The organism is Pseudoalteromonas sp. NFXS39 (assembly GCF_040148775.1).
Classification (GTDB): domain Bacteria; phylum Pseudomonadota; class Gammaproteobacteria; order Enterobacterales; family Alteromonadaceae; genus Pseudoalteromonas; species Pseudoalteromonas apostichopi.
In genome coordinates this window covers 115,343-173,013 of the sequence record NZ_JAGDEC010000002.1, presented here as the reverse complement: position 1 = coordinate 173,013, position 57,671 = coordinate 115,343, and the positions used below count along the sequence as shown (strand labels likewise).

Genomic DNA, 57,671 nt, shown 5'->3' with positions numbered 1-57,671 from the left:
TGGATATCGAGGGCGCAGAGCCGCATGCATTGAAGGGTGCAAAAGAAATTATAACGCACCAATCCCCGCTACTCGCTATTTCCGTCTATCATGAGCCTGCTCATATTTGGCAAATAGCTCAGCAAATTGAAAGCTACAACCCTAATTATGAGTACAAACTTCATTGTCATGGTGATTTCGGTTTGGAAATAATATTATACGCAATTCCAAAAACATAATTACTACACAGCAAATAAAACGGTTTCACTATAGCCTTGGGTATAATGCCTCAAAAAGAACTTGTATTCAGGGCATAACTTTTTCAAGTATTGTGGAACTGATATCAAATGTTCTGCTCGATGATAAACACTGATTGCTAGCATTGGTTTATCCCTTAAAATAGTATTTTCCATACCGTGAAGCACATCTAATTCAACGCCTTCAACATCCATTTTTACATAACTGGGCGAGACTTTATTTTCACTGCAAAACTCATCGATACTAATTTGCTGAACTGAAATTACGTCTTCATTTTGGTCTGGTTCAACAACTTTTGAAGATGTCCCTGACAATGAAAAATTAACAGTCTTATTTATGCTCCCTACTGCAACCGGAACGACCTGAATAGCTTTGTTGTGTTGGTATTTTTTTTCAAGGATTGCAGTTTGACTTGGAATAGGTTCAAAAAGGTATGCATTTCCCGATGGACAGTTCCTTAAAAATCGTTCTGAATCACTGCCATCAAATGCTCCTAGGTCAAAAAAAACGCTCTGATCTTCAAATGGGTTAAGAAAAGGTTCGATATACATATTTGTAATATCAAACTTAAAGTCTTTCATAAAGCTTAGGTCATATTTATTGCGAAAATTAACGATTGATTCAAAAGTACTCACAGAGTAATCATCTTCAAACCAACTTTTAACCTCATTGTAATTTTCTTGATTACTTTCCCAATGACTTAGGACTCCCTCCCAGAACTCTATTTTTGGGCATTGAAAGCCCGAGTTGCGGTAAAAATAAAAATAGTCGCAGTAATTCAATCTGTGTTTTTCAAGTAAATTGTTTACGTCCACAGGTCTACTATTCGTAACAGCTGAAACAACCAAAGCATCTTCAGGTACTTGCTCGAGCTTTATACAAGGTAGCCCTACGAAAAATTCTTGCTGATAAAAATTATCTATAATAGCAATAACTTCAAGGTCATTATTCTTGTGTATTTCTATTAACTCTTCAGCTTCAGTGGTTGCTCCGAAAATATAACGCTTAGCATTCTTCTCAAAATACTTTTGTAGAAAATCTGTGTTCATAATTCCCTTACCTCTTCTTTTAAAAATTTTTCCAGATAGCATCGCTTTAACTATTTAATTCACAAATCAGCTTAACTTAAAATAGTTTGCTTGGTACTGAACTATTGCGAATACTTTTCTTTGACCAACTGACGAAGAATTTTGCCTAAACTACTTCTTTCAAAACTATCAATTTGCTCTAACACTCTAGGCTGTTGATAATCAGTCAATTGCTGTAAACACAGTTTCTTTAATTCTGTTTCATTTACTGATGACGAGAGCGTCGTATAAACAACTTTTATTACCTCACCAAACTGAGAGTCTGGAATTGAAAAAGCCACGCAATCCTCAATGTCCGGATGCATTTTTATAACGGCTTCGATATCTTGAGGGTATACATTGATTCCGCCGCTTGAGATCAACTCTTTTTTACGGCCGACATAATATAAATAGCCTTGCTCATCAAGGTAACCTAAATCACCGGTTTTGAAAAAATCACCAAGATAATAAGCTTCTCGCGTTTTTTTCGGTAATTTATGATACCCGCTAAACCCGGTTGTTGTTTTACAACAAATTTCTCCAACTTCAGTTGCAGCTAATTCTTGGCCATGCTCATCGGTAATTTTCACAGTGACAAATGGTAGAGCATTGCCTACACTGCCGCTCAATTCAGGGTGTTCTGATACAGCGAAATCAGTCACAACACCAACCTCTGAAGCACCGTAACACTCGTGTAAGCGGCAACTAAGCAAAGAAAGTAAGCTTTGTTTACTCTCTTTATCTAATACCGCCGAAGAGGATACTAGGCAGCGTAAAGAGCTCAAATCATGCCCTTCAACACCGTTTTGAATTAAGCTTACTAATTGAGATGAAACGGCAAATAAAAAACTCACTTGGTGCTGTTCAATTGCTTGTAGCCATAGCTTCAAATTAAACTTTGGTAATACAACCGTTGTTGCACCAAGCATCAAAGGCATTAGCACACCACGCTGAGCTAGCGAGTGGTACATAGGAGTCGCTACGAGAATAACGTCATCGGACGTTAATCCGTAGTAGTTTATGGTCGCATCAAATGCTCTATTTACTTTACATGCTTGGCTCAACACTATTGGTTTAGGTTGACCAGTAGAACCAGAAGTCATGGTTAAGATGTAAGGTGCTTGCGTATCAATCGCATCAGTAAAAAAGCATTCTGCTTGAGCTTGTTGAACACAAAGCCAATTTGTTTCATTAGCAACACTTTGGCCTAATGTTATTAAATTTTCAGCTTCAATAAGATTATCTGCAAGAAGTGATTTGCTAATGGTCGGCCAAGCAATCACCTTAGCAACAGGGGTTTTCTTAAGAGCAACGGTCAGAGCAAGCCCTTTTAAGCTAACAGGTAACGGCACAGCGGCTAAACCTAATTTAGCGATTGCCAGCAGCGAAACAATAAATTCAATACCGTTAGGTGCAAATATTGCGACACGTTGGCCTTGCGTAACACCTTGTTTTAAAAAGTGGCTAGTAAGCTTAATAACTTGCTGATTTAATTCATCATACGTTACGCTTTGCTGTTGAAAAACGACAGCTACCTTAGTGGGAGTGTTAGCGACATTCGTAGCAAATAACTCATAAATACCTTTATCCACCTACTCACCCTTTTCCTACAAAATTAAAATCATCAATCGAAGCATTTGGAAATAAATGTTGGGTCACTGCCATTTTTTTCGCATCCCCTGCAATAGATTTAAATCCTGCTCGCTGATTAAGCAAATTTACAAACTTATTTTCTTTATTAATAACGGCTACCCACATTGCATCTGGGTATGTTTGCTCAGTCTCTTTTAGTTGCCAATCTAATACTAGTTGAGCATGGGCAAAATTAACATCGTCACTTGCTGCAAACCAGCCACCTATTAAATAATTTTGCTGTTCTATTTCATACAATTGATGCCAAACGTAAAGTAACGGCTTGCCTTTCACTTCCATAACATAAGAGTCGCGTCGATTAGCAAACCACCAGCAATAATGATCAAGTTGATCGATATCTTTTGTGATCGTCATTCGCCAAGCATTGTTCGGTAAGTTTCTCGCTGTCAAATAGCGGTTTATGTCCTGATCAACCACTCGCCTTAACGTGATTGTGTCGGTTAAATGCTGATACTGGCTTGCAATTAGATTGTTATTGGCTTGAGTAATCTGGCTAGAAGCGAGTTCTGAAGTAATTAACTTAGCAACACGACTTGCACCTTCGCCATCAATTTTTACCGCAACGTTTTCACGCATTAGGTGGATACGTTCTATATTTTGTAGCATTGCTAAAATTAGCTTTAAAACCTGTTCTGGCGGATAGTCAATTAAGTTTGCGATATGGAAATAATGCCCCAAATCATCTAATGCAGCTTGTTGATTTTCTTGATTCTTTGCGATTGAGAACGTTAACGCAGAGGTTTTAGTCGCAGCCAGCTCATACAAGGACGTGCCTAAAGCGCCAACAAACAAGGTACAGCTTTTATAGTAGTTTGCTAAACAACTAGGTGCTGCAATTAAATTTAATTGTGAGTGACCTAAAGCTAACTCATGTAGCTGAGTAACGGATGTAGCATTAGGGCCTATAATTAGATTAACTTTATACTCTGGCGCTGTTTCAAGAATTAATCGTATGATTTCAGTAAGCTGTTTCCAATCGCCACCACCGCCGAGAGAAAACATAAGCTCTTTATTTGAGCGCTCTGTTTGCACGCAGTTTCGATAAGCCCTAGACAGCATCGAAAAATCAGGACCAAGTAAAAAGTGTTGTGATTCAAGTGCTGTACTTTGATAACGAGACGAAGTCTTTTCAGCATTCCATTTACTATCGATAACCAGCTCTGCTAGATGCTCTCTTTCAAGATCATCGACCGCAATAATCGATGGCACATATTTAGCCATCTCTGATTCCCATTCAATATCAAACCGATAGCTATCAACAAGTAATTTATCAATGATGAGTTGTTGCTCGTTGAAAAGCTGAACACAGTTAGCAGCATCTTCTATCTGTGTTTTTGCATAGGGTAATAAATGTATATTTCCAAGTTCTTTAGTTAAATGATCCGACAATTGTGTATCGACTAATAAAACAACCTCTTCACCTAAACATTGCAACTCTAACGCGAGCCATTTGCAACGCATAAAGTGGCCCAAGCCACATAGTGTATCGACTCTAATTGCTATCATTTAACTTCACTAACGCAGTCGCTAAATTTCCTACTTTTGCGTTTTCACTGTCGACCATTAACTCTGGAGGAACAGCAATACCATATTCGGTTTCTAAGCTCATTATAAGGCTCAGTATTTCAAATGAGTCTAACGCCCCTGCAGCTACAAAGTCATATTCAGCAATGTCAGCATCTTCAACAAATACGCCGCGTTCTAATAAAAATTGCTGAACCGAATGGATTAAGTCTTGTTTCATATCGCTCATTTTAGATCACTCCAAGACAATTGAGTGCCACAACGTAATTCTTTATTAACTGTTCGTCCAATAAGGTTTGGAAGCTCTTTTGGCATAATTTCGCCGCCCCCAGGACGCATTTGTCTTAAATGCTCAGAGCTCAGCTGATCTCCAGCTTTAATATCTTTGATAATGTAAACACAGCGACGTGCTTTTGAAGCAACGGATGGATAATCAACTTTACCCAATGCTTTTTCAATTTGTCTCACTCCATGGACAAGGGCCTGAAGCTCCGATGGCGTCATTGAAAAAAAGCTATCTGCAGTATTATCTGTTTTATCTAATACAAAGTGCTTTTCTATCATGCATGCACCGACGGCAACTGAAGCCAGTGGCACATCATTTCCCAGTGTATGATCAGATAAACCCACCGGACATTCAAAAGCCTGTTGCATATGAGGGATAGTTCGCAAATTAATAGTCTCTGCAGGAGCGGGATAAGTGCTTGTACACTTCATCAATGCAAGTTCAGTAACACCCGCATCTTCAGCGACTTTTACCGCCTCAGCAATTTCAACTAACGTCGCACCACCTGTAGACATAATAACGGGTTTACCGGTAGCCGCTACATCACGAATTAATTGGTGGTCAATTAATTCCGGTGAAGCAATTTTATAGGCTGGAGCATCTAATTGTGCTAATAAATCTACTGCCGATTTATCGAATGGTGATGAAAAACAAGTAAGTCCAAGTTTTGCTGATAGTTCAAACAGTTCCGCATGAAAATCCCAAGGCATATAGGCTGTCTTGTATAAATCATGTAAGTACTGACCTTGCCATGGTCCCGTCGCTTCAAAGTGCGGAAGTTTACAATCCATGGTTAAAGTATCTGCGGTATAAGTTTGTAGCTTAATCGCATCAGCACCGGCTTCATGAGCGGCATGAACTAACTCTTTAGCTTTATTTAAACATTGACCATGGTTAGCTGACATTTCAGCGATGATATAACAAGGGTGATCGTGCCCTACCCATGTATCAGCTATTTTAAATTCTTTCTTAAACATTTTACCCAACTTGAACTTGTTCTACGTGCTCATTGATCTTAAGTATATCAGGATGAGAGCTTAGCATTTGTTTTAATTCATCAAATGTGAAATCAGTACGGTAATCGAATAAGCTATAAATAGCTTTAATTAACTCATAGTCAGCTGGCTCATCTAAAGTTAAACGCCAATGACTTAAATCATCGATGTTCTTATAGTCAGCCACTTTCATATTTCTGCAAATATATTGCGTCATATGCTCTTTTTCAAAATCTTCTGTTGCGCATTTAAAGGCTGATTTAAGCGCCTCAAATGTAAACACTTCTGTATCAAAACCATTAGGAAAACCACAGTGAGGGCCAGCCGAAATATAATCATACTCACTGCGCACACTATAGAAGTGGTCTATAACACGTGCGGTTTCAGTTAAATCAATAAGAGGACAATCACTGGTACAACGAACAATCACAGTATCTGAGTTTGCCTTTACAGACTGTGCAGCTAGGTAATAGCGACTTAATACATTGTTAGTGTCACCTTCAACGTATTTCACACCCAGTCGTTCACACAATTCAGTGATCGGTCGCTGAGTGCCATCATCTGTTGTCGCGATAATGATCTTCTCTTTAAAAGGAGCCAATCTTTCAAGCATCACTTCTAATACTGGCTTTGTTCCAAGAGGTAGCATTACCTTTTGAGGTAAACGAGATGACGTCATTCTAGCTTGAATTACAATATAAAAATCGTTGTTCAGAAGCTTTGAAACAAGCTGTTCAGTAAAAGTATTCAACAACTTAAAACTCCCATAACATTGTTAGACCGCCATCATTTCGACCATCATCTACAACTTTAAAACCTATTTTATAATAAGCCGAAACGGCAGCAGTATTTGCTGAGTCAACACCAAGCTGCATTTTAGTAATACCTAATTGCTGCTTTGCATGGCTTGCAAAACATTCAATTACTTCCTTTGCAACCCCTTTGCCATGCCACGCTTTTTCACCAATCAGAATACCCATTTCAACACAATCGCGGCTTTTTCCTTTGATGATAAACTTAATATTTCCAATATGCTCATCACTATCAAGAGTAAAAATGCCATAAAAATACACATCTTTATCTGCAAGCTGCTCTTCAATATATGCAACAAGGCCACTGTTAGACTCTGGTTTATTTAGGATGAATTCGCTAACACCTGAATTCAACCAGTTTAAATACTTAGCAGATGCATCAGCCGCTTCTAGGTATCTTAGTTTAAACCTATTTGAAGTCAGTAAGTTCATCTTAATTCAGCCTTTTAAAGCCCGAGGTTGATGGAATAACATGTGCCAGTAACTCTGGGTTTTCAATCGCATCGGCTATGGCCGAAAACGCATTATCAACCGCTTTTAAATAAGTCTCAACGTGGTGCTCTTTATGCGCATACATGCAGTAAAACATATTAGTTGCTAATACACCTTGCTCTAACATTTTCTCAATAAAGTAAGATTTAAGCGTCAAAAAGTTTTCATTCTTTAAACTAAAGTGGCAAAGAGCATCAATACCAGAAACATGAATTTCAAGGCCATGCTTTTGCGCTAAACTTAGCCAGCCATCCTTAATTTTTGCACCGATTACGGCTAGATGCTCATGGACTTGGTGTTGCTCGTAATAGTTGATCGTTGCTAATGCAGCTGTAGGCCCTACTCGTTCAGTCCACATAGTGCTAGATATAAAACTAGTTTGTGCTGCATCCATCCATTTAGACTTGCCTATGACGGCAGCCATAGCATAGCCATTAGCCATTGCCTTAGAAAAAACAGCGATATCAGGATTAATACCCAGCTTCAAATGCGATCCGCCACAGTTGATCCTAAAGCCCATAGATATTTCATCAATAATTAATGGGATATTTAATCGTGCTGCAATGGCCTCAACTTGCTGCCAGTATTCTTCAGATGGGGCAAAATTTCTCATTGGCTCCATCACGATAGCTGCAAGCTCTTCACCATTTTCAGCAACTAACTGCTCTAGCGCTTCGATATCATTAAAAGGAAAAGGGAGTGCTGTTCCTGCTAGCGCTTTTGGAACACCTTTAGGTGAAAGGCCAGGAATTAAATGGTCGTTAAGATTACTATTACTTGTAACATTGGCTGATAAGTACCAATCATGCCATCCATGATAACCACTAAAAGCAATTTTATCTTTACCTGTTGCTGCTCGTGCAATACGCACTGCGACAGTCATTGCTTCACCGCCACAACGGGCATATCTAACTTCTTCAGACCAAGGGTGTAATTCTAATAACTTCTCAGCAAGCTCAACATCCTCAGGGCAATTTAAGCTAGAACTAACCCCATTGCGAATAGAGTTAATTACCGCATCATCAACTTCATCTACCGCGTAACCAAGAATATTTGCGCCGATACCAGAAATAGACATATCTAGGTACTCATTACCATCAAGATCCCAAACTTGGCATCCTTTTGATTTAGCAAAATACCCAGGCCAAATGTTGGTGCTAAACATATCTGGTCGCTTAGAAAGCAATTGAGTTAAGCCAGGGATGATACTTTTAGCCTTACAAATTGTTAGATGTGATTTACTCATTTTAAAATTCTAACCTTCACTGTCATAGTTAAGTCTGAAATAAGGAACAACACTTCCCCCAAAGCTTAATTTAAACCATCCTCTCATAGGGCTATTAATCCCCTCAAGATCAAGTCGCTCCATTCCATAATCAGCTAGATAGGTTAAAGCCTGCCATATTACAGCAGTCCCTGTGTGAGCATCTCTCATCTTCGGATCATTTGCACCAAACAAATAATATGCAATTTTATTGAACCCTATTAGATAAACAGCATAACTACCTACTTTCCCTGCCTTATCAACTGCTTTGAACATTTTTATTATTCCATGAGCATCTAACGCCAATAACAGAGCCAATATTACATTTTCATCACTTTTATTAATTTCTATTGACTGGCGTTCCATCGTTAGTTTATAAAATGCAATAAACGCATTGTAATCTTTGCTAAGCTCAATGCTTACACCCTTTTTAAACCCATAACGAATTTCTTGCCGCCTTGATACAGATGCTTCTTTATACAATTTGTAATCACTAAAATCATGTTTGTTTCTGAACTCATTTAATTCAACTTGTGATGAAAAATTAACTTGAGATGTAAATTTTGCCAACTCAGAATGGTAGTTTATCCAAGATAGAGCTCTTATATCTTGAATCATCGGATTCAAAGTAAAACGTAATCGTTTGTATAGTTTTATTAGAGATTCACCAATGAACTGCTGAGCTTTAAACTGCTCTGAATTTGTTTGAGCATTATTTAATTGAGGGAAATCTTTGTAGATGATTCCATCATAAACAGCTAGTCCGTGCCCCGTAACTTCTCTCTCATCATCAGACAGAATTAAAACAACTCCCGCAACAATTTCACTACCTTTTTTACAAAAATAGCAATGAATTGGTCTTGATAGAGCATTAAGGAAGTAACTTAAGGAAAACGGAGAGCCAAACTTGGATGATTCAACAAACTCATCCCATTCATATCCTAACTGAACTTTTTCAAGCTGATATTTATCTAAAGATGCCATTTTTAAAATTCTTTATTACCCATTAACAATAACCCTTCATTTAATAACCTTTGTATAGTAGGGATTAAACTCAATGCATCCACACCTATTTTCTCAGCAATAGATATTAAATCTCTTTTTCCATCACAGTAAGCGATAAAATTAAGTAATGTCCGTACATCAGCATAATCTTCATCCATTTTACTTAAAGTAGGATATAGCCCCCTTTTACCAAGTTGAGGTTCACAGTAGGCAGATACCTTATAATATTTATTATGCTCTAAAAGTAATATCGATTTATAAGCGACTTCTAACCCTCCAGCCAATCCATCAGGAGTAACTAAATTAAGATCATCTAAAGATGTATGGTATTCAGGATACTCACCGTACTTAGTTCTCATGATTGAGCAAATAGGTAAATCGACACCAGGTGCACAATATTGCCTCTCATCACTTCCTCTATCAAGAAAAGAGTAAGACTTATAATTGTCCTGTGTATGATGAAAAAGTACATGCTTTGCGACTCTGTCAGATAAAGTATTTTCACTCCTTGAAGATAAATACGAATAAGCACGTTCATCACCAATGCATGTGAGTACGAAACCAGCTACAACATTCTCTTTTAATTTTTTTATATTGGCATGTATGAAACTGATTGAGCCTATAGTCTCCGGTACGAAAACAACTCGGTAACTGTAATAACGATTTTTTAGATCATTAATTAGCTGTGCTAAAGCAGTAGTTACTACAGGTCCTGACAACTCATTATTTGCCATTGATGGGTGGCATATATAAGTAGATATCAATACTTCTTTATCACTCTCACCTTTAATTAAAAGCTCTCCATAATTTAACTCACCGTCGATAAACTCAGAATCAATTACAACTTTATACTCATTTTTAACAAATTCTTTCATTTGCTGTTCAGAAACACAAAAACCCCACCTTTCCTTGTAATAAGATGTAACATAGGGAATTGCATTAGGTAAGTTTGGTAGTGAATAAAGATGAGGTAATAAGTTATCCCGAGAAATTGTTAAATTGACAGCCGTTGAATACCCAACTAAATGTAAATTGCTATTAACAAAATCAATAACTTTATTTCCATCCAGATCTGCAATGTAAGCTTCTTTAACATGCCACTCTTTCGGTATTGTCCAATCAAATACCTGAGTACCCGTTTTAACCCTCCGAACTTCCAAATCAGGTATTTGATGCTGTAAAAAACTCAATGTTTCTCTAACACCTGGGCCTAGAATGCTTCTACAAATAGGAAACAACGTGTGTGCCCATTGATGCATTTTCAAACCCAATTCATTTTTACTTTCTAAATTTATCATATGCACCAATATAATTAGCTCATCTAGTAATAAGACGCGTATCACTTATTAATAGCGAAATTAATTCATGAATTTTTTTTAAGAACAAGACTCCAACTAGCTGAGACTGAATCATTGCCTTCTATTTCCACCTGAGTATGTTCCAAATGTAGTAATTCAAAATCTTTGGTCAACTCCGTAATCAGCGGCTTATCAAAAAAGTGTACGACACCTACATTAGCAAACGGTCCAGTAAAATAATCACTTCGAACATAATCAACTGAACAAGCTTTGCCCTCGTTAAAACCTGAATGTTGAGTACTAAACCAGTCTAAAATAATAAGTAATCCACCCGTTTTTAGCTTACTATGAGCCAAAGATAAATAATTTCTAATACTTTGCGTATTATTATGAGTCGAAGCTGCACGATCAACCACTAAATCAAACTGATTTTTGAATGGCAGAGCTTCAGTGAAATCACCAACTACAAAGTTCTTTTTTACAGGTGCGAACGTATCTTTTAATTTCGAGATGATATGTTCACTACCATCAATACCATAATAGTTGTTGGTGTAGCTTAAAAAGAAAGGGATATTAGCGCCGGCGCCACAACCGACTTCAAGGACACTAAATTCATCATCAGCTAAGCTTAGTGGACTAAAGCGCAAGCACAGGCTAACGAGATTGCTCCAAGGCCAGATAGACAAGTGCTTATTTTCTCTGTAAAGATTATCCCAATGTAAAATAGAACTCATATTCTCTCCATTTATATTACAAGTTTGATGTATCGAAAACATGCTCGCTATACTTATTCCATTTATCTATATATAAATTAGGGGCTTCTCTTAAAAAATCACACCAAATAACTCTAATTTTCTCATAACACTCTAAAATATTATCATTTTCGCTGTATGAAAATAATAAGTTCACAATGACAGAGTTTACATAGAGCACTTCTCCCTCTAACAATAAATAATGATGGGAATATTGACTTTCTGTTAGGCAGGTTAAGTATCTAAATTGATATATAACTTGCTCAATTGCTTCAGTAACTGAGCTAGGATTAGGTTTCAAAATATCAGCCATTTCAATACATAGCTTAGAGAACTCTTCAAAAAATAAGTTTTTATCAAGTTCTAAACTTGTAACTGATGGTGAAAACAACTCATTACAAATATAATCTATTACATCTTCTTTTTTATAATCATGATTAATAATTATATTATCTGATTCTAAAGCTGTACTTCCCTCTAGCTTTGCTCCATCACTGCAATTATAGCAAGATATATCCTTGCCCTCATATGATTGCAATAAGTTTTCGATTTGCTTTTTTCCTGTATAAAGGAAATGGTCTGTCAATACCACATTTCGAAAATTCCCTTGCACTTCAAATTCATTGCCCATTGTAATGGGGTTATGAATAGCCTCACCTTCATTATTATAATACATACTAAATTTTGAATGGTGATTTTCAGGAGTAATGTAGCCATTATCCATACCAAACAAATATAAGTCTTTAAAACCTAAGGATAAAGCGTAACTTAACCCAAGATTGCCCACAAGAGGATTACAAAAAGCTAATGTTGGACTTGGTTCAAGATGAGATAAAATTTGCGATACTTGATATAGACAAGTTCCAGCCTCACGCCCTTTTAAAGCAACTCCAGACCATTTAAATAAGTCTGCAACTTCCGGGTGCATCACATTCAATGTAAGTAAGTTAATATTTTTCCTAATTTCTTCATCCAGATAAAAGTTTAAAAAATCAAATGTTTCTCTTGTACGTTCTAAGGCAATATGAAAGTCGGGTTTAATTCCGTTATTTAATAACGCAGTAGTAGCTGAATTGCATGAAAAGATTAAAACTTGATCTTTTAACTGCTTGATTACTTCTATGTCATTATCGAGGGATGGCCCATTTGCTATAATGAAAATAGGCATATTTTTATAAGGTTGGCTAGTAACTTTATCTGCACAAAAATGTGGTATCTTTTTTTGATCATTACCAATTGTATGAGCTAAACCCATAAGTTGATCATCAATAAAGCCCCACCCCATAAAGATACGATGAAACTCTTTTTTTAATTTATCAATTAACGAATTAATTTTAAATGAAGGATAATGCTGAAAGTAAAATGAATTTGCAATAGTAAAAGGACCAAGGTTTTTTGTTCTATTCAATAGAGCTTGATAAGTTTCATCATCTGATAAACCTATGCTTAAATACAAAGTAGCGCCACATGCATCAACTTTACCTAGATATGATGCCCAGTCAAAAGTAAACAAACTTGCAAAAAAGTAGTCCTCCTCTGGTTCAAATATATTTATAAACTCAGCATTTACTTTTTCAAATAATAAAGATAAATGGTATCCTAAGCCGACACCAAAAATAACTACACTAGGAATCTTATTACTTAGATCAGTTCCAAGCTTAAGGTTTTTTAAAGATGCTAAATAAGATTCACCAATCGATTTCATTAAGTCAACATGTACAAAATCAGCATCATTTTCTAAATGCACCAGAGATGAATAGTTTATGCTTGTTAAAATAGGCGATTCGATTGATTTTTGAACCTGCTCTACGACCTGGTTGAGAGGTTCACTATTATAGATAGGCACCTTTGTTGCGTAGTCAACTATATTTGCAGAACCATTTTCATTCAGAAATAAGTTGAACCTATCAGAAGGCTGATGAGAAGCAAATTTAGTTGCAATATCAGGGAAATATTTTTGTAATGAAGATATATTTTTTTTAAATAGATCATTAGCTTTATTGACAAATATTGATTCTTTTTCTTCTTTTTCTTCGAGGTTTTTTAACTTTTTTTGAATATCATCAAAATTTTTAAAATTCATTGTTCTATATGAGTCAGACATTTTGGTATTTCTTCAAGTTTTTTTGATTTTTTTGGTACTGTGCTAACTGCTCAAACGTTGATTTTTTTAACGCTGATACCTGATTAGTTAGATCTTGATGTTTATCTAATATAATCCGTAATTCTTCTGAATTTTTAAAACACCCACTTTCAACTGATTCTTTAAACAATATTTCGATTTGTTTATCTACATTTAATAGCCTCTCAAAGTTTTTCGTGTCTATAAGTGTTTCAAACTCATGAAAAAGCTTATCAAATTTAGCCAACATTTGCGTCTACACCATTATCCAAAAGTGTTTTTTCACGAACATCATGCGGAATAGCATCCCATGCTGACTTTATTTCTTTAAGGAGATTAGAAACCTCAACTACTATATCAACATCATTTTTTATGCTCGCATCTAACAACCTATCAATCATATAAGAATAAAGTGAGTATAGATTTTCGGTTACTTCACCGCCCACTTCAAAATCCAAACAACCTCTTAATGCTTCTAAAATAGCTGATGCTTTAGATAAATGCTCACTTTTAGCTTCATAATGTTTTTTTTCTATAGCAACTTTAGCTAGTACCATCTTTTCAATAGCGCCGGCCATCAACATTTGAATAATCTCATAACGGTCTGCACCAGCAACTCGTGTTTTGAGGGCCTCTTTTTGATAATTTTTAACTTTCGCGTTGTACATATTTCACCTTTCAATTCAAACAAAAAACCAACGATTACCATTAAGACGACTTAGTAAAGCCAGGGAGACTCGATAATTGAGCACTTAGGTACGTTTGAGTTGATTGCATTTGCGCTAACAACACATCTAAGCCAGCATATTGCTGGCGAAGCCTTGCTTCTAACTCTTCCATTCTATATTCGTGATTAATAACATCATCTTCTAGGTCATCAAGTTGAGAATTTAAGTTAGTTTCTCGTTGGTTCATGATTCCTTTAGAGTCTAAGTAATTGTCAAAAAGAGACTCTAACTGTTTTGCTATCCCATTTTCACCTGCAAAAGCCTTGCCAACATCGTCATAATTCTCATCCATAGCTTCATTTAAGCTACGGACTAGGCTAGACTTTTCCAAGTAACCATCTTTATCAACACCTAAACCGATATCAAAGATACTTGAAAATGGACCAGCATCCGTAATAGGTGTTGAAAGTGCATTTATTAATTGAGAATCGAATGAACGGATTGTTGAATCTGCATTTAGTGGTTTACCTACCCGCGTTTGTAAACCAATTTGACCAATTAGATTATTATAGTTCGCAATAAACTCATCGACTAAAGTCGTAACACTTTCAGTGTCTACGTCTACAGATAACTTTGCAGTTTCACCGTCAACACTTTGTCGCTTTGCAACAATTGTCATGTCTTGTACAGCATCTTTAAAGGTATTAGTATCACTGACAATCGAAATACCGTCGACTTTAATTTCTGCACTTTTAGCTTCATCACCGGCTGCAATTGCAATACCACCAGCAGTCACACCATCGTTAGCAAGTGTTGAAACATTATCAAGTTCAGCTGTATCGTTAGTAATAACTAAATCATTACCTGCCCCTGAGACATTTGATGTGAGGACTAACTTTGATTCTGTTCCCGTGTTAATGATATTCGCAGTAACGCCAAAGTTATCGTTTGAATCGTTAATTGCATCACGTAAATCAGCAAGCGTTGCACCCGCATCGAGTGTTAAGTCGAAACTCTTATCTCCAGCAGCAAAAGATAAAGTTCCACCAGAAGCGGTGACAACATCATCAGTTGAAGTAAATAGACCTGCATTTGAGGTAGCTCGACTACCTTGAGCGAGTTCAACCACTTCAATATTGAAGTCCCCAGGTGAAATATCAGATGTTGGTGTTACTGATATCAGATCGCCGTCATCACTGGTCGGTTGCTTAATGTTCGCAATACGCTTATTAAAGTTATCAATATCCGCCAATTTTTCTATTGTATCTTGCAGCTTAGACATTGCAGATTTCACTTCGCCTAGAGAAGAAAGCTCTACCTGTAAAGACTCTTCTTTTTCAGCGAGCGCTTGTAGTTTAGGGGTATTCTCAGCTGACAATGTCGCACTGATGATACTTTCCAGATCAAGTCCAGAACCAACCCCAGCAGATGTAATTAATGCCATAGTAATACTCCTAAAAGACTAATTGCTATGCTGTTCTATCGAACAACAAACCTTTATTGCTTAATTTATCGGCAAACTCTTCTAAAGCTTTAGCCACTTCACGAAATTCTTCTGTTGGAATTTCTCGAATTACTTCGTCATTTTCTTTATCAAGAACTTTGATAATGGGTGGCTCTCCCTTTTCATCAAATTCAAAAATTAGATTTGTTGATGTAACTGGGATATAGCTATTGAGTTTTTCAAGGTTTTGTTTTACTTCGGCAATTAGATCTTTTTTATCTTTTCGCTCATTGTTTTTTGAAACTTGTTCAATATCCACGGGCTCTCTACTAGCAATTTCTGTTCCTTTATTTGCTTTAATATCATCAATTTCAGCTTTTAAATTTGCAGAATTTCCACCAGTATTAAGGTTTTCATTAGACCTTTGCGTTGAATTAAGATCTATCATAGTAACACCTCTTAATATCTTACTCGGTAAGTATAAGCCACTTCGAAGCAAATTTCCTGAGCCTGAAGTGACTTATAAAACAAATATTAGCCTAGTAGTGAAAGTGCTACTTGAGGGCGTTGATTTGCTTGACTTAAGATTGATTGGCTAGCTTGTTGTAAGATTTGCATCTTAGTCAAGTTCGCAGTTTCCTGGGCAAAGTCTGTATCTTTAATACGAGATTTCGCTGCACTCAAGTTTTCAGAAATATTAGATTGGTTACGAATTGTTGATTGGAAACGGTTTTGTACTGCACCAAGTTCTGCACGTTTTTTATCAACTACGGCAATCATTGAATCCATACCAGCTAATACAGCTTGAGCATTCGCTTGCGACGAAACACTAATAGCTGTAGCAATGAATGTTCCTGCAAAGGTATATGCGTTAGCAGCTTCACTTATTGCACTTACACCATCTGCTGCTGCACTAAGTGACTCGTTAGAGATTGCTGACGCAATACTTGCAATACCTGATAATGTAAAACCACCTTCAGCTGAAATTGTGTTTGCAGTTCCACCTACATCTTTCATGCTAAACCCAATCGTTTGTACTGCGTCAGCACCAACCTGGAAACTTGCATTATAAGAACCGTCAAGTAAATTTTGCCCACCAAAGGTAGTATCTTCTGAAACGCGATTTACTTCTGAAGACAAAGAGCGAATTTCTTCTTGAAGTGCTAAGCGATCTTCATCTGTATTTGAACCGTTCGATGCTTGTTGTGCAAGAGTACGAATACGTTGGAACATTGATGTTACTTCATCAAGTGCACCTTCAGCTGTCTGCGCAAGTGAAATACCATCGTTCGCATTTCGATTACCTTGCGTTAAACCATTAACTTGGCTTGTTAATCGGTTGGCGATTTGCATACCTGCAGCATCATCACTTGCACTATTAATACGCATGCCTGATGACAAACGCTTAAAAGATGTATCTAGTGCATTTCCAGAATTCATTAACTGGCGTTGTGCGTTCAAAGAGCTCACATTTGTGTTTACATATAAAGCCATATTAGCCTCCGCTTTATCATTTTATAGCTAAACAGCGGGATACCCCTACCCTGCTATTTAACCGACATAGAGTCCTAGATTGATAGTTCTCTAAATCAGTTATCGTCTGATAAAACGAAAGCTTTAGCTTTATTTGTAAATTTTTTAACTAATTTTTAAATTTTAGCCTTGTAACAAGCTTAGAGCCGCTTGAGGTCGTTGATTTGCTTGACCTAAAATTGTTTGGCTTGCTTGTTGTAAAATTTGATTTTTAGTCAATTGAGCTGTTTCTAAAGCAAAGTCGGCATCTTTAATTCGTGATTTTGCAGCTGATAAATTTTCTGAAATATTGGCTTGGTTACGAATTGTTGATTGGAAACGGTTTTGCACAGCTCCCAGCTCAGCACGTTTTTTATCTACTACTGCAATTAATGAATCCATCCCTGCCAACACAGCTTGAGCATTTGCTTGTGATGAAACACTGATTGCACTCGCAATAAAAGTACCTGAAAAAGTATAAGCATTAGCGCTCTCACTTATTGCACTGACACCATCAGCAGCTGCACTTAAAGATTCATTAGCAATTGCTGAGGCTATACTTGCAATTCCAGATAATGTAAACCCCCCCTCTGCAGAAAGGCTATTTACTGTCCCTCCTACATCTTGCATGCTGAAGCCAATCGCTTGAACTGCATCAGCTCCCACTTGAAAGCTTGCTGAATAGCTACCATCTAATAAATTCTGACCCCCAAAAGTAGTATCCTGGGCAATCCGGTTTACTTCTTCAGATAATTGCCTAATTTCTTCTTGGATAGCTAAACGATCTTCATCTGTATTTGAGCCATTTGCAGCCTGTTGTGATAGAGTTCTAATTCGTTGGAAAGTCGATGTAATTTCATCCATCGCCCCCTCTGCAGTTTGCGCAAGTGAAATACCATCATTGGCATTTCGGTTACCCTGATTTAAACCAAGAATTTGTGATTGTAGGCGGTCAGAAATTTGTAAACCAGCAGCATCATCAGCCGCACTGTTAATACGTAGACCTGATGAAAGACGCTTAAACGAGGTATCTAAATCACCACCGGTTCTATCTAGTTGTCTTTGTGCGTTTAGTGCACTAACGTTAGTATTTACATATAAAGCCATAATATACTCTCTTCTTATCTGTCAAAGTAAAGCCACTTTTTAAAAGTGAACTTGACAAAGTGACCCTTACAGCGGCAATTCTAAGTCGCCTAGGGCAAAAAACTGCCACTTTGCTGATTAGTTAATTAACTTGAAGTAAATAGAGCAATTAATAGGCCAACTATTAATTGAGATAAAAAAGTAATGAAAAAAGGCTCCATTTATAGGAGCCTTAAGAGAGATAAGTTTAAGAGTGGGTTCTAGTGCACGAATTATGGCATAATTTGTGCTTTGTATTTTATGTTCTTACAAATGTTAGAACACTACTGTCAGGATTTTGAGCGCCTCCGCTTTATAATCCTATCTTAGCGCCTTTGTTAATACCCCATTAGACAAAGGCGCTTTTCTTTAAGTCAAAGTTTTGACTTCACTTTAACTCAAATTCCCAACTATTAACCTAGTAAGCTTAATGCAGCTTGAGGACGTTGGTTAGCTTGACTCAAGATTGTTTGGCTTGCTTGTTGTAAGATTTGCATCTTAGTTAAGTTCGCTGTTTCTTGCGCAAAATCGGTATCTTTAATTCGAGATTGTGCAGCACTTAAGTTTTCAGAGATATTCGATTGATTACGAATTGTAGATTGAAAACGATTTTGTACCGCACCTAATTCTGCACGCTTTTTATCAACTACCGCAATCATTGAATCCATACCAGCTAATACAGCTTGAGCATTCGCTTGCGATGAAACACTAATAGCTGTAGCAATGAATGTTCCTGCAAAGGTATATGCGTTAGCAGCTTCACTTATCGCACTTACACCATCTGCTGCTGCACTAAGTGACTCATTAGAGATTGCTGACGCAATACTTGCAATACCTGATAATGTAAAACCACCTTCAGCTGAAATTGTGTTTGCAGTTCCACCTACATCTTTCATGCTAAACCCAATCGTTTGTACTGCGTCAGCACCAACTTGAAAACTTGCTTTATAGCTACCGTCGAGTAAATTTTGACCACCGAAAGTAGTATCTTCTGAAACACGGTTAACTTCTGCAGATAATGAACGCATTTCTTCTTGAAGTGCTAAACGATCTTCATCTGTGTTAGAACCATTTGCCGCTTGTTGAGCTAATGTACGCATACGTTGGAACATTGAGGTTACTTCGTCTAGTGCACCCTCAGCAGTCTGCGCTAGCGAGATACCGTCGTTCGCGTTACGGTTACCTTGGTTAAGACCGTTGATTTGTGATGTTAAACGGTCAGAAATTTGTAGACCAGCCGCATCGTCAGCTGCGCTGTTGATACGAAGACCAGATGATAAACGCTTGAATGAAGTATCAAGTGAGTTACCAGAATTCATTAATTGTCTTTGTGCGTTTAATGAACTAACATTTGTATTTACATAAAGTGCCATGATATTTCTCCCGAAGTAAACTTATCATTTACTCTTAAACTTACTCTAATTAAGCGGTAACTGTTGTTTGTTACTCTGCTTGGTTAATTAAGTTATCGGTCCGCTCAAAAAATCCTTTAGTGAATTTTTAAACAATTTTTAAATTTTTATTTAATGCACTGTATTTAAAAAAGAAATACTTTATCTTTTTAACTAAACATGGCTCCTGGTTACCTTGAAAGCCGCTATCACGATGTGTTAATGAGAGTAAGAATACAATAAAGAGTGAGCTAAAAGCACTTTTAAAGTAGGAAGCTTAAGGTAGGTTTTGTAGGTTAAGCTTATTAACTAAGCTTAACCTACAAAAATTATAAATAATCAAATAAGGAAAGGTTAGCCAAACGGCCAAATGTTGCTTGTGCAGCTTGCAGTGATGTTTCCTGTTTGGTAAGTTCAGTAATCGCTTCAGCCATATCAAGCTCAACAAGCTCGGCTTTTGCAGCTCTGTTGCTAGTATCTAAGTCACCGTTTGATTGTTCAATTTTCTTGGCTGTATTTAAGCGACCACCCAAACCGGCCTGTACAAGTGAAACCTGATTTTTGGCATTATCGAGTTGTACAATGGCATCCGCTAAAACTTGATCAAACTCTTCCTGAGTTAAATTAGGATTGGTTAGTCCTGCTATCAGGTCATCCAAAGTATTTAACGCATTCTCTTTTTGTGGCGCTTCAAGATCAACATCAACTTGCCCATTTGCAACAGGCTCAATACTAACCTCCATGCCTTTATAAACGATTTTACCATCTTCAAAACTACCACTGTCAATTGTTACACCCGCTTGCTGTACCACATAAGTATTAGGTGTCCCTGTTGTAGTAATAAAGCTTAGTGTATTAGCATTTGCAGCGGCGGCAGGATCAGGGTTGTAATTAGCTTGATGGAATTTATCGAAATCAGCTTGCTCAGTCACATAAATTTTCGAGCTTGTGATACCGCCAGACACAGTGCCGTCGTTTGAGGCCACATTTAGGCGCGCATTTACTTTTTCGAATGTATCAAAACCATTGTCACTCGATTTGATTTCTACACCTTCAGCCACTTTGATTTTGTGTTGCCCCTGATCGCCGCCATATTCATAGCGACCAGACGTACTATTGTAACTATAAGAAGGGGTATTATCTTGATAGCCCGAAAAGATAAACTTACCGTCTTCGGTTTTTGCATTCATTAAATCAAGAACGGTGCTTTGTAGTGCCTTAACTTCTTCAGCAATACCTTCACGGTCGATATCACTATAGGCACCATTACCTGCTTGAATAGATAAAGTATAAGCAGACTCAAGTGCACCTTTAATATTTTGCAGCACACTTTCTTCTGTCGTCAGGCGGCTATTCAACATAGTGATATTTTTTGTGAACTGTTCATTACCCTGAATGCGATCGTTATAAAGTAAAGCGCGAGCCGTTGCTGAAGGATCGTCAGCAGCAGTCAATACACGCTTTTGGGTATTAACCTGCTCTTGTGCTTTATTAACGTTTTGCTGTGAGTTAAGAATAGAATTAAGGTTATTCTTATACATCATGTTATTTGAAATACGCATAATTACCTCGCCGCACTTAATAAGGTGTCAAAAATAGTACGTGCTGTTGAAAGTACCTGTGCAGATGCCGCATACGATTGTTGAAAACGCAGTAAGTTTGCCGCCTCTTCATCAAGGTTTACACCTGATAGCGATTCATACCAGGCTTCCGACTGATCAGCCAATGCTGTAAAGGCTGCGCCATTGGTTTGAGCTTGACTAGTCACAACACCAATATCAGTAACAATTCCAGAATATGCTTGATTAAAGGTTTTATGATTATCAGCAGTACTACTTGCTTCAACATTTTGACGAACTAGTTCACCATTTTGTAAATCAGCCAATAGCAAACCATTACGGTTATCATCAAAACCACCAGTGTTAAACTCAAGTGTGAAAGTGTCTCCTGTAGCTGGAGAGCCTTCGATATTAAAATCGAAGCCATAAGCATCATAAGGTGCTCCCGCTTGAGCAAGAATATTCTCAGCAGGTGGTGTAATAGTAAACGTTGATGTGCCGTTGCCATCTGTGATTTGATATTCGTTAGCATTCGCCGTTTTCACTAACGTGATATCGCCATTCGCCAAACTAGGTGGTGGGCCTACGGTAATACCCGTTGAGTTATCAATATCTGAGACTGTACCAGCAGAAATACTTGCGTCACTGGTGTTATTAATATCGTTCGCAGTTCGAATAGGTGATGCTAATGCTAAGTCTTCAGGGCGTTCCGTCGCAAGCTCTAGGCTCGTAGAAGCCTGAGAGTTCAACTTAACCATAAATTGGTCACCGGTATTGGCAGCACCCGATACATTGAGCTGTAAACCAAACGCTTCGCCGCCAGTGATGGTTGATGAATCAATCACACCTGCTGTCACATTCGCTGTTGACGCGGTGCCAATTGGTTCGCCTTTATTATCGATTGCCTGAATCTCAACAGTCGTAGCACTGGTATAAGTAACGATAAAATCACTTGCTGGCAATTCGCTGCCTTTACCTGGCTCAAGAGTTGCCGTCATTGTTGATGTGCCCGTGTTGGCTTGATAACCGAACGCATCAACGGTTGGAATAGCAAAAATATCACCACCAATTTCACCATTAGCGTCCATACCTAAGCTATTTTGTTGGTTAAAGGCATCAGCTAACGCTAACCCCATTTGACCTAGCTGGTTTTGCGCTGGCACTAAAATGTCGTCACGAAATGCCAATAATCCGCCTATTTTGCCTTTCAACTTACTCACATCAACTTCAAGCGGCACAGCTTTGCCACCGTTTACATCAAGTTTCAGCTCTTTAAAGTTCGGATCAGGATCGCCACTGAATGAAAACAAGTTAAATGTACCACTTTGCATGACAAGAGCTTGGCCTGAGCCTAAATACACTTGCTTTTCGCCGTTATTACCATCTAGGGTTTCAATATCAATCAGCTCAGATAAGTCACGAATCGCTTTATCGCGTTCATTGTATAAACCACTTGATACTGACTCACGATCAGTACCATGAACCGACGCAATCTTAGTATTCAAATCACTGATATTTTGGATCAGGTTATTTGCTTCTTCAGAAAAAATCTCTAGCTGCTCATTTACCACTGCTTTTTGGTCAACCACAATGCTCGATAATCTGTCCATTTGATCAATTAAGTTTTGTGCATCAGTCATGACCAGTGAACGAGCTACTGTTGATGACGGTTGATTTAAGCTTTCTTGTACATTGTTAAAAAACGAATTGACACTCGTTGATAAGCTGTTTGACTCTTCAGAAAACAAGCTATCTACACGGCTTGCTTCAGTCACAAATTGATCAAAGAATGTTTTATTAGAGGTATCTCTATTTAATTGCTTCTGCGCAAATTCATTCAGTAAGCGATACGTTTCACCACGACCCACTTGGTTGTCGATCATGGTTGTGAACTCTGTACGCTCACGCACATAGCCCTCGGTATTAACGTTGGCTATGTTTTTACTGGTGGTTTGTAAAAGCTCAGAATTAGCTCTTACACCGGCATTTGCTATGTCATATAAGCTAAATGACATCAGGGTCTACTCCTTAACGTACCAATGAAGCAGCGACACTTTGAAGCTCAACACGCTTCAATACCTGCTTAATTTTATCGGCATAATTTGGATCAGTTGCATAACCTGCTTTTTGTAACGAATCTAAAAAGGCTGCAGGCTCTGCAGTATTATTGAGTGCTTCTTGATAACGTGGGTTTTCATTTAAGAAATCCACAAAGTCGTTAACACTGTCTTTAATCGATTGATAAGAACGGAAACTTGCTTGCTTTTTAACTGGCACGCCTTGTTCAAACTCAAGCGTGACTTTGCTCGCTTTATCACCTTGCCAGCTCGTATCCGATTTAATATTGAATAAGTTGTTACTACTTGTGCCATCAGCTTTACTGATAATGTGTTTACCCCAACCTGTTTCAAGGGCTGCTTGAGCAACCATCACAGCAGGATTTAAACCAATCCTCTTTGCAGCATTTTTTGCGTGCTCCCAAACAGAGCTAATAAAAGACTCCACATCTTCAAAGCGGTTTTCTGTTTGCTCGTTTGCTGTCGTATCTGCGACAGCTTGCGGTTCAGCCTTAACATCAGTTTTGCTATCAACCACACCGCTTGCCCGTTTATCACTATCAAAGTCAGCAGTAGTTCTAAGCACAGAACCAGGAGTAAACTTCTTACCGTCAGGCGAAAGCTGCTGCACTATCAAGTCAGCTAGGCCGAGCGAGCCATTAGATGAAAGCTCAACCGACATTTGTTGATCATGCATCTCTTCAAAAAACTTAACGCCGCTTGAATTAAATGGGCTGTCTTTATCTTCAAACGCTTCATTTGCTTTACGCATACTTTTAAGAAGCATTTGAGTGAAGATAGATTCGAATTGTGCCGCCGCTTTTTTCAGCGCCTCTTTTGACGCATCGCTAGAGGCATCACTTTTCAAAGCACTTTGACGTAATGAGTCTAAGTTACCTAAATCAAAAAAGTTTTGCTTGTCGAGATGATTAGTATCCATCAGCTTTTTGACACAATAGTTAATAATGAAAAATAAAATGCAAAAATTGCGCCAACAAAAAACTATATAAATGAATAGCTAATAACTGATATAGGAATGGAGTGACTTCAGAACAAAGATTTGACTGATATCTGTGAGCTAAATGATTTAATAACTACTAGAAACAAAAACGCGCTCGAAAGCGCGCTTTAATTTAAATGATAACCAGTTGCCCGTTTATCGCCCCCGCTTCTTTTAAAGCTTCTAGAATCGCCATTAAATCACCCGGTGCGGCCCCAACCTCATTGATGGCTCGAACGAGATCATCAAGATTAACACCAGGGTTAAATACAAAAGCACGTGAGTCATCTTCATTAACATCAATAATGCTTTGATTTGTGACGGCGGTTTCACCTTCACTTAATGCATTTGGTTGTGACACATTTTGCTGCTCAGCAATAGTGACCGTCAAACCACCGTGCGTAATAGCCGCAGGCTGCAGCTTCACATTTTTACCAATCACAATTGTACCAGTGCGCGAGTTAACAATAATTTTTGCAGCGGTGTCTGCCGGCTTAAACTCTAAGTTTTCAAGAGTAGACAAATACGCAACACGTTGAGATGCATCACGCGGTGCCAATACACGAACTGAGGCTGCATCGATTGCCTGCGCGCTATCAGGGCCAACTAAATCATTAATTGTTTGCTCTAAGCGTTTTGCCGTTGTGAAATCAGGGCGGTTTAAATTAAAGGTAATGTAGTCACCTTGCATAAACGGGCTCTTAATAGCACGCTCTACAATGGCACCGTTTGGAATACGACCTACCGTTGGCGTGTTAATAATGACCCGGCTACCATCAGCTCCTTCAGCACCTAGACCACCAACAACTAAGCTGCCTTGTGCAATCGCATACGTATTACCATCAACCCCTTTTAAAAAGGTTTGTAATAAGGTACCACCGCGTAAACTACCTGCACTCCCGATAGACGAAACCGTAATATCTATGGTTTGCCCTGGTTTTCTGAATGCTGGTAGCTCTGCATGAACAGCAACGGCTGCAACATTTTTAATTTTAGGTTTTAAGCTATCTGGTAAAGTAATACCAAAGCCATTTAACATGGCTTTAAAGCTCTGTTGAGTAAATCTGCTTTGTTCACCTGTGCCTGGCAAACCTACAACCAAACCATAACCGACTAATTGGTTTGCACGAACACCTTCAACCATAGATACATCTTTGACTCGCTCAGCCTGTGCAGAAAACTGCAGGCTAATTAAGCAAAGAGCGATGATGTATTTAAACCCATTCATGACTTTGTTCCTCTAAAATGGGAAAAGCGAACTACTAAAGAAACGAGACAGCCAACCTGCGCTTTGTGTTTCTTGAATTTGCCCTTTACCTGAATATTGAATTCGCGCATTGGCAATTCGGTTTGATGTTACTGTATTACTAGCTGAAACATCTTCTGGACGAACTAAGCCTTCAAGGCGAATAAACTCTTCGCCAGTGTTCAACGTAAGCCATTTTTCACCGCGAATAACTAAGTTTCCATTGGGTAAAACACGCATCACGTTTACAGAAATATCACCAAATAAGCTGTTTGATTGATTAGACTTTGAGTCACCTTTAAACGATGCCCCCGAGCCAATACCAAATTGAATACTATCACCACCAATGTTAACTGGATTACCTCCCAGACCAATTACTGGATCTAAACTCGCATCCGTTTCTTTATCTGTTTCGGTTTTAGCTGCTTTGGTCGCTTGAGTAGACTCTTGCAATTTAACAGTGATGATATCGCCAGCGCGTAGAGCCTTTTTATCTGAGTACAAGTCATTTGATGAATAACTATCAAACAACGACCCCGTTGGTACCATAGGCTCTGTTGTAGGCTCCGGGTACATAGGCGCATAGTAAGGGTCATCCTGAACCACATGATGATTTTGCGTTGTCATACAACCACCCAGCATTAATGCTGCCGATGTGACTAAGATAATATTACGCATGCTGCCTCCTACCCATTAAAGCTGCTGATTAATGTAACTAAGCATTTCATCAACCGCTGAAATCACTTTTGAATTCATTTCATAAATTCGTTGTGTTTCAATCAAGTTAACGAGCTCTTCTGTCACATTCACGTTAGACGTTTCAAGAGAACCTTGAACCACACTGCCTAAACCATCGATACCTGGGTTACCTTGCACAGGCGCACCACTAACAGCGGTTTCTGTGTATAAGTTTTGCCCCATGGGCTCAAGACCCGATGGATTAATAAAATCACTAATAGTTAGCTGACCAATTACCACATTGTCTGGTTGCCCTGCGATACGAACTGACACTTCACCGTCTTGCGAAACAGTGATTGATTGTGCATCATCTGGAACATTCATTTCAGGCTGCAAGGGAAAACCCGCTCCCGATGTCACAATTCGACCATCTTCGTCAGTCGTGAATTGACCATTACGTGAATAGGCAATATTGCCATCAGGTAATTGCACTTCAAAAAAACCAGGACCTGAAATCATCCAATCCAATGAATTTTCTGTGGTAAGCATGTTACCTTGTGAAAAGTTCTTTTGGTTAGCAACCACTTTGGCACCGGCACCTAGCATTAAGCCCGATGGCATTTCAGTGTCTTGTGACGAACGACCACCTGGTTGGTTAATGTTTTGATATAGTAAATCTTCAAATACGGCGCGGCTTTTTTTGTAACCGACCGTGCTGGCATTCGCGAGATTATTTGAGATCACCGAAATATCGGTTTGCTGGGCGTCAAGCCCGGTTTTACTGATCCATAATGCAGGATTCATAACTCTACCCTCTCAGTCATCTTAAACAATGCGTAACAGCTGATCTTGACGCTCATCGAGCTCTTCGGCTGTTTTCATCAATTTAACTTGTAATTCAAATTGGCGTTGATTGCTGATCATGTCGACCATTTCATGCACTGGGTTTACATTCGACATCTCAAGCGTTCCCGACAGTACTTTCACGTTCGGCGAAATATCACAAAAACCACATAGATCATTTACCAACATATCTTCTTTTGGTCGGAATAACCCGTCATTACCTTTTTCAAGCTGAGTGTTATCAGCCTCAATCACTTTCAGCCGATCAACTACTTCTAAAAAGTTAGCAGGCGCACCTTGTGGGCGAACCTGAATAGCGCCATCTTCACTAAACTCAACTTTCTCGATAGGTAACGGCAAAATAATTGGACCACCTTCGCCAATTACTTGACGGCCGTGGCTAGTGATCAACGCGCCATCTGGAGTAATGTTTAATGTGCCAGTTTTGGTGTACGCCTCATTGCCTGATGCATCTTGTACACTCAACCAACCACGGTCACTCATCGCGATATCAAGCTCGCGGCCAGTTTCAACAAAGCCACCCGATTCCATATTAGATCCAGGGCGTTCTTGCATTGCAAACACCCTAGATGGCAGACCTTCACCGAAGGCTTGCATAGAGCGAGCTTGTGCAAAATCAGCTTTAAAGCCAGTGGTGTTAGCATTAGCAAGATTGTTCGCCTTGAGTTCAAGACCTCGCAAGCTTTGCTTTGCACCCGACATGGCAATGTAGACCATTTTGTCCATAACATTGACTCACTAAAAATACGATAACTAAGAAATGCAATAAAAGTGCCAAAGTAAAATTGACGCTAAAATAGGAAAGAAAAATGAGGTCGGTAAAATGAAAAAAGGCTGCCAATAGAGGGAGCAGCCTTCGTGTCGGATTAAGCTTAGAGCCGCTAAAATTAACGGATCTGTAGGATATTTTGTTGTAGTGTTGAGTTAACCTCAAGCGCACGTGAATTTGCCTGGAAGTTACGCTGCGCACTGATCAAATCAACAAGTTCACTAGTTAAGTTAACATTCGACTGCTCAAGCGCTGATGAGTTAATTGAACCTAAAGTACCTGAACCTGGTTCACCGGCAATTGGCTCACCAGAGGTTAAGCTTTTCTTCCATGCCGTGTTACCCACTTGCTGTAAACCTTGTGAATTAGAAAAGCGCACCATTGCCACTTGGCCCAAGAATGAAGTATCACCATTACTGTAAGAAGCAACGATTTTACCATCTGTACCAATATCAATACCTGATAGACGACCTACAGTCGCACCATCTTGCTCTAGCGCTTTCACTTCAAAGTTACTTGCATATTGGGTCGGTATTTTATTCGTTGTACCAGCTTCATCGCGCCAATTGATGTTTACATCATCAGGGAAACTCGCACCGTTAGATAATAAACCAGATATACCGGCTGAAGGTATTGTTAATGGATTAAACGTAGCATCAGTATTTGGAGTCCCATCAGTGCTTTGAGGTAAACCACTTGAGTCAAACTGAAAAGTTGAAATAGGTGTATATGGCGACGCAGTTTGCTCAGTACCATTAGCAGCAAACGGCTTTTCATCAAGTGTTGCAAACACTTGCCATTCATTGTCATTACCAGTCACTGCTGCGTCAGTTTTAACAAAGAAGAACTGTAAAATGTGTGGCTCACCTAAAGAATCATACACCGTTGTTGATGTTGAACTGTTGTACGATGCACTTGTCTCTGGGTCAAATGGTGTAACTGCTGGCGTTAATGCACGCGAATCTAAGTTAAACGACGAATAAACATTGGTCGTAGCGCGTGGAGAACCTGATGCATCAGGAATTTGTAGCGCAGAAGATGTGCTTAAACTAACAGAAGTTGTATCACCCGTTGCTTCATCAACAGGGAAACCTTGTAAGTAGTTTCCGCTAGCATCCACAATAAAGTTGTCTTTATTAAGTTTGAACGCACCAGCACGAGTATATGTAAAATCTTGTGCACCTAGGTCATTTGCCATGGCAAAGTAACCTTCACCAGTAATTGCTAAGTCCAGTGAGTTATTAGTGAAAGATAATGAACCTTGGTGGAATTGCTGTGCCACCATTGTTGTTCTTACACCGTCACCATTTTTTGTTTTACCAGAACTAAATACTGATGATGCGTACACATCAGCGAACTCTGCACGAGACTCCTTAAAGCCCGTGGTATTGACGTTAGCAATATTATTTGCTGTAACGTCTAAATCTTTTTGCGCGGCTGCTAAGCCTGTTAATGCAATATTGAAGCTCATAACTCACCTCTAACCTATCTCTTAGCCTAAGCTAACCCAAACCTTTTTTACTTATGCGATTTCAGCTATATCAGTTAGCCTAACCGCACCCTCTTTTGTATTTACGATAATGCCGCTGGCGCCATTAATATTGACACTTTCAATATTCTTAAAGGTCGCCATTGGCATACTGCTGTAGTCTCCATTTACAAAGCCTTCAGCACTGATGTCATACTCACCTTCAGGGAGTACATTGCCATCGTTATCTTTACCATCCCATTCAAAACGAAGTGCACCCGCTGACTGCGAACCTAATTCAATCGTGCGCACTAACTGGCCCGATGAATCTGTTATTCTTAACGTTAGAGACTCAACGGCAGTTTCTGCAACTACCGACCCTTTAGCGAGATTTTCACCATCAAAATCAATCGTGTCAGACTCAAGTAACGCTTGCTTACCAACAAGGGTAGAAGCCTGTAACGCAGAATTTGATGTCATTGAAGCAGTCAGTGATTCAAACTTCTCATTTAAGTTTGAAATACCCTCAGCCATAGTGAAGTTCGTCATCTGCGCAATCATTTGATCATTATCAGCTGGCTTGCTTGGGTCTTGAAACGACAACTGTTGTGTTAAAAGTGAGAAGAAGTCTTCTTGCGTTAAAGTATCATCTTTCTCTTCTGTTTTATTTTGATTGTCTTGCCAACGTAAATTATCTAAATACGTGGATGACGCACTGCTGATGTCGTTACTCATAACTTATCCTCGGTTACCGCTGCCCAAGCAACAGTGTTTTACTTAACATTTGCTTAGCTGCATCAGCAACTTGCACATTTGTTTGGTAAGAGCGAGAGGCAGAAATCATATTTGCCATTTCTTCTACAACATTAACGTTAGGCTTATAGATGTAACCATTTTCATCAGCACTTGGATGGTTTGGGTTATATTCAATTTGCAGAGGCTTATCACTCTCTACAATGCCTAGTACTTTAACGCCAACAGAAGAGCCCTGAGGATTGCTTTGTGATGCTGACGCTTTAGTCAACTCTGCAGCAAAAACAGGATGGCGCGCTCGATACGTCTGATCTTGGCTAGAACTAATCGAATTCGCATTCGAGATATTACTGGCAGTAGTATTTAAGCGGACATTTTGCGCGCTCATACCGGTTGCTGAAATATCAAAAACATTATACAAACTCATGATTAAGCTCCTTGACTACCGAGGGCTTTTTTAAGGCCTTTAATTTTACTACTCATAAATTGCAGGCTTGCCTGATACTCTAATGAGTTCTGTACATACAAGTTTCGTTCCACTTGTATATCAACTGAGTTACCATCACCTGTATCTGCTTGATTTGGCGTACGAAACATTTCGGCATTACCAACAAAACGACTGCCTCCGGCAATATGTTTAGCATCGGTTCTTACCATACTATTGCCACCTTGCTGGTTGCTTTTTGCCGCTTTTAATGCCGAGGCAAAATCGATGTCTTTCGCTTTATAGCCCGGCGTATCAGCATTAGCGATATTTGTCGCTAATAACTCAGCGCGTTGTGAACGGATCAACATCGCATGCGGATGAACTCCAAATGCTTTATCAAAACTGATAGCCATAACCATCTCCAAAAAATTGACTCTGCAGTGAACAATGCAAAAGATAAGCCAAAAATAAGGAGTAAGTTTTATTTGTATAACAGACTGAAAAATAGATAAATTTAGCAACCTAAGGACTAGGTTGCTAAGGAGAGTTTACTTTTTTTGATAGATAATACCAGGGTTACAACGAACCATATCAAAGCTGTCACTAAGGCCCGCCATTGATTCAGATGCACCTAAAAATAGATAACCTTTAGGGTTTAAAGCTTGAGCAAATTGCGAAATGATTTTAGCTTTTACTTCTGGTGAGAAGTAAATTAACACATTACGACAAAATATAATGTCAAACTTGCCCATTAAGGCGTATGAATCTAGTAAGTTTAAATGTCTAAAGCTCACCATTTTGCGAATAGGTTCAACAACCTGAGCCATTCCATTACCGCTGTCCTTAAAGAACTTCTGACGTCGTTCCATCGACAAACCACGAGCAAGGGCTAACGAGTCGTACTCAGCGTTCTTACACATATCAAGCATGGTATTAGAAATGTCTGTGCCAATTATTTGCGCTCCCATCTTTAATACGCCAGGGTTTTTAGCCTGAAACTCAGCGACCGACATGGCAATAGAGTATGGCTCCTGCCCTGATGAACTTGCCGCTGACCATATTTTCAATGGTCGACGAACATCTTTAAGTTCAGGGAATAGCTTCGTTTTCAATAGCTCAAATGGGTATTGGTCTCGAAACCATAGCGTCTCATTGGTGGTCATGGCATCAACCACAGCGGCACGAAGCTGCCTCTCATGAGGACTTAAGGTTTTACTTACCAACTGTGATAAAGACTCGACATTAAAACGCGCCATAAGCGGCGCTAGGCGACTTTTTACTAAGTAAAGTTTGTTATCACCAAGCACAATGCCACATTGTTGTTCTAAGAAAGAGCGGAATTGATCGTATTCGCTTTGTTGTAAATGCTTATTTTCCAAAGTAATACCACCTATAAATAATTAATCACAATGAACCCACTTTTTCACAGCTGTTGCTAATTCATCTGGGTTAAATTTTGCAATAAAATCATCGGCACCTACTTTTTCAATCATTGCTTGGTTAAATACACCACTTAAAGAGGTATGCAAGATCACATGAAGAGGTGATAATTTTGGATCTGCTTTAATTTCGGCGGTTAAGGTATAACCATCCATTTCCGGCATCTCTACGTCAGATATCAATAAGCCAACGCGCTCAGTAATATCATTTTTACAATCAAGCTGAGCAATCTCACGTAAACGTAATAATGCTTCTTTGCCGTTTTTAGCTAACTCAGTTTGTACACCTAACGGTTCAAGCGCACGTTTAACTTGGTTTCGAGCTACCGCTGAATCGTCAGCAATAAAGACAATACGCTCACCTAAATCACGCTGAATTTCACCCTCACCAACCACTTCAGCACTCACTTCAGTGTTAACTGGACAAATTTCGTTTAAGATCTTTTCTACATCAAGTATCTCAACTAACTCATTTTCAATCTCAGTGACCGCTGTTAAGTATGAATAACGTCCCGCACCTGAAGGCGGTGGCATTATTTTTTCCCAGTTCATATTAACGATGCGCTCAACTCCGCCAACTAAGAACCCTTGCACTGAACGGTTGTACTCAGCAATGATGATAAAACTGTCTTTGATATTTTCAATTGCCGGACCACCTACGGCCATCGATAAATCAATAACAGAGATAGTTTGGCCACGAATGTGCGCAACGCCGCGAATATACGCGTTTGATTTTGGCATGTTAGTAAGTGGTGGGCATTGCAAAACCTCTCTTACTTTAAACACGTTGATACCAAAGCGTTGTCGCCCTCTGAGTTTGAATAATAGTAATTCAAGGCGGTTTTGCCCAACCAACTGAGTACGCTGGTTAACTGAGTCTAAAATGCCTGCCATTTCAATCTCCTAAAGATAAACAATCAGAGCTGGAACAATAATTGCCTTCTTTGTGTTAAAGCTACATAAGGTTACGAAGCGTCTGTTTTTTGACGCAAAATATTTATACCTTGTTTTCAACCATAAGCATAGTCGAAACAATATGAGTTTGTTAAAAAAAAGCCGAAGATACAGTGTTTTTTATTTTCTTACTAGCCTGTTGTTTGCAACACAACTGCAGGCAGAAGTTTATAATAACGAGCAACTTCAACAAATCGCTATCGATTTTGTTAGCGAACAGCTCCCTGATCTGGACACCAAACCACAAATAAGTGCTTTACCATTAGATGGTCGCATTCCTGAGAGGTTTTGTGAGTCGCCAATAAACAAAGAGTTACCAACAGAACCTCCTTTTAATCGGCAGGTAACTGTACAACTTAAGTGCCAAGACCTAAATAGTTGGACCCAATACGTCCATGTCCGCATAATTGAGCTCGAACCTGTGGTTGTTGTAACAACCAACCTTGCTCGTGGTGAAGTCATCCGTCCAGAGCATTTACGTGTTGAAATGAAACCAAAGCAGTTTGTTAGAACGCAATACGTACAAGATGAGTCTATACTTATTGGCAGCCGTAGCAAACGTAACTTGCGTGATGGCAGCCCTATTGTAATGCGTCAGGTGTGTATGGTTTGCAAAGGCGATAATGTCACTATTTATGCCTCATTACGCGGTTTAAGAATTAAGACCACTGGGATTGCTTTAGAAGATGGCACGTTAGACGAATTAGTACGTGTAAAAAACAAAAAATCAGGTAAAGTATTAAATGCACGTGTGGATGGGGTCGAGTCTGTACAAGTAAATATTTAATTTTTTATATTTATGCTAAAGTATCCGCTGTGCCCGCCGATATAAAGGCATATGTTGGGTAATGTATAGGTCAAAATTATGGTAAGCAATGTCAATAATGGTCAACAACAGCCTTCTGTGTTGACAAATACCAAGCAAAAGAAGCTTGATTTACAAAAAGATAATGCTAATGCAGCTGCTGCAAAGTCAGCCGCACCTAAAGCAAGTGCAGATTCTGTGAGCTTAACACCTCAAGCTAAACAGCTTAAGTCTTTGCAAGAAAAAGCTGAGCAATCATCTGGCTTTGACAGCAATAAAGTAGCTGAGCTGAAAAAAGCAATCAGCGAAGGTAAATACCAAATTGATGCTGAGAAGTTAGCAAAGAACATTGCTGCATTCGAGTTTGATGTCTATGGCTGATCATAATCATTTAATTGCCAGTAAACTAACACAACAAGTTTCGTGCTTAGAGTCTATTGCTGCGCTGTTAGATGATGAATTGACAGCCATTGCTGCAAAACGTGGCGATGGATTAAAGAGTATTGCCCAACAAAAAATCTCTCTGTTACAACAAATCCAAACAATTGATAAAGAAGTTCAAAAGCTTGTTGCGCACAATGATTCGCAAGATGACGAAGTGAGTTTACTTATCAAGCAAGTTAACACTTTACTATCAAGCTGCAAAAAGAAAAACGATGTTAATGCCCATGCAGCCCATCAAGCACAGCTGAGTGTTAAACAACTTAAGGATATTTTAATCGGTGCGCCATCATCGATGACCTACGACCAAGGCGGCAGTGTTATTCAAGGCGATAAGAAAATCGTTCACAACTTGAAAGCCTAAATACTATTTCATTAAAAAAGCGCGATAACTAAGTTATCGCGTTTTTTTATGCTTGCAGAATTTGCTGGACTTATGCGGCAAGCCAATAGGTTACAACTAGACTAAGTTGCACCTAATAATATGTTACTTTTTTCACTTGGCGCGGTTTTACTTCGCCGATGTATAAATCGTGCACTCGCTTCATATCAAGCTGTAATTCAGTTGCGTAGGTGTCCCCTACTGCATAGGTTTTAATAACCTGTGCACCTTTGATCACACCTTGTACTTGGCTTTGTAATTGATCATTATGAGCAATGCTGTTTTGCACTGTAGTGCCTGCGGAAATTCTTTGCCCGTAAACTTGCTCAGCAAGCTCGCGGTAAGCTTCAAGCTTTGAGGCTTTAATCGCAAGTAGAGTACGCTGCGATTCATTACTGCCAGGCTGAGCACTTATTGGCGCATAACCCACAGCTTTTAGCACCGGGTAGCTATCTGGCTCAATGTAAGTGTATTCTACATGTTTATCAAAAATACTACTGCAGCCTGTTAATGCTGCGCAGGCAACTAGCCCACCTAATAGAAGTACTCGCATAATTTGCTTCCGCTTAAAACTCTTGTCTACAAATATGCACGTTTAATGCCACTGTGGTACAGTCCTTGCTCATTTAGGTTATTCAATAGTTTTAATGCTAGGTGTCAGCATGAACAATAAAACAATAGCCTGCTTAAAAAGTCTTGGCTTAGCTTTTACAATTTTGTTTTCTAACAATAGTTTAGCGCAATGGCTTGAATCTACAGGCCATGCAGTTGTAAAAAATGGCGATACTAGCCAAGCCAAATCTGCCGCCATTAAAGATGCCATTACTCAGGCGTTAGTGTTTTCTGGCGCTCGAGTAAGCTCTGTACAGACTCTAGTTGACGGGGTTTTGACGCAAGATCAGCTGAAAATAAGTAGCCACGGTGAAATCCAGAAAATAGAATTAATCAGCGAAGATCGTCATAACGACACCTATGCTATTACGCTTCGCTTAGACATCTTTGCTCAAGCAGAAGAGTGCCCTGCAAACCAATACACTAAATTTATTGCTGTTACACAAAGCCAACTTGCCAATCGCGAGCAAGCACGTATGGGCCAAATTTTTGACGTAAACAAAGCAATAAGCGAACACCTATATAATAGCTTAAGCAATACACAAATGGCAGCTAAGCCAACGGCTTATTACAACATGCCGCTAAGGGTAGATCACTTTTTCACTCAGCAATACGATTATAGTAATGCACTACTTGAGGAAATCACTAGCCGAAGTAACTCGCAATATGTGTTACTAAGTCGTATTCGTGATTTGTCGGTCAACCATAAAATTAATAACGACTATGCATTTTGGCAGGATGACAGTTTTAAGCGTGCATATAAAGTTGATTATGTGCTCTTTGATGGCACAACTTACGAAAAACTTTGGCAAAAAAGCTACCAAACTGAAGGCATTTGGCCGTATAAAAAGACTGAGATCATCGATGTTTATAGTGACCGATTTTGGGCAACCGACTATGGCCAAGCTATTAGTGATATAAACCAAACTCTAACCTATGACTTACAAGCAGCCATGGCCTGCTTGCCCACGCAAGGTAAAATACTGCATATCGAAAACGATAGGCTGATTATAAACCTTGGTAAGGCTCATGGTCTCGAGCAAGGGCAAGTTTTAAATATTGCACACCATAATTACCTAACGGATGCACAGGGTAATAAACTCCCGCATAAAATCACGACACTTAATCAGGTAAAAGTGACTCAGCTTTATCAGCAATCAGCGGTTGCCATGAGTATAGATAAGCAACCACTGCCTAACATTCAAATTAACGATATTGTTGAGTTAGCTGCTAGCGAGTAAATGAGCTTGTAGGCCTTCATGAGCATTTAGCCAGTTAGCTAATTGCTCAACACCTGCTATGTGCGGGTAGTGCTTACGAGTTGCAATGACAATTTGGCGTTGCTGGTTTGGTGTTATAGCTAAGTACTTCACTCCTTCACGTGGTGTACATGCAAGCTTAGGAACAAAGGTTACCCCATCATCCATTGCTACCAGCGCGAGTAAGGTTTCTATACTGTTACCTTTATATTGATTCGAGACTTCAACCCCAGCTGAAAAACAAAATTGCTCTGCTTGCTCCTTAAAGCAATGCCCTTCATTTAACATTAATAAATCACAATCCTGTAATTGAGCTAAAGCTACTTCAGTGTGTTCTGCTAATACGTGTTGCTCTGACACCGCGACCAAAAAATCTTCTTTATAAAGCGGTGAAACATGATAAGGCGCTAAATCGGCTACATCAGCAACAATTGCAATATCAATCTCTCCATTATCAAGGGCCAGCAGCGTTTGTGCTGTTTGCATTTCAGTAAATGAAAATTGGGTTTCACTGAAAGCTTGCTTCATTGATGTTAATAGCGTTGGCAGTAAATAAGGTGCGATGGTAGGAATAATCCCTACATTTATTTTACCTTTTAGTGGATCGTGTGAGCTGGCGGCAATTTCTTTGAGCACTTGCGTTTGCTCAAGAATAAATGTGATCTGTTTAAGTAATTGCTCACCTTGAGCGGTGATTGTGACCTGCTTAGTTGAACGGTCAAAAATAACAACACCCAATTCTTGTTCAAGCTTTTTAACTTGCCCGCTTAGCGTAGGTTGGCTGATATAGCAGGCATCTGCTGCTTTTCTAAAGTGCTTGTACTGTGCAACCGCTTTTACATATTCGAAGTCTTTTAAATTCATAACCGCACCTTTAATAGCTTTTATCTATCATATCAATACAAACAAACGATTGGAACTATCAAAAATTAAACCGCATAATAGCACTCAACAAATCAAGAGGAATCAAAACAATGTTAAACAATATCGAAGGCCAAAAAGTACCAAACGTTACATTCGCAACACGTGTAGACGAGCAATGGAAATCCGTTACTACTGACGAAATCTTTAAAGATAAAACGGTTGTGCTATTTGCATTACCTGGCGCATTTACACCTACTTGTTCATCAACACATTTACCACGTTATAACGAGCTTGCTGCTGTATTTAAACAAAACGGGGTTGATGACATTGTCTGTATTTCTGTAAACGATACATTCGTGATGAATGCTTGGGCACAAAACCAAGAAGCCCAAAATATTACCCTACTACCAGACGGCAACGGTGAGTTTACTGACGGCATGGGTATGTTAGTTGATAAAAACGACTTAGGCTTTGGTAAGCGCAGCTGGCGTTATTCTATGCTTGTAAAAGACGGCGTTATCGAAAAAATGTTTATTGAACCACAAAAGCCAGGCGACCCATTTGAAGTATCTGACGCTGATACCATGCTTGAATACATTAACCCTGCGCAAATAAAACCAGAGTCAGTGAGCATTATTACGAAACCTAATTGCCCATTCTGTACAAAAGCTAAAGCATTATTAGAAGCAAAGGGTTATGTGTACGAAGAAATTATATTAGGTCAACACGCATCATTAACCAGCTTAAAAGCGATTTCAGGTCGTGAGACAGTACCGCAAGTATTCATAGGCGGTGAGCACATTGGTGGCTCTGACGATTTAGAAAAACACTTTGCATAATTTTCAAGTTGGGGCTGCTGAATGCAGCCCTTATATTATTTAAAAACCTACAACCCATTGATTAAAAAGCAAATTAACTAACTGGTCTGCTCTCGCCATCACCGATATTTATATTCAAAATACCAACATCTTAGTTACCAATTTATTACATAAAGCAAAGAATGAATCTAAAATGTCTGCAGCTACATTTACTTAAACCGTAACGAAATTAAGATGATTTAATTGGAATATACAATGAAAGAACTAATACAAGGATTGCTCCTTTCCTTGCTATGTTTCGGTGGCCAAGCTCATGCTGCGTCAACTGGTACTATCGATTTACTCACCCACCCTGTTGGCATTATATGCCTTGTTATTTTTATCTTTGCTTATGTGCTCGTCATACTCGAAGAACAAATTCACTTACGCAAATCAAAACCCGTATTGGTTGCAGCCGGGATTATTTGGACCCTTATAGCTTGGCAGTACAGTGCACAAAACTTATCTGATCTTAGTACCGACGCATTTCGTCACGCCTTGTTAGAATTTTCGGAGTTAATGCTATTTTTGCTCGTTGCGATGACCTACATCAACGCCCTAGAAGAGCGTCGTTTATTTGATGGCCTAAGAAGTTGGCTGGTTGCGAGGGGCTTTAGCTACAAACAATTATTTTGGATAAGCGGTGTACTGGCATTTTGTATTTCACCTGTAGCCGATAACTTAACTACTGCCCTACTTTTATGTGCAGTGGTAATGAAGGTAGCAGCAAATGATAATCGCTTTATTGCTATGTCGTGCGTCAATATTGTAATAGCCGCAAATGCCGGTGGCGCATTCAGCCCATTTGGTGACATCACGACACTCATGGTTTGGCAAGCCGATGTTGTTGCCTTTACCGAGTTCTTTGTTTTATTCCTACCAGCTTTAGTCAGCTATATTATTCCTGCATTTGTTATGTCTTTATTTATCAATAACCGTCACCCGGATACGGCCGATGAAGATATTGAACTTAAACGCGGTGCGCTTCGCATATTGTGCTTATTCTTACTGACAATACTCACCGCGGTGGTGCTAAAAACCGCCTTTGGTTTACCACCGGTTGTGGGCATGATGATGGGCCTTGGCTATTTACAGTTTTTTGGTTACTTCTTACGCGTGACACTCCCCGGCTCTCTTGCCAGAAAGCGCGCCATGGCAGAGCGTGAAGGTGACAAAGAACGCTTATCTCGCTTAGGTAACGTTGTTCCTTTTGATGTATTTAGCCGTGTATCAAGAGCCGAGTGGGACACGCTCTTGTTCTTCTATGGCATCGTTATTTGTGTTGGTGGCTTAGGGTTTATCGGCTACTTAGCGCTGCTTTCTGACTTACTTTATAACAATTGGTCTGCTACCGGTGCGAACATTATTCTTGGTTTAATGTCAGCCGTTGTAGATAACATTCCTGTGATGTTTGCGGTGTTACAAATGATGCCTGATATGTCGCACGGTCAATGGCTGCTCATCACTTTAACAGCCGGAATTGGTGGTAGCCTGTTATCAATTGGCTCTGCGGCAGGGGTTGCACTAATGGGTCAAGCGCGAGGGATTTACACCTTTAATAGCCACTTAAAATGGTCACCGGTTATTTTACTCGGTTACTTTGCAGGTGTATTAACTCACTTATATCTCAATACTGCCTACTTCAGCTAAACCTCTGTAATGTTAAAGTTAAAACCCTAATCGTTTTTAGGGTTTTAACTTTGAACACTCCACAATGAGCGGTTTATAAACAGCAATGTCGCAATAAGCGGTGTTTTTGTCGCAAAAAGTCAAGATTAAGGCAGGTACTTTACTTTAGTCTAGTAATTCACAAATAAGGTGAATTGAGGACACACATATGAGCCAAATGAATTCTGTTGCCATGCAAAATGGCAAGTTGCATGTAAAACAAATTGATATTCCCACTCCTGGACCCGGCCAAGTACTCGTAAAAAGCCTAGCTTGCGGTATTTGCGGTTCAGATATTCATATTACACGCCACACCAGTGATGTATTCGATATCTATAAAAACCTTGGCATCATGGCAAAAGATGCTGGCGATGACCAAGAAGTGTTATTGGGCCATGAATATGCGGCAGAAATCGTCAGCTACGGCCCAAATACCAAAGGCGAACTTGCTAAAGGAACCCGTGTAACCTCAGTGCCAATCTTACTCTCTGCTGGCGGTGCTGGCGTAGGTGTAACTCCAGGGCTGTATGGTGCCTATTCTGAATACTTTATCGTTGATGAAGCTTTGTTGTTACCTATTCCTGATGCAGTTCCATCAGAAGCGGCAGCCATTACAGAACCACTTGCTGTTGGCCTGCATGCAGTGAACCGCGCACAAATGCATAATGATGATGTTGCAATCGTAGTTGGTTGTGGCCCAATTGGCCTTGCCGCGATTGCCGCATTAAAGTTACAAGGCGTAAAACACATCGTTGCCTCTGATCCGCAAGAAAGCAAAAAACAAATTGCCCTTGAATTTGGCGCTACTGAATATGTTAACCCTATGGCGGATGATGAAGTGGCTAAAGCCGCTGTGCTTGCAGGTAGCAACAAGGTAGTTATTTTTGAATGCGCCGGTGTCAGCCGCTTATTAAACGACTACATTTTACGTGCGCCAGCAAAAGCAAAAATCATTGTAACAGGTGTACATACTGCACCACTTAACGTTAATTTTGCCTATGCAACTGTCAAAGAGTTAGACCTTATTTTCTCTTATTACTATCAACCAGAAGAATTTGCTCAATCACTCGAGAACATCGCTTCAGGTAAAATTGCATGGCAAAAAATGCGCACAGGAAAAGTCGGCATCGATGGCGTACAAGCTGCCTTTGATACCTTGTTTAAACCAAACGACCATATCAAAATCATCATTGAACCATGGCGCACAGGTGAGCTTAAAAAAGTAACGGGTTAATTAAGCTTCGGGGGTGCTGAGGTAACTTGGTAGCCCCTACAGGAATCGAACCTGTAACTGCCCCTTAGGAGGGGGCCGTTATATCCATTTAACTAAGAGGCCACTCAAAAGCTGAGGGATTGCTTGTAACTTGTAACTTGTAACTTGTAACTTGTAACTTGTAACTTGTAACTTGTAACTTGTAACTAAAATTATAACGGTCTAAGGCTTTGCTAATCAAGGAGAATAAACCAATCGACTCGAGAATAGCCGATTAGTGTAATGCAAGAGCTAATTAACGCTAGCTGTTGCAGATTGGATTGACTCATTTTTTAGCACAAAATACGGGATCACTTTTTGTGCGCTGGCAATAACAAGTTTTGAGTTTAAATTAATCACTCGAGCATTCACTTCAACGCCGTTAGGGCGATATATAAGCGTGCCTGTAAGTACATGGCTGGCAATGCGACGCTCGGCTAACTCTTCTATATCACGCGACATCACAAAATCACCACGTGAGGTCACACTAATTACATCCATCGCTTTAAAATCAACAACCCCAAAGCCAAATTTTTGCAGCTGGTGCAGCATTGTTTCCGACAGTTGATTACCAAGTTGAGAGCTGGTTTTTAAGCTTGCATCTAAATCCACAAAAGAAGTAATAGCAATTCCTAACTCACTTTCTTGTTGCATAGTATCAACTAACTCAAGCGCCATTTGCTCGACATAATTTACAACTGTTTTATGATGTTGATATGGCACAAATAGACGATGGTTAGCGTTATCCTGCTGCATGTCGTTTTGTTCAACTGCTTGCAGCATAGCAACGTAATCTAACTGACCATTTGCTGAAGCCTGTGCGTTTTTCGGCTCTGCTGATTGCTCTGGCAGCAATTGGCAGCCGGATAGCGCGAGCGTTAACGATGCTAAGATAAAACCTTTCATAGCTTACTCACTTGCTTGTTTTAGTGTAATACCATCACTACGGTTGGTGCTATCAAGGGCATCAACCACTGATTGCGGGATAAAACCCTGCGCTGACCCTACAACTGCTTTACTTGCTAAGCCAACAATACGGGCATTAACGAGCACACCACTTTGATGATTAACCAAGGTACCTGCCAATACATAATTAAAATTTTGATCTTGGCTTAGCTCTAAATAATCACGACTGAAAACATAGTCACCACTTGGCGTGACACGCATATAATCAGTAGTTTTAAAGTCAATGACAGGTACACCAAATGCGTGCAGTTCATGAATGAAACTTTCGGCAATTTGATTACCTAGCAAATTCGTTGAGTTGTAATCAGCATCAAGGTACACAAAACTTGAAACAGCAACCGGCGTGGTATCGCTAACATATTGCAAATTTTCAACTAAGTCTTGCATGATGCCACGCACATAATGATTAATATTTTTACGCGTTGGTGCAGCGGTAAAAGTGCTGTTGTTCATCACTGCCTTATTAGTTTGGAACACACTGTCGTTACTATGCGGCGCGGCGACTTCTCTTTGCGCAGCTAACTGAGGCTCATTATCTTGCTGTGTTGCATCACCTGATAACATCGAAGAGCAACCAAAGCCTAAAGGCAAACATAAAGTTAAAATTAAACGTTTCATTAAATGAGTTCCTCTTAATATTCGCTTCGATACAACTGACCATCACGCTGCTGAACTTTTTCAGCTCCCCACATGACATTAATGGGGATCTCGGTGCTTGCTGCTGACACTATTCGCAGATCTTTGGTATTTACCAATCGGGCGTTAACTATGTAGGCATGTTGTTGCCGCGTCAGTGTGCCGGTAATAACAAAGTCAATATTCTGACGTTGACGTAAGGTATTTACATCACGACTAAGTACACTATCGGCCGATTGCTGCAAATTTAAAGTATTTTCTAACCGATACTCGATAGTATGAAAACCAAGCTGAGTAAATTGCGTTAATAAACTTTCTTGAATTTGCTGACTTAAGCCACTGCCCTGATCTTCTGCTAAATCAGTTCCTAAGCCATCAGCCATATAAAAACTGGTAACAGCAATACGAGCATTACCTTTATAAGGGCCTTGAATACGGCTCAACTGACTGCTTAAATCAGCAACGTATTGATGCACCGTATATGGTGCCATTGGCGATTTTGGGGTTTCTCTAGGGGGCGCACTTTGTGGCTCTTCAGTTAAGCTACAACCCACCAACACTAAAAAAACTGAATAAAATAACAGGCGCATAATTGCCATCCTCACTAAACTTAGTAAGTACAAAGCAATAATTATGCCTAAGTATTATTATTTGCTAGATATAGCTAGATAATAGTGAAGCAAGAAACTCTGTGATTAAAGGAAGTAAGCCGCTTTGTAATGGATCTGTTTTAAGTTATTAATCGCTACTCAGACTGAGTATGTGAGGTTGTTAAAACAGGAATAGCAAAGTTAGTTGACGCAAAAGCAGTAGCTACAGCACCTGTCCAACAAAAGGAGCTGTCACACAAGTCTGCCCTAGCTTTTTTACTATTTCACAAAATGCAGTAGCTTGAGTATAGTTTGTAAATGGACCAGCTCTTAGTCCATACACGGTTACGCCTTTGTACTCACGCTTTTTAAAACGAAAATCCAGGCCATGCAAAACATCAGGGTAGTCTCGCTTTAGCTCTAATACACGGTGACTTACTTTTGTCGGTGTTAAATATAAACCTAATTGCACGCCCGGTTCTACTGCTTTGGCTGCTGCAATAGCTGCGCTTTGTGAATGCGTAAATGGTTGCTCAGGCTGGCTATGCTCTTGGCTCATCATACATGCTGTTAAAACAGTTAAGCTGATGGCTATCAATAGGTATTTAGAAAAAATAGAAAAATGCATGATTACGTCGATTCTCAAAAACAGGCTTAAAACATAGCAATAAAAATGCCACCTTTAGAATGAACTTTAACCCTAAAAATATATTCGGTTGTCAGTGTAGTTACCAACCCAGCAATCAATTCCTTGCCGCTTAATAGCCTCACAATCGGCTTTGGCATTTTTCAAGTACTTATAACGGCCAAACTTAAGGCGATAATAAGTATGCTCATTTACTTTAGCAACTTCGATATTAAGTATCGGTTTTCCTTGGAAGATATTCGGCGCACGCTTAACCATTTTTTTAAATGAATAGGCAAGGCTTTGTTCTGATTCAACAGACATAAGCTGTAAAGCAAAACTGTAATTGTGCTCAGGAAACTCCGTTTTGTTTGATGGCTCAGAGACAGAGTTGAGATCGTTATCTTGAATCTGCTTAACATTTTCAACTGATTTATAGTTTATTGCTGCTTTATCTGGGCTCGTTTGAATTAGTACACTAAAAGTATCTGATTGCTTAAACGCTTTGTTAAAAAGGTAAGTAATATTAATATTTTTATTTTTAAGAATAGAAGGCAATGGGTTATTACTACAGCCAGCTACAGCTAGTAACACCATCAGGTATAAACTGTAACGCAAAGACTTTAAGTAACATTTCATAATCAGGATTCTTTAAAGTACCATTAAAATTAGCTTCTTATTAAAAGAAGAGCATATTGTTAGTACTTACCTGTACATCAACACTTAAAAGATAATTTGAGATATAAAACGTAACCACTAACGTATTAACGTTTCGACTATAACCTTTGTGTTAGTTATTTTTGGAAAACAGCCATAAACGAAACTATTCATTTACATTCAATAGTAACAATGCGTTAAGACAAAGGTATATCAGAAAAATCCTTTATTGGGTAATGATCGACAATTGTAAGGTTTATGTAAATCATAAAAAAGTGCCATATAGACACTTTTATGAGGTAATTTTTGACTAGAAATCTAAATTGCTTATTTTACCAGCGACTTTATGAAGTCTGTAAGCTCACCTTTGAATTCATCACGACGCAGTGCAAACTCAACAATCGCTTTTAAATAACCAATTTTACTGCCGCAGTCATGGCTTTTACCTTTCATTGAGTAGGCATCGACAGTTTCTTTTTCCATTAGCATAGCAATCGCATCTGTTAATTGGATTTCATCGCCTGCGCCTGCAGGAGTTTTTGCAAGTAATGGCCAAATATTTTTGCTCAATACATAACGGCCAACAACAGCAAGATTTGAAGGTGCTAGCTCAATCGGAGGCTTCTCAACCATGTTTAAAATTGCAGCACTTTCACCTTGCTGGATTTTTACATCACCTAAGTCCACTACACCAAATTTATCTACTTCATTTTGCGGAACAGGCTCCACCATAATTTGGCTCTCACCTGTGCTTTCAAAGCGCTGGATCATTTCGGCTAAGTTATCTTTTTTAAGGTCGCTGGCCACATCATCAATGATCACATCCGGTAAGATAACTACAAATGGTTCATTACCTATGATAGGTGCTGCGCAGTTGATAGCATGGCCAAGGCCTTTAGCTTCACCCTGACGAACTTGAATAATCGTTACATCTTTCGGGCAGATTGATTGTACTTCTGCAAGTAACTGACGCTTAACACGCTTTTCAAGCGTTGCTTCTAACTCAAAACTGGTATCAAAGTGGTTTTCTATTGAGTTTTTACTTGAATGCGTCACTAAAACAATTTCTTTAATTCCTGCAGAAATTGCTTCATTTACAACGTATTGAATCAGTGGTCGGTCAACAATAGGAAGCATTTCTTTAGGAATTGCTTTTGTCGCAGGTAACATACGCGTGCCAAGACCAGCAACTGGGATCACAGCTTTCATTGATTTCTCCTTAAATTTTATTGTTCTTACACTGAAAACGGATACTTAATTGCATCGTGACACTGATAACCTACTACTTCAAAATCGTCTTTTGTAACCCAGGTTTCAATGTCTTCAAGTGATTTAATGTTTGGGTTTATTTTTAATTCTGGTGACGCGAAAGGCTCACGCTTTAGCTGCACATCACGCATCAACTCAAGTTGGTTTTCGTAAATATGTGCATTGGCTATCTTATGATACGCCTTACCTGGTTTATGTCCGGTAATTTGTGCAACTAAAGCAAGTAGCACAAAACATTGTATCTGATTAAAGTTTAAACCTAGCGGCACATCGCAGCTGCGTTGGTATGAAGTTAAGTATAGAGTATCACCTAACAAAGAAAAGGTGTGCGTGTGCATACAAGGGCGTAAACAGCCTAGCTCAAACTCACCTGGGTTATAAAAAGTGACTATTTCACCGCGATCATCTATGCCTTTAGATAAGTTATCGATAACTTTTTTAAGTTGGTCTAGATGACTACCGTCAGGGCGCTGCCAGCTGCGGCCTTGAACACCATAGACACGCCCCATATCATCTTCACCACGACGATGTGGGTTTTCAAGCCAAGCTTTGTTTTCGTTTGCGTTTGCATTCCAAGTCATACAGCCGATATCACGAAACTGTGCAGCACTATCGTAACCTCGTAAGTAACCAAGTAATTCAGCTATGGCGGCTTTGTAAAAGCTTTTGCGTGTTGTAATTAGCGGAAACTTGTTATTCGCTACATCATACTCAAGATCAGCGTTAATAACGGTTAAACATTTGGTACCTGTGCGTTTATTCTCAACCCACACACCTTCGTCAACTATGCGCTGACATAAATCTAAATACTGTTTCATTGATTAGCTCATGTTATGCTTTGCTTGCCACGCTGTGTTGCGGCTTTTTATAGGCCCATATTAACAAACCAAGACCACCAATTACCATCGGCAATGACAGTATTTGCCCCATTGAAATAACGCCTGCGAATAAACCTAAATGGGCATCTGGCTCTCGGAAATATTCAACAATAAATCTAAACACACCATAGCCAAGCAAGAACACCCCAGCAACACTTCCCGCTGGACGAGGCTTTTTAATAAACCATTGTAAAATTAAAAACAGCACCAGACCTTCTAAAAAGGCTTCGTACAGTTGAGATGGATGACGAGGCTCTGGCCCACCTGTAGGGAAGATAAACGCCCAAGGTACGTCAGTCACTCGGCCCCACAGCTCACCATTAATAAAGTTACCAATACGTCCTGCTAATAAACCGAGTGGCACTAATGGCACCACAAAGTCACCTACTTCAAATAATGACTTTTTACGTGTCCAAGCAAATATGGCGATTGCGGTAATCACACCTAAGGTACCGCCATGGAACGACATACCACCTTGGTCAATTCTGAATAAATACAGTGGGTTTTCAATAAAATAGCTGAACTGATAAAACAACACATAACCAATACGACCACCGAGTATCACACCGAGCATGCCGTAAAATAACAAGTCGCTTACTTGTTCTTTTGTCCAACCTGAGTTTGGTTTTTCAGCTTGACGATTAGCAAGCCACATTGCTAAAGCAAAACCAATTAAATACATCAAACCGTACCAACGTACGCTGAGCGGGCCTACCGAAAAAATAACCGGATCGATATCTGGAAATTGAAGAGCCATAAAATTAAAAACCTTTAACTAAACACCATTTTAAGCGCAATTATTACAAGTAATAGCGCGAATACTTTTTTTATTGTTGCCACTGGCAAGTAATGCGTGGCTTTGGCACCTATAGGCGCAATTAGCGACGAGGTAACCACAATCCCGACTAAAGCAGGTAAATACACAAATCCGGCAAATCCATCACTGAACGATGTTAATTGCCACCCAGCAGATACATAACCCACCGAGCCAAACAGCGCAATGACAATACCACATGCAGCAGCACAACCAATGGCCTTTTTAATATCAACAGAAAAATAATGCAGTAGCGGCACAATCAGCGCCCCACCACCAATACCTATTAGCCCTGACAACGCCCCCATTATGGCACATAAAAAGCCAAGAATAGGTCCTGAAGGAAGCGGCTTTTCACTGGCAGCTTTGGTGCGTGTTGATAACACCATTCTCAAGGCTATAAACACAACGCTACCAGCAAAAACAAAGCGCAATAGTTGTTCAGGAATAAAGCTTGCTGCAAATCCGCTTATTAATGCACCCAGTCCAACCCCAGTCATGACCCAAGGAGCAATTTCCCACGGTACGTTAGCATTACGATGATGAGCAAGGGCTGAAGATGTCGAGGTAAAAATAATGGATGCTAACGATGTCGCTATCGCGATAACTAATACATGGCTTGGGTCTGCAACATCAAACGAAACCAGTAGCGCACTAAGTACCGGTACGATAATAAGACCGCCACCAATGCCTAATAAACCTGCTAAAAATCCAACCACACAGCCCAAAATTGCGCAGTACACCATTAAAAGTATTACGTCATGCATAGCACACTCATATATTCAATTTGTTATATACATATACTAAACTAATATATATACCCAAACCACCTCAAGATGCGAGTTTCAGTTGGAATTAAAAGCGATTTAGGCAAGGCATTGATTGCAAGTAATAGTGGTTCTATTGTTAAAATCAATAACGCAGTATAAATCGCTTTTAAACCAACCCTTTGGGCGTTTCACTGGCACTTACTCTCATCGTTGTTACTTTTTAAAAGGGACTGCCATTGTTGCAAAGTAACGCCTTGATATTAAGCACCTGTGAAACGCTGAATTCTACATCTTGAGGTGGCTTGGGTATAGGCGCTTCACAGCACAATTTTCCCTCATGATTGACCTTGGCTTGGGGTGTAAAATAGCTCACCGAGCTGATGTTCAATCATAAAGTTACGCGTTAACCTAAGTACATGTTTTGCAGTGGGTTGTAATAAACACTCGGCAAGTAACTTTTCCATATCGCTAACATTTAAACGTCTAAGCACAAACTTAATTTTACTAATCGAAGAATAGTTCATACTCAAGCTTCGATAACCCATAGCAATAAGCAGTAATGCACCTTCTGGGTCGCCGCCTAACTCACCACATAAACTAAATGGCAGCTCATGCTGCTGACACTCTTGGGCAATTTTTAACAGCACCCGAAGTACACTTGGGTGATAAGGATTAAACAGCTCTGCAACACGCGCATTTGACCGGTCAACTGCAAGCATATACTGAGTTAAATCGTTACTACCCACAGAACAAAAATCGACTTTTTGCGACCACTCTTCAAGCATAAATACGCTCGAAGGAACTTCCAACATTACACCGATTTCTGGTCGTTCAATTGCCTGCTCAGGATATTGCTCACTTAGTTCAAAATAGGCTTGTTCGAGCAGTTTTAATGATTCATCCACTTCTTCTGAGCCACTGATCATCGGCAGCATAATTTTTAGATTACCTAAACCAATATTGGCTTTAAGCATCGCCTTGAGTTGATCTAAAAATAGCTCAGGGTGGTCTAAGGTCACGCGAATACCACGCCAACCTAAAAATGGATTTTCTTCGGTTATATTGAAGTAATCTAAAACTTTATCGCCACCAATATCGAGTGTACGCATCACCACTGGATTGGGGTGATAACTAGTAAGCACTTCACGATACCAATTTTCTTGTTCTGACTGTGAAGGAAACTGACCTTTTTGCATAAACCAAGCTTCAGTACGATAAAGTCCAACGCCATCACAGAAAGGTTTATTGTCATGCTCTATATTTAACTCAAGTCCAGCATTAACTAACAAGCTTATATGTTCGCCATCACATGTAACAGCATCTAAACTTTGCTCTGCAAAAAAGCGATCATTCAATAGCGTTTCTTGGTATTTAAGTTGGCTATATTCCTGATGTAGCACTTGCGAAGGTGAAATATATAAACGCCCTGCATAAGCGTCTAGAATCATTGGTTTACCTTCAAATTGCAGTAAAGGTAAATCTTCTATACCCCATATTGCAGGGATCCCCATTGCACGCGTTAAAATTGATGCATGACTGTTTGCAGCTCCATTGACACTCACCACCCCAGCTAAATGACCTTTTGGCACTTCTGCGAGCATGGCTGGTGTGAGTGTACTGGCAATTAAAATAGTCTCTTTAGGATAAGGCTTTGCTGCATGCTCTGTATTGACTAAGTGATGCAAAACCCTCAATCCAATATCTTTAACATCAACTGCACGCTCTTTGATGTATGGGTCTTGCATAGCATTAAACTGTGAAATCAGTTTTTCGATGACTATTTTAAGTGCACTTTTAGCGCTCCAGCCCTGCTGAAGCTGCGCTTCTACATTTTGCCCTAAGCTTTTTGCATCCAGTAACTGTTGGTAAACATCAAACACAGCAAGGGCTTCTTGCGGTATCGAATCACTGAGGGTCATTGATAAAGTGCTAAACTCATTTCTAGTGGCAGCAACCGCTTGAGTAAATAACTTACGTTGAGTGGTGATGTCTTCATCTTTTTGCAACTCAATAGAAGTAAAGTCTAGCTTTGGAATTACTACAAAAGCTTCGCCGATTGCTATACCGGGAGCACCAGAAACACCTTTTAAAACAGAAGTTTGATGAGAAAACTCATCTACCCGTAACAGCTCTTTTATTTCTGCATGGGCTAACTGAGAGGCAAGCTGCGCCGATAAAGTAATTAAAAACGATTCTTCATCAGGGCTAAATACTCGCGCCAGCTTCTGCTGAACAACGATAACACCCAAAACCTTTTTCTGGTGCACCACTGGTACTGACAAAAACGCGTTGTAGCCTTCTTCATTAACTTCGGGTGAGAGTTTGAAACGAGGATGAGACTTTGCAAAAGCAATATTGATAGGCTCTTCGCGCTGCGCAACGAGACCTACAAGACCTTCAGTAAAGCCTATACGAAATTTACCGACCGCATCAGGGTTTAAGCCTTGAGTTGCCATCAGTACAAAATTGTCTTGACTATAATCTGCAAAATAAATCGAGCAGCACTGTGTTTGCATGGCATCTTTTACCATTTGCACAAAACACGCTAGCGCACTAGTTAAGTCCGCCTGTTGCGACACTGCCTCAGCAATTGATCTGAGCGTGGCTAACATGATGCTGCTCCTTTAATTTAAATAAGGTTACCCTTATCGTTTATGTCGCCAATGATCTTTGTGTTGCTCTCGTTTATTAAACGGCATTGCAAACGGGGCAAACTCTTTCATTACTCTACGATATACATCGCGCTTAAACGAAACAACTTGCCTAACCGGATACCAATAACTCACCCATCGCCAATCATCAAATTCAGGGTGATGAGTTTTAAGTAAATTTACATCTTCATCTTTACAACGAAGTTTCAGTAAAAACCATTTTTGTTTTTGCCCAATACACACAGGACTTGAGTCTCTGCGAATTAAACGCTTGGGTAATTTATAGCGTAACCAATGTTTAGAACTTGCGACGATCTCAACGTCTTCAGGAAGCAAGCCCACTTCTTCGTGTAATTCTCTGTACATGGTTTGCTCTGCTGTTTCACCGTCATCAACACCACCTTGGGGAAATTGCCAAGAGTGTTGACCATAGCGACGAGCCCAAAATACTTGTCCCTGATTATTGCAAATTACAATTCCGACATTGGCACGAAAACCTTCGGCATCAATCACCTTAGTGCCTCATTTGTAAGTCGATTTTTATTGATTGTTCCACATAACCTGCGATACAGCAAACACTTTACACCTAAGCCTAAATTAGATTGAAAATTTATTTTTTAACAAACATGTTTAATCAAGGCGTTACGATGTAATTATTATAAAAATACCCTATTTGATTAAAATAACTATTTACAACCGCATTTTTATCACCTTACCCACAGCTTGTGCGTAACTTTTGTAAACCATGCCTAAATTGCAAACAAATCCACAATCCACAGTTAAAATATCCACTTTCTCCACAGAAACTGTGGATAAACATGTTTATATATCTGTATTTATACAAACAACTGACTAATTAATGAAATAGAAACAACACACAAAAACAATAATTAAATTAAATATCATATACTTAGACCTGGATATCCAAAAAATTAATTGGTTATTTTTAGCTCACACTTAACGTGCGCAAAAAACACTCAAACACAAAGATATCCACTAAGGCGCACATTTGCTATCATGATCCGGTTAATTAGACAATCAAATAAACGCCTTATGCGACCGATAAAACCCGCTTCTATAAATGAATTAATGCAACGTGTTGATGCTATAGCAGGCCTTACTTTAGGGCAATTAGCCGAGCAATATCATTTTAAAACACCTGAAGACTTGCTACGTGAAAAAGGCTGGACCGGGCAACTTATCGAATATGTGCTTGGCGCAACCGCAGGCTCAAAGCCAACGCCTGATTTTGAAGAATTAGGAATTGAGTTAAAAACTCTGCCCATTTCATTTAAAGGCAAACCACTCGAAACGACGTTTGTTTCTGTAACACCACTACTGAATGTAACTGGGATGAAATGGCAGCAAAGTACGGTTCGTAAAAAGTTGAATCATGTTTTATGGTTACCTATTTTAGGCGAACGCGAAATTCTACCTTTTCACCGCACCATAGGCAGCGGCTTTTTGTGGCAGCCAACGGCCGAGCAAGACGCACTCTTACAACGTGATTGGGAAGAACAAATGGAGCTAATAGCTCTAGGTCGAGTGGATGAGATTTCAGGCCACTTAGGCGATGTTATGCAAATAAGGCCAAAAGCAGCCAATAGCAAAGCGCTGACTGATGCAATTGGCCCGAATGGTCAAATAATACAAACCTTGCCTCGCGGTTTTTATCTAAAAACCAGCTTCACCGGCGAGATCCTAAAACAGCAATTTCAGCTTTAATTAAAATATAAAAAAACCTCCCGAAGGAGGCTTTTAAAGTCTAAATAGTTAGGGCTGATTACTGACCTTTCACTTCTTTAAGACCATTGTAAGGTGCTTTCTCACCTAATACTTCTTCAATGCGAAGTAATTGGTTGTACTTAGCAATACGGTCAGAACGGCTTAGTGAACCCGTTTTGATTTGACCTGCCGCAGTACCCACTGCTAAATCAGCAATTGTTGCATCTTCTGTTTCACCTGAACGGTGAGAGATAACAGCTGTGAAGCCAGCATCTTTAGCCATTTTAATAGCTGCAAGCGTTTCAGTTAATGAACCGATTTGGTTGAACTTGATAAGGATTGAGTTAGCAATACCGTTATCAATACCACGCTTTAAGATCTTCGTATTAGTTACGAACAGATCGTCACCTACTAATTGTACTTTGTCGCCAATTAGTTGTGTTTGGTGTGCGAAACCATCCCAATCAGACTCGTCTAAGCCGTCTTCAATTGAAACAATTGGGTATTGCTCAGTAAGGCCCTTAAGGAAGTGGTTGAATTCTTCAGAAGTGAATTTTTTACCTTCACCTTTAAGGTCGTAGATATTTGCTTCTTTGTCGTAGAACTCTGATGCCGCACAGTCTAGAGCTAGAGTGATATCTTTACCAAGCTCATAACCTGCATTTGCAACAGCTACCTTGATTGCAGCAAGTGCCGCTTCGTTTGATTCAAGGTTAGGAGCAAAACCACCTTCATCACCTACTGATGTAGAGTGACCTTCAGCTTTAAGTACTTTTGCTAAGCTGTGGAATACTTCAGCGCCCATACGTAACGCTTCACGGAAGTTTGTCGCGCCAACTGGCTGGATCATGAACTCTTGAATATCTACAGAGTTATCAGCGTGCTCACCACCATTGATGATGTTCATCATAGGTAATGGCATTGAGTAAACACCTGGTGTGCCGTTTAGATCTGCAATGTGCTCATAAAGCTCTACGCCTTTTGAGTTTGCAGCCGCTTTAGCTGTTGCTAAAGACACAGCTAAGATAGCATTCGCACCTAGTTTCTCTTTGTTTTCAGTACCATCTAAGTCAAGCATAACTTGGTCAACAGCTTTTTGATCAACTGCGTTTTGACCTTTAAGAGCTTCAGCGATTTCGTTATTGATATAGCCTACTGCTTTTAAAACACCTTTACCTAGGTAGCGTGCTTTATCACCATCACGTAATTCAAGCGCTTCGCGAGTACCTGTTGATGCACCAGATGGTGCTGCAGCACGGCCCCATGAACCATCAGCTAAATGTACATCAGCTTCAACAGTTGGGTTACCACGCGAGTCCATGATTTCGCGACCAATCACTTTTACGATTTCTGACATCTTGATTCCTCTTTTCCCGAAAATGGTGAGTTAGTGCCAGCTTTATTGCTGCTGGCTTTTAAAACAAATAAGCCGTGCATATAGCACGGCCTACTTAAATTACGATGACGCTTTTTGGTGAGTGTGTGCTGCTGCAACAAACCCTTCAAATAGCGGGTGACCATCACGTGGTGTTGACGTGAATTCCGGGTGGAATTGCGCGGCAATGAACCAAGGGTGATCTTTATTCTCGATAATTTCGACTAGTTTCTTATCTTCAGATAAGCCTGTGAAACTTAAGCCTGCTTTTTCAAGCTGCTCTACAAAGTGGTTATTCACTTCGTAACGGTGACGGTGACGTTCAACAATTTCGTCACTACCGTATACTTCACTTACTTTAGAGCCAGGTGTTAAGTGACATTTCTGAGCACCTAAACGCATAGTACCACCTAGATCAGATTGCTCATCACGGATTTCAACGTTACCGTCAGCATCTTGCCATTCAGTGATTAAACCAACAACTGGATGTACTGATTTTGCGTTAAACTCAGTTGAGTTTGCATCTTCAAGGCCTGCAACGTTACGCGCATATTCAATAAGCGCTACTTGCATACCTAAACAAATGCCTAAGTAAGGAACTTTGTTTTCACGTGCATATTTAGCCGCTAAAATCTTACCTTCAACACCACGGCCTCCGAAGCCGCCTGGTACTAAGATAGCATCAAGGTGAGAGAGTAACTCTGTACCTTTGCTTTCTAAGTCTTGTGAATCAACATATTCGATGTTCACGGTTAGACGGTTTTTCAGACCTGCGTGCTTTAATGCTTCGTTTACTGATTTATAAGCATCTGGTAGTTCGATGTACTTACCAACCATACCAATCGTCACTTCACCCGTTGGGTTAGACTCTTGATATAACACTTGTTCCCACTCAGATAAATCTGCTTCTGGGCACTCAAGGTAGAAACGACGACATACGAAGTTATCTAGTTCTTGTGATTTAAGTAACGCAGGGATCTTATAGATGCTTTCTACGTCTGGTAATGAAATAACAGCTTTCTCTTCAACATTAGTGAAAAGTGCGATCTTCGCGCGCTCGTTATTTGGAAGTTTACGATCAGAACGACAGATTAAGATATCTGGTTGGATACCAATCGAACGTAATTCTTTTACTGAATGTTGTGTTGGCTTAGTTTTAACTTCACCTGCAGGGCCTAAGAATGGCACTAGCGTTAGGTGGATAAACAATGCGCGCTCACGGCCAATTTCAGTGCCAAGCTGACGAATTGCTTCTAAGAATGGTTGTGACTCGATGTCACCAACTGTACCGCCAATTTCAACGATTGCTACATCGCGACCTTCAGCACCGTCATATACACGTTGCTTAATGTCGTTTGTGATGTGTGGAATAACCTGAATTGTTGCACCAAGGTACTCACCACGACGCTCACGTCGTAATACATCTTCATAAACACGACCTTGTGTGAAGTTGTTGCGGCTAGTCATTTTGGTACGGATGAAACGCTCATAGTGACCTAAGTCAAGGTCAGTCTCTGCACCGTCTTCAGTTACAAATACTTCACCGTGCTGAATTGGGCTCATAGTGCCTGGGTCAACGTTAATGTAAGGATCCAGCTTTAAAATAGTCACGTTAAGACCACGTGCTTCTAAAATAGCGGCTAATGACGCTGCTGCAATACCCTTACCCAACGAAGAAACAACCCCGCCAGTTACGAAGATAAATTTTGTACTCATGCGAACCCTAGAATATCAGGAATTAAAAGGAATAATATAGAATCAAGACGGGGCGAAATTATAGCAAAGGGGCTGCTATCAATCCAGATAAAATTAGCAAATAAGTGCACAAAAAACGAGCTTGGTTACACTGTACCCAAGCTGTATCAAAACAGGCTCACTTGGCCTGCTTTTTAATGGCTTCCCATGCGTTGTCCATTTCTTCGAGACTGGCCGTTTCTAAACTTTGGCCACGTTCATCTAAGTAGGCAGCCACTTTTTCAAAGCGTGACGCGAATTTAGCATTGGCACTTCGTAATAATTGCTCAGGATCGCGTTTAATATGACGGGCTACATTTACCGTTGCAAACAGTAAATCGCCAAGCTCTTCTGCACTGTGTTCTGAATAAGGGTCATGAGCCAGCGCTTCTTTTACTTCGTCGACTTCTTCAGCGACTTTATCGAGGGCCCCATGATAACTTGGCCAATCAAAACCTAGGCTTGCCACACGCTGTTGAATCTTCTTAGCTTTTGAAAGACCTGGCATCGCATCAGGAATATCCTGCCAAAGACTCATTTGAGGTGAAGTAGATTTTTCTGCTCGTTCTTGCGCTTTAATAGCCTGCCACTGCGCCGAAAGCTCTGCGTCCGACAGCTCACTTTGCTTTGCAAAGACATGCGGATGCCGACGAATTAATTTATCGTTTAGTGTATTTGCCACATCTGCAAAATCAAATAAGCCCTGCTCTTTAGCAAGTTGGGCATAAAAGATGATTTGAAAAAGTAAATCGCCAAGCTCACTTTTAAGCTCAGTAAGTTCACCTTTTTCAATGCAGTCTGCTACTTCGTAAGCTTCTTCAAGGGTATGCGGCACTATCGAATTAAAGTCTTGTTTTAGATCCCACGGGCACCCAGATTCTGGGTCCCGTAGTTTGGCCATAATTGATAACGACTGCTCAATGGCATGTTTATCACTCATTACGAATGACCACGCTTTGCATCATGTACACCTTCGATTTGGTGTAACTTAGACAATAATCGGTTAGTACTCGATAAGTCATGTACTTCAACCTGCATTGAAAACAGCGCAAGCTGCTTATCTTCAACGGTGTTGACATTCATGTTAAGCACATTCACCTTTTCGTTTGCAAGGACAGAGCTGATATCTCTAATAAGGCCTGAGCGATCTGTGGCTTCTACTTTAATCGTTAGTGAGTAAGAGCCATTTACATCGTCTGACCAACTTACTGATATCACCCGCTCAGGATGTTTATCACGAAGTTTTTCAAACGAATCACAATCCTCACGGTGAACTGCAATCCCACGGCCTTGAGTAATATAGCCAATGATTTCATCGCCCGGCACAGGTCGGCAGCATTTAGCAACATGGCTCATTAAGCTACCTACCCCATCAACAACAATGCCGTTTTTATCACCTGTGACACTTTTTGGTTTTTTAAACTTAATTTGTGGTTCGTCATCATCACGGTCACTAATAAAGTTTAATAATTGGTTTAAGCGAACATCACCTGCGCCTACCGCAACCATCAGGTCATCAATACCTTTAAGATTGAATCGCTCAATTGCTGGCGCAAGGTCTTTGGTTGTTAAGTCTAGTTTTTGCAGCTCGTTCTCTAATATTTCTTTACCGGCGCTCAAGTTTTTATCGCGATCAAGCTGTTTAAACCAATGATGGATTTTAGAGCGTGCTCGCGATGACTTAATATAACCTAGCGATGGGTTCAACCAATCACGACTTGGGTTAGGTTGCTTTTGAGTTAAAATTTCAACCTGATCACCGGTACTGAGCTGATGAGTAAAGGGCACGATTTTGCCAAACACTTTTGCACCAATACAACGGTGACCAACGTTTGAGTGAATGTAATAAGCAAAATCAAGTGGCGTCGCACCCAGTGGTAAATCGAAAATATCACCTTTTGGTGTAAACACATAAACTCGGTCTTCAACTACTTGATTTTTGAGCTCTTCTGCTAAGTCACTACCATCAACTACTTCTTC

Annotated in this window: 58 protein-coding genes and 1 tRNA gene (2 of these 59 running past the window's edge); 9 read left to right on the top strand and 50 right to left on the bottom strand. The window is 39.7% G+C overall.

Features of this window, described 5'->3' with window-relative positions; translation table 11 throughout:
• Positions 1-218 carry the end of an FkbM family methyltransferase gene (locus tag J3455_RS04360; RefSeq protein ID WP_349561201.1) on the top strand. 868 nt of this gene lie to the left of the window's left edge, so 218 of the gene's 1,086 nt are visible here — the last part of the coding sequence; its start codon lies off the left edge, out of view; its stop codon occupies positions 216-218.
• 3 nt (positions 219-221) lie between these two features.
• On the opposite strand, the gene J3455_RS04355 is transcribed toward J3455_RS04360, so the two are convergent.
• The 32 genes from J3455_RS04355 to J3455_RS04200 all read right to left on the bottom strand — a co-directional run bounded on the left by J3455_RS04355 (position 222) and on the right by J3455_RS04200 (position 32,801).
• Positions 222-1,286 carry an FkbM family methyltransferase gene (locus tag J3455_RS04355; RefSeq protein WP_168990029.1) on the bottom strand — a complete coding sequence of 355 codons (1,065 nt, stop codon included), beginning with the start codon at positions 1,284-1,286 and terminating at the stop codon, positions 222-224.
• A 101-nt stretch (positions 1,287-1,387) separates the two neighbouring features.
• Positions 1,388-2,896, bottom strand: a complete 1,509-nt coding sequence (locus tag J3455_RS04350; RefSeq protein WP_349561200.1) for a class I adenylate-forming enzyme family protein — start codon at positions 2,894-2,896, stop codon at positions 1,388-1,390.
• Positions 2,897-2,900: 4 nt separating this feature from the next.
• Positions 2,901-4,463 carry a UDP-2,4-diacetamido-2,4,6-trideoxy-beta-L-altropyranose hydrolase gene (gene pseG, locus J3455_RS04345; RefSeq protein ID WP_349561198.1) on the bottom strand — a complete coding sequence of 521 codons (1,563 nt, stop codon included), beginning with the start codon at positions 4,461-4,463 and terminating at the stop codon, positions 2,901-2,903.
• The gene (locus tag J3455_RS04340; protein WP_062566791.1) at positions 4,450-4,710 is read right to left on the bottom strand and encodes a phosphopantetheine-binding protein; all 261 of its coding nucleotides are present in this window, start codon (positions 4,708-4,710) and stop codon (positions 4,450-4,452) included. The genes pseG and J3455_RS04340 overlap by 14 nt, the downstream gene beginning before the upstream one ends.
• Positions 4,707-5,744 (bottom strand): pseudaminic acid synthase, encoded by a 1,038-nt coding sequence (gene pseI, locus J3455_RS04335; RefSeq protein ID WP_167657927.1) that lies wholly within the window; start codon positions 5,742-5,744, stop codon positions 4,707-4,709. Before pseI ends, J3455_RS04340 begins: the two co-directional genes overlap by 4 nt.
• 1 nt (position 5,745) lies before the next feature.
• A complete protein-coding gene (locus tag J3455_RS04330; protein WP_349561196.1) occupies positions 5,746-6,516 on the bottom strand; it encodes a cytidylyltransferase domain-containing protein in 771 nt (256 codons plus the stop codon).
• A gap of 1 nt (position 6,517) precedes the next feature.
• Entirely contained in the window at positions 6,518-7,006 is a 489-nt protein-coding gene (locus J3455_RS04325; RefSeq protein WP_130052090.1) for a GNAT family N-acetyltransferase, read from the bottom strand.
• Between the two features lies 1 nt (position 7,007).
• The gene (locus tag J3455_RS04320; RefSeq protein ID WP_349561194.1) at positions 7,008-8,312 is read right to left on the bottom strand and encodes an aminotransferase class III-fold pyridoxal phosphate-dependent enzyme; all 1,305 of its coding nucleotides are present in this window, start codon (positions 8,310-8,312) and stop codon (positions 7,008-7,010) included.
• Positions 8,313-8,321: 9 nt separating this feature from the next.
• Positions 8,322-9,314, bottom strand: a complete 993-nt coding sequence (locus J3455_RS04315; RefSeq protein ID WP_130052092.1) for a GNAT family N-acetyltransferase — start codon at positions 9,312-9,314, stop codon at positions 8,322-8,324.
• A 2-nt stretch (positions 9,315-9,316) separates the two neighbouring features.
• Positions 9,317-10,633 (bottom strand): DUF4910 domain-containing protein, encoded by a 1,317-nt coding sequence (locus J3455_RS04310; protein ID WP_205987935.1) that lies wholly within the window; start codon positions 10,631-10,633, stop codon positions 9,317-9,319.
• 65 nt (positions 10,634-10,698) lie between these two features.
• On the bottom strand, positions 10,699-11,367 hold the full coding sequence (locus J3455_RS04305) for a class I SAM-dependent methyltransferase (protein WP_130052093.1): 669 nt from the start codon (positions 11,365-11,367) through the stop codon (positions 10,699-10,701).
• Positions 11,368-11,383: 16 nt separating this feature from the next.
• On the bottom strand, positions 11,384-13,489 hold the full coding sequence (locus tag J3455_RS04300; protein WP_130052094.1) for a motility associated factor glycosyltransferase family protein: 2,106 nt from the start codon (positions 13,487-13,489) through the stop codon (positions 11,384-11,386).
• The gene (locus J3455_RS04295) at positions 13,482-13,757 is read right to left on the bottom strand and encodes a hypothetical protein (RefSeq protein ID WP_130052095.1); all 276 of its coding nucleotides are present in this window, start codon (positions 13,755-13,757) and stop codon (positions 13,482-13,484) included. The genes J3455_RS04300 and J3455_RS04295 overlap by 8 nt, the downstream gene beginning before the upstream one ends.
• Positions 13,747-14,175 (bottom strand): flagellar export chaperone FliS, encoded by a 429-nt coding sequence (gene fliS / locus J3455_RS04290; RefSeq protein WP_130052096.1) that lies wholly within the window; start codon positions 14,173-14,175, stop codon positions 13,747-13,749. Before fliS ends, J3455_RS04295 begins: the two co-directional genes overlap by 11 nt.
• 40 nt (positions 14,176-14,215) lie before the next feature.
• Positions 14,216-15,619 carry a flagellar filament capping protein FliD gene (fliD, locus tag J3455_RS04285; protein ID WP_130052097.1) on the bottom strand — a complete coding sequence of 468 codons (1,404 nt, stop codon included), beginning with the start codon at positions 15,617-15,619 and terminating at the stop codon, positions 14,216-14,218.
• A 25-nt stretch (positions 15,620-15,644) separates the two neighbouring features.
• The gene (locus J3455_RS04280) at positions 15,645-16,067 is read right to left on the bottom strand and encodes a flagellar protein FlaG (RefSeq protein WP_130052098.1); all 423 of its coding nucleotides are present in this window, start codon (positions 16,065-16,067) and stop codon (positions 15,645-15,647) included.
• 86 nt (positions 16,068-16,153) lie between these two features.
• Positions 16,154-17,113 carry a flagellin N-terminal helical domain-containing protein gene (locus J3455_RS04275; RefSeq protein ID WP_130052099.1) on the bottom strand — a complete coding sequence of 320 codons (960 nt, stop codon included), beginning with the start codon at positions 17,111-17,113 and terminating at the stop codon, positions 16,154-16,156.
• 162 nt (positions 17,114-17,275) lie between these two features.
• Complete coding sequence (locus J3455_RS04270; protein ID WP_130052100.1) at positions 17,276-18,238, bottom strand: flagellin N-terminal helical domain-containing protein; 963 nt, start codon at positions 18,236-18,238, stop codon at positions 17,276-17,278.
• Between the two features lie 431 nt (positions 18,239-18,669).
• On the bottom strand, positions 18,670-19,629 hold the full coding sequence (locus tag J3455_RS04265; protein ID WP_130052101.1) for a flagellin N-terminal helical domain-containing protein: 960 nt from the start codon (positions 19,627-19,629) through the stop codon (positions 18,670-18,672).
• Positions 19,630-19,976: 347 nt separating this feature from the next.
• A complete protein-coding gene (gene flgL, locus J3455_RS04260) occupies positions 19,977-21,209 on the bottom strand; it encodes a flagellar hook-associated protein FlgL (protein ID WP_349561189.1) in 1,233 nt (410 codons plus the stop codon).
• Positions 21,210-21,211: 2 nt separating this feature from the next.
• On the bottom strand, positions 21,212-23,221 hold the full coding sequence (flgK, locus tag J3455_RS04255; protein ID WP_167657915.1) for a flagellar hook-associated protein FlgK: 2,010 nt from the start codon (positions 23,219-23,221) through the stop codon (positions 21,212-21,214).
• Positions 23,222-23,234: 13 nt separating this feature from the next.
• Positions 23,235-24,203 (bottom strand): flagellar assembly peptidoglycan hydrolase FlgJ, encoded by a 969-nt coding sequence (flgJ, locus tag J3455_RS04250; protein WP_349561187.1) that lies wholly within the window; start codon positions 24,201-24,203, stop codon positions 23,235-23,237.
• A gap of 193 nt (positions 24,204-24,396) precedes the next feature.
• Positions 24,397-25,491, bottom strand: coding sequence for a flagellar basal body P-ring protein FlgI (locus J3455_RS04245; RefSeq protein WP_130052105.1), 1,095 nt, complete (start codon positions 25,489-25,491; stop codon positions 24,397-24,399).
• A 12-nt stretch (positions 25,492-25,503) separates the two neighbouring features.
• A complete protein-coding gene (gene flgH, locus J3455_RS04240) occupies positions 25,504-26,187 on the bottom strand; it encodes a flagellar basal body L-ring protein FlgH (RefSeq protein ID WP_130052106.1) in 684 nt (227 codons plus the stop codon).
• Between the two features lie 15 nt (positions 26,188-26,202).
• Positions 26,203-26,991 carry a flagellar basal-body rod protein FlgG gene (flgG, locus tag J3455_RS04235; protein WP_130052107.1) on the bottom strand — a complete coding sequence of 263 codons (789 nt, stop codon included), beginning with the start codon at positions 26,989-26,991 and terminating at the stop codon, positions 26,203-26,205.
• A gap of 21 nt (positions 26,992-27,012) precedes the next feature.
• Complete coding sequence (locus tag J3455_RS04230) at positions 27,013-27,777, bottom strand: flagellar basal body rod protein FlgF (RefSeq protein WP_054553307.1); 765 nt, start codon at positions 27,775-27,777, stop codon at positions 27,013-27,015.
• 161 nt (positions 27,778-27,938) lie between these two features.
• The gene (gene flgE, locus J3455_RS04225) at positions 27,939-29,291 is read right to left on the bottom strand and encodes a flagellar hook protein FlgE (protein ID WP_349561184.1); all 1,353 of its coding nucleotides are present in this window, start codon (positions 29,289-29,291) and stop codon (positions 27,939-27,941) included.
• 51 nt (positions 29,292-29,342) lie between these two features.
• Positions 29,343-30,023, bottom strand: coding sequence for a flagellar hook assembly protein FlgD (locus tag J3455_RS04220; RefSeq protein WP_062566777.1), 681 nt, complete (start codon positions 30,021-30,023; stop codon positions 29,343-29,345).
• Positions 30,024-30,036: 13 nt separating this feature from the next.
• Positions 30,037-30,468: a flagellar basal body rod protein FlgC gene (gene flgC / locus J3455_RS04215; RefSeq protein WP_130052110.1), complete on the bottom strand. Its 432-nt coding sequence runs from the start codon at positions 30,466-30,468 to the stop codon at positions 30,037-30,039.
• A 2-nt stretch (positions 30,469-30,470) separates the two neighbouring features.
• Positions 30,471-30,881, bottom strand: coding sequence for a flagellar basal body rod protein FlgB (gene flgB / locus J3455_RS04210; RefSeq protein WP_130052111.1), 411 nt, complete (start codon positions 30,879-30,881; stop codon positions 30,471-30,473).
• Positions 30,882-31,016: 135 nt separating this feature from the next.
• The gene (locus J3455_RS04205; RefSeq protein WP_130052112.1) at positions 31,017-31,847 is read right to left on the bottom strand and encodes a CheR family methyltransferase; all 831 of its coding nucleotides are present in this window, start codon (positions 31,845-31,847) and stop codon (positions 31,017-31,019) included.
• Positions 31,848-31,868: 21 nt separating this feature from the next.
• Positions 31,869-32,801 (bottom strand): chemotaxis protein, encoded by a 933-nt coding sequence (locus J3455_RS04200; protein WP_130052113.1) that lies wholly within the window; start codon positions 32,799-32,801, stop codon positions 31,869-31,871.
• Between the two features lie 142 nt (positions 32,802-32,943).
• On the opposite strand from J3455_RS04200, the gene flgA reads away from it, so the two are divergent.
• From flgA to flgN, 3 genes are all read left to right on the top strand, one after another.
• Positions 32,944-33,648 carry a flagellar basal body P-ring formation chaperone FlgA gene (flgA, locus tag J3455_RS04195; RefSeq protein ID WP_130052114.1) on the top strand — a complete coding sequence of 235 codons (705 nt, stop codon included), beginning with the start codon at positions 32,944-32,946 and terminating at the stop codon, positions 33,646-33,648.
• A gap of 78 nt (positions 33,649-33,726) precedes the next feature.
• Positions 33,727-34,047, top strand: a complete 321-nt coding sequence (gene flgM, locus J3455_RS04190; protein ID WP_054553314.1) for a flagellar biosynthesis anti-sigma factor FlgM — start codon at positions 33,727-33,729, stop codon at positions 34,045-34,047.
• The gene (gene flgN / locus J3455_RS04185; RefSeq protein WP_349561181.1) at positions 34,040-34,471 is read left to right on the top strand and encodes a flagellar export chaperone FlgN; all 432 of its coding nucleotides are present in this window, start codon (positions 34,040-34,042) and stop codon (positions 34,469-34,471) included. The genes flgM and flgN overlap by 8 nt, the downstream gene beginning before the upstream one ends.
• A 112-nt stretch (positions 34,472-34,583) precedes the next feature.
• Here the strand turns inward: flgN and J3455_RS04180 are convergent, their stop codons facing one another.
• On the bottom strand, positions 34,584-35,042 hold the full coding sequence (locus J3455_RS04180; RefSeq protein ID WP_130052116.1) for an LPP20 family lipoprotein: 459 nt from the start codon (positions 35,040-35,042) through the stop codon (positions 34,584-34,586).
• A 109-nt stretch (positions 35,043-35,151) separates the two neighbouring features.
• Here J3455_RS04180 and J3455_RS04175 point away from each other — a divergent pair, with 109 nt between their 5' ends.
• Entirely contained in the window at positions 35,152-36,342 is a 1,191-nt protein-coding gene (locus J3455_RS04175; protein WP_349561179.1) for a flagellar assembly protein FlgT, read from the top strand.
• On the opposite strand, the gene J3455_RS04170 is transcribed toward J3455_RS04175, so the two are convergent.
• Positions 36,325-37,224: a LysR substrate-binding domain-containing protein gene (locus J3455_RS04170; RefSeq protein ID WP_239977807.1), complete on the bottom strand. Its 900-nt coding sequence runs from the start codon at positions 37,222-37,224 to the stop codon at positions 36,325-36,327. The genes J3455_RS04175 and J3455_RS04170 overlap by 18 nt on opposite strands.
• A 110-nt stretch (positions 37,225-37,334) precedes the next feature.
• Here J3455_RS04170 and J3455_RS04165 point away from each other — a divergent pair, with 110 nt between their 5' ends.
• The 3 genes from J3455_RS04165 (at position 37,335) to J3455_RS04155 (ending at position 40,983) form a co-directional block, all read left to right on the top strand.
• Positions 37,335-38,063: a glutathione peroxidase gene (locus J3455_RS04165; RefSeq protein WP_130052119.1), complete on the top strand. Its 729-nt coding sequence runs from the start codon at positions 37,335-37,337 to the stop codon at positions 38,061-38,063.
• Positions 38,064-38,297: 234 nt separating this feature from the next.
• Positions 38,298-39,731 carry a sodium:proton antiporter NhaD gene (gene nhaD / locus J3455_RS04160; RefSeq protein ID WP_349561177.1) on the top strand — a complete coding sequence of 478 codons (1,434 nt, stop codon included), beginning with the start codon at positions 38,298-38,300 and terminating at the stop codon, positions 39,729-39,731.
• 187 nt (positions 39,732-39,918) lie between these two features.
• Positions 39,919-40,983 carry a zinc-binding dehydrogenase gene (locus J3455_RS04155; protein ID WP_349561175.1) on the top strand — a complete coding sequence of 355 codons (1,065 nt, stop codon included), beginning with the start codon at positions 39,919-39,921 and terminating at the stop codon, positions 40,981-40,983.
• A gap of 27 nt (positions 40,984-41,010) precedes the next feature.
• Here the strand turns inward: J3455_RS04155 and J3455_RS04150 are convergent.
• The 12 genes from J3455_RS04150 to rppH all read right to left on the bottom strand — a co-directional run bounded on the left by J3455_RS04150 (position 41,011) and on the right by rppH (position 51,370).
• Positions 41,011-41,085, bottom strand: a tRNA-Arg gene (locus tag J3455_RS04150).
• Positions 41,086-41,253: 168 nt separating this feature from the next.
• Positions 41,254-41,907, bottom strand: coding sequence for a FlgO family outer membrane protein (locus J3455_RS04145; RefSeq protein ID WP_130052122.1), 654 nt, complete (start codon positions 41,905-41,907; stop codon positions 41,254-41,256).
• A 3-nt stretch (positions 41,908-41,910) separates the two neighbouring features.
• The gene (locus J3455_RS04140; RefSeq protein WP_178926690.1) at positions 41,911-42,585 is read right to left on the bottom strand and encodes a FlgO family outer membrane protein; all 675 of its coding nucleotides are present in this window, start codon (positions 42,583-42,585) and stop codon (positions 41,911-41,913) included.
• 14 nt (positions 42,586-42,599) lie between these two features.
• A complete protein-coding gene (locus J3455_RS04135) occupies positions 42,600-43,193 on the bottom strand; it encodes a FlgO family outer membrane protein (RefSeq protein ID WP_130052124.1) in 594 nt (197 codons plus the stop codon).
• A 223-nt stretch (positions 43,194-43,416) separates the two neighbouring features.
• Positions 43,417-43,821, bottom strand: coding sequence for a hypothetical protein (locus J3455_RS04130; RefSeq protein WP_349561172.1), 405 nt, complete (start codon positions 43,819-43,821; stop codon positions 43,417-43,419).
• 72 nt (positions 43,822-43,893) lie between these two features.
• Positions 43,894-44,457 carry an SPOR domain-containing protein gene (locus J3455_RS04125; RefSeq protein ID WP_239977802.1) on the bottom strand — a complete coding sequence of 188 codons (564 nt, stop codon included), beginning with the start codon at positions 44,455-44,457 and terminating at the stop codon, positions 43,894-43,896.
• Between the two features lie 345 nt (positions 44,458-44,802).
• A complete protein-coding gene (gene galU / locus J3455_RS04120; RefSeq protein WP_239977801.1) occupies positions 44,803-45,684 on the bottom strand; it encodes a UTP--glucose-1-phosphate uridylyltransferase GalU in 882 nt (293 codons plus the stop codon).
• 26 nt (positions 45,685-45,710) lie between these two features.
• Complete coding sequence (locus J3455_RS04115; RefSeq protein WP_054562236.1) at positions 45,711-46,562, bottom strand: thymidylate synthase; 852 nt, start codon at positions 46,560-46,562, stop codon at positions 45,711-45,713.
• A 13-nt stretch (positions 46,563-46,575) separates the two neighbouring features.
• Positions 46,576-47,379 (bottom strand): prolipoprotein diacylglyceryl transferase, encoded by an 804-nt coding sequence (gene lgt, locus J3455_RS04110; protein WP_130052128.1) that lies wholly within the window; start codon positions 47,377-47,379, stop codon positions 46,576-46,578.
• 14 nt (positions 47,380-47,393) lie between these two features.
• Positions 47,394-48,203 (bottom strand): sulfite exporter TauE/SafE family protein, encoded by an 810-nt coding sequence (locus tag J3455_RS04105; protein WP_130052129.1) that lies wholly within the window; start codon positions 48,201-48,203, stop codon positions 47,394-47,396.
• Positions 48,204-48,541: 338 nt separating this feature from the next.
• The gene (ptsP, locus tag J3455_RS04100) at positions 48,542-50,818 is read right to left on the bottom strand and encodes a phosphoenolpyruvate--protein phosphotransferase (RefSeq protein WP_130052130.1); all 2,277 of its coding nucleotides are present in this window, start codon (positions 50,816-50,818) and stop codon (positions 48,542-48,544) included.
• A 33-nt stretch (positions 50,819-50,851) separates the two neighbouring features.
• The gene (gene rppH, locus J3455_RS04095) at positions 50,852-51,370 is read right to left on the bottom strand and encodes an RNA pyrophosphohydrolase (protein ID WP_054554350.1); all 519 of its coding nucleotides are present in this window, start codon (positions 51,368-51,370) and stop codon (positions 50,852-50,854) included.
• 540 nt (positions 51,371-51,910) lie between these two features.
• Here rppH and mutH point away from each other — a divergent pair.
• Positions 51,911-52,582: a DNA mismatch repair endonuclease MutH gene (gene mutH, locus J3455_RS04090; protein WP_130052319.1), complete on the top strand. Its 672-nt coding sequence runs from the start codon at positions 51,911-51,913 to the stop codon at positions 52,580-52,582.
• A gap of 58 nt (positions 52,583-52,640) precedes the next feature.
• Here mutH and eno read toward each other — a convergent pair whose 3' ends face one another.
• The 4 genes from eno to relA form a co-directional block, all read right to left on the bottom strand.
• Positions 52,641-53,939 (bottom strand): phosphopyruvate hydratase, encoded by a 1,299-nt coding sequence (eno, locus tag J3455_RS04085; protein ID WP_062566760.1) that lies wholly within the window; start codon positions 53,937-53,939, stop codon positions 52,641-52,643.
• 99 nt (positions 53,940-54,038) lie between these two features.
• Positions 54,039-55,673 carry a CTP synthase gene (gene pyrG, locus J3455_RS04080; protein WP_349561167.1) on the bottom strand — a complete coding sequence of 545 codons (1,635 nt, stop codon included), beginning with the start codon at positions 55,671-55,673 and terminating at the stop codon, positions 54,039-54,041.
• Between the two features lie 157 nt (positions 55,674-55,830).
• Positions 55,831-56,631, bottom strand: coding sequence for a nucleoside triphosphate pyrophosphohydrolase (gene mazG / locus J3455_RS04075; protein ID WP_167657897.1), 801 nt, complete (start codon positions 56,629-56,631; stop codon positions 55,831-55,833).
• Positions 56,631-57,671, bottom strand: partial view of a GTP diphosphokinase gene (gene relA, locus J3455_RS04070; protein WP_130052132.1) — the end only. 1,119 nt of this gene lie beyond the right edge of the window; only the last 1,041 of its 2,160 coding nucleotides appear in the window; its start codon lies off the right edge, out of view; it ends in the stop codon at positions 56,631-56,633. Before relA ends, mazG begins: the two co-directional genes overlap by 1 nt.

What these genes read in the sequence shown, in the direction of transcription:
- J3455_RS04355 (WP_168990029.1), bottom strand. Translation starts at nt 1,286, where the DNA reads ATGAACACAGATTTTCTACAAAAGTATTTTGAGAAGAATGCTAAGCGT.
- pseG (WP_349561198.1), bottom strand. Translation starts at nt 4,463, where the DNA reads ATGATAGCAATTAGAGTCGATACACTATGTGGCTTGGGCCACTTTATG.
- J3455_RS04340 (WP_062566791.1), bottom strand. Translation starts at nt 4,710, where the DNA reads ATGAGCGATATGAAACAAGACTTAATCCATTCGGTTCAGCAATTTTTA.
- pseI (WP_167657927.1), bottom strand. Translation starts at nt 5,744, where the DNA reads ATGTTTAAGAAAGAATTTAAAATAGCTGATACATGGGTAGGGCACGAT.
- J3455_RS04325 (WP_130052090.1), bottom strand. Translation starts at nt 7,006, where the DNA reads ATGAACTTACTGACTTCAAATAGGTTTAAACTAAGATACCTAGAAGCG.
- J3455_RS04320 (WP_349561194.1), bottom strand. Translation starts at nt 8,312, where the DNA reads ATGAGTAAATCACATCTAACAATTTGTAAGGCTAAAAGTATCATCCCT.
- J3455_RS04315 (WP_130052092.1), bottom strand. Translation starts at nt 9,314, where the DNA reads ATGGCATCTTTAGATAAATATCAGCTTGAAAAAGTTCAGTTAGGATAT.
- J3455_RS04310 (WP_205987935.1), bottom strand. Translation starts at nt 10,633, where the DNA reads ATGATAAATTTAGAAAGTAAAAATGAATTGGGTTTGAAAATGCATCAA.
- J3455_RS04305 (WP_130052093.1), bottom strand. Translation starts at nt 11,367, where the DNA reads ATGAGTTCTATTTTACATTGGGATAATCTTTACAGAGAAAATAAGCAC.
- J3455_RS04300 (WP_130052094.1), bottom strand. Translation starts at nt 13,489, where the DNA reads ATGTCTGACTCATATAGAACAATGAATTTTAAAAATTTTGATGATATT.
- J3455_RS04295 (WP_130052095.1), bottom strand. Translation starts at nt 13,757, where the DNA reads ATGTTGGCTAAATTTGATAAGCTTTTTCATGAGTTTGAAACACTTATA.
- fliS (WP_130052096.1), bottom strand. Translation starts at nt 14,175, where the DNA reads ATGTACAACGCGAAAGTTAAAAATTATCAAAAAGAGGCCCTCAAAACA.
- fliD (WP_130052097.1), bottom strand. Translation starts at nt 15,619, where the DNA reads ATGGCATTAATTACATCTGCTGGGGTTGGTTCTGGACTTGATCTGGAA.
- J3455_RS04280 (WP_130052098.1), bottom strand. Translation starts at nt 16,067, where the DNA reads ATGATAGATCTTAATTCAACGCAAAGGTCTAATGAAAACCTTAATACT.
- J3455_RS04275 (WP_130052099.1), bottom strand. Translation starts at nt 17,113, where the DNA reads ATGGCTTTATATGTAAACACAAATGTGAGCTCTTTGAACGCACAACGC.
- J3455_RS04270 (WP_130052100.1), bottom strand. Translation starts at nt 18,238, where the DNA reads ATGGCTTTATATGTAAATACTAACGTTAGTGCACTAAACGCACAAAGA.
- J3455_RS04265 (WP_130052101.1), bottom strand. Translation starts at nt 19,629, where the DNA reads ATGGCACTTTATGTAAATACAAATGTTAGTTCATTAAACGCACAAAGA.
- flgL (WP_349561189.1), bottom strand. Translation starts at nt 21,209, where the DNA reads ATGCGTATTTCAAATAACATGATGTATAAGAATAACCTTAATTCTATT.
- flgK (WP_167657915.1), bottom strand. Translation starts at nt 23,221, where the DNA reads ATGTCATTTAGCTTATATGACATAGCAAATGCCGGTGTAAGAGCTAAT.
- flgJ (WP_349561187.1), bottom strand. Translation starts at nt 24,203, where the DNA reads ATGGATACTAATCATCTCGACAAGCAAAACTTTTTTGATTTAGGTAAC.
- J3455_RS04245 (WP_130052105.1), bottom strand. Translation starts at nt 25,491, where the DNA reads ATGAATGGGTTTAAATACATCATCGCTCTTTGCTTAATTAGCCTGCAG.
- flgH (WP_130052106.1), bottom strand. Translation starts at nt 26,187, where the DNA reads ATGCGTAATATTATCTTAGTCACATCGGCAGCATTAATGCTGGGTGGT.
- flgG (WP_130052107.1), bottom strand. Translation starts at nt 26,991, where the DNA reads ATGAATCCTGCATTATGGATCAGTAAAACCGGGCTTGACGCCCAGCAA.
- J3455_RS04230 (WP_054553307.1), bottom strand. Translation starts at nt 27,777, where the DNA reads ATGGACAAAATGGTCTACATTGCCATGTCGGGTGCAAAGCAAAGCTTG.
- flgE (WP_349561184.1), bottom strand. Translation starts at nt 29,291, where the DNA reads ATGAGCTTCAATATTGCATTAACAGGCTTAGCAGCCGCGCAAAAAGAT.
- J3455_RS04220 (WP_062566777.1), bottom strand. Translation starts at nt 30,023, where the DNA reads ATGAGTAACGACATCAGCAGTGCGTCATCCACGTATTTAGATAATTTA.
- flgC (WP_130052110.1), bottom strand. Translation starts at nt 30,468, where the DNA reads ATGAGTTTGTATAATGTTTTTGATATTTCAGCAACCGGTATGAGCGCG.
- flgB (WP_130052111.1), bottom strand. Translation starts at nt 30,881, where the DNA reads ATGGCTATCAGTTTTGATAAAGCATTTGGAGTTCATCCGCATGCGATG.
- J3455_RS04200 (WP_130052113.1), bottom strand. Translation starts at nt 32,801, where the DNA reads ATGGCAGGCATTTTAGACTCAGTTAACCAGCGTACTCAGTTGGTTGGG.
- flgA (WP_130052114.1), top strand. Translation starts at nt 32,944, where the DNA reads ATGAGTTTGTTAAAAAAAAGCCGAAGATACAGTGTTTTTTATTTTCTT.
- flgM (WP_054553314.1), top strand. Translation starts at nt 33,727, where the DNA reads ATGGTAAGCAATGTCAATAATGGTCAACAACAGCCTTCTGTGTTGACA.
- flgN (WP_349561181.1), top strand. Translation starts at nt 34,040, where the DNA reads ATGGCTGATCATAATCATTTAATTGCCAGTAAACTAACACAACAAGTT.
- J3455_RS04180 (WP_130052116.1), bottom strand. Translation starts at nt 35,042, where the DNA reads ATGCGAGTACTTCTATTAGGTGGGCTAGTTGCCTGCGCAGCATTAACA.
- J3455_RS04175 (WP_349561179.1), top strand. Translation starts at nt 35,152, where the DNA reads ATGAACAATAAAACAATAGCCTGCTTAAAAAGTCTTGGCTTAGCTTTT.
- J3455_RS04170 (WP_239977807.1), bottom strand. Translation starts at nt 37,224, where the DNA reads ATGAATTTAAAAGACTTCGAATATGTAAAAGCGGTTGCACAGTACAAG.
- J3455_RS04165 (WP_130052119.1), top strand. Translation starts at nt 37,335, where the DNA reads ATGTTAAACAATATCGAAGGCCAAAAAGTACCAAACGTTACATTCGCA.
- nhaD (WP_349561177.1), top strand. Translation starts at nt 38,298, where the DNA reads ATGAAAGAACTAATACAAGGATTGCTCCTTTCCTTGCTATGTTTCGGT.
- J3455_RS04155 (WP_349561175.1), top strand. Translation starts at nt 39,919, where the DNA reads ATGAGCCAAATGAATTCTGTTGCCATGCAAAATGGCAAGTTGCATGTA.
- J3455_RS04145 (WP_130052122.1), bottom strand. Translation starts at nt 41,907, where the DNA reads ATGAAAGGTTTTATCTTAGCATCGTTAACGCTCGCGCTATCCGGCTGC.
- J3455_RS04140 (WP_178926690.1), bottom strand. Translation starts at nt 42,585, where the DNA reads ATGAAACGTTTAATTTTAACTTTATGTTTGCCTTTAGGCTTTGGTTGC.
- J3455_RS04135 (WP_130052124.1), bottom strand. Translation starts at nt 43,193, where the DNA reads ATGCGCCTGTTATTTTATTCAGTTTTTTTAGTGTTGGTGGGTTGTAGC.
- J3455_RS04130 (WP_349561172.1), bottom strand. Translation starts at nt 43,821, where the DNA reads ATGCATTTTTCTATTTTTTCTAAATACCTATTGATAGCCATCAGCTTA.
- J3455_RS04125 (WP_239977802.1), bottom strand. Translation starts at nt 44,457, where the DNA reads ATGAAATGTTACTTAAAGTCTTTGCGTTACAGTTTATACCTGATGGTG.
- galU (WP_239977801.1), bottom strand. Translation starts at nt 45,684, where the DNA reads ATGAAAGCTGTGATCCCAGTTGCTGGTCTTGGCACGCGTATGTTACCT.
- J3455_RS04115 (WP_054562236.1), bottom strand. Translation starts at nt 46,562, where the DNA reads ATGAAACAGTATTTAGATTTATGTCAGCGCATAGTTGACGAAGGTGTG.
- lgt (WP_130052128.1), bottom strand. Translation starts at nt 47,379, where the DNA reads ATGGCTCTTCAATTTCCAGATATCGATCCGGTTATTTTTTCGGTAGGC.
- J3455_RS04105 (WP_130052129.1), bottom strand. Translation starts at nt 48,203, where the DNA reads ATGCATGACGTAATACTTTTAATGGTGTACTGCGCAATTTTGGGCTGT.
- ptsP (WP_130052130.1), bottom strand. Translation starts at nt 50,818, where the DNA reads ATGTTAGCCACGCTCAGATCAATTGCTGAGGCAGTGTCGCAACAGGCG.
- mutH (WP_130052319.1), top strand. Translation starts at nt 51,911, where the DNA reads ATGCGACCGATAAAACCCGCTTCTATAAATGAATTAATGCAACGTGTT.
- eno (WP_062566760.1), bottom strand. Translation starts at nt 53,939, where the DNA reads ATGTCAGAAATCGTAAAAGTGATTGGTCGCGAAATCATGGACTCGCGT.
- pyrG (WP_349561167.1), bottom strand. Translation starts at nt 55,673, where the DNA reads ATGAGTACAAAATTTATCTTCGTAACTGGCGGGGTTGTTTCTTCGTTG.
- mazG (WP_167657897.1), bottom strand. Translation starts at nt 56,631, where the DNA reads ATGAGTGATAAACATGCCATTGAGCAGTCGTTATCAATTATGGCCAAA.